Origin of the sequence: Acetobacter sp. A11-2, assembly GCF_040208445.1 — a bacterium.
Lineage (GTDB): Bacteria > Pseudomonadota > Alphaproteobacteria > Acetobacterales > Acetobacteraceae > Acetobacter > Acetobacter oryzoeni.
Genome location: NZ_CP157843.1, coordinates 1,845,263 through 1,901,967, shown reverse-complemented (window position 1 = coordinate 1,901,967; position 56,705 = coordinate 1,845,263). Strand labels below are relative to the sequence as shown.

The window sequence follows — 56,705 nt, the reverse complement described above, 5'->3', positions numbered from 1 at the left end:
AAATTCTGCCGTATGATCGGGATCTGGTTCAAGCGCATCTTCTACCATTACACGGCGTAAGCGTAGGATAACGGCATCTGCGGAATTATTGTCCGACACGTAATCTGATAGCTTTGCCAGCCACGCACTTATGCCATTCTGTTCTGTCAGCATGAGTGGATGACGCTTATTAAGAGGAAGCCCTTCTTGTAATAACAAAGATGCCATAGAGGCATTTGCGATATGATACAGAAAACCATCAGCTTCCTTGGCATGAGTGGCTGCCAAGGAAGGTATGCGTGTCAGGCGGATTTCACTTGGTAAAAAGCGTGTGCGCAGCGGTGGAAGAAGAGGAAGAGAGAATAAGTCTGTTTGTATTTCTTTTGTGTTGATTGGTCGTTTCTGTTGAGTGCGCTGTTGTCTAGGACTGCGTGGTAGTTGCTTTTCTTGCGATGCAGGCAGCAATAATTCTGGCAGCATGTCCTGTAAGGAAGAAGGGCGATGGTTACCCATTATGCACCTTGGTGCGGAATCTCTTTTGCGGGATGTATTGCCGACTGTTGAGAAGCACAGTTTGCGCATAGTCCTTCTACTTCTACCGAGGTGCTCTGGATAACAAAATTCTTGTTTTTGCAAATGTGTTTCAGGGTTTCCAAAACGGTTGTATCCGCAATTTCCGTGACAGTTTTGCAGTTACGGCAAATGAGAAACTGCGCAGTATGCAGGCAAGCTTCTGAGTGCTCGTGCGTGTGGGAACAATGGCGCAGATTGGTGCAGGGAATAAAAGCGGAAAGGCGTTCAATGCGGTGGATCAGGCCGTGTTCAAGCAGAAAATCCAGAGCGCGATATACGGTAGGGGGTGCAGGGCGCCGTTCTGCTGTTTTTAGTTCTTCCAGTAAGTCATATGCACCTACCGGATGTGCATGCATAAGGATAAGCCCTAGCACGTCGCGTCTTTGCGCTGTCATACGGGCGCCTTGCTGGGCGCATAGGGCAGTCGCTTTATCAAGCTGATGCTCAATATGCGCGGGAAAGGTATGAGGTGTTGCTGTGGAAGAAGACGTAGGGTGGGGCATGTTCATCATCCGTTCTCTGTATTTCTTAGCGTAACTGATCTGAGAGGTGAAGGCCAAATTTGCGCGTGTGGGGTGGTGACGCGCAGCTGATAAAATGTAATAATATTACATTGCATTCAGGCATGGCAGGATAATGGGTATGGAATTGAGGAAAACAAAAGGCACTTCACGCCGGATGTTGTTTGGTATGGTGGCTGTGCTTGGTTTTGCAACCATGGGCACAGGCTGTGCGGCCGCACGCCCTTTGTCCGTTGTGGCGGCAGAAAACACATGGGGGGATCTGGCTGCGCAAATTGCTGAGCCAGACATGCACGTTACATCCATACTTGTATCACCAGCTGTCGATCCGCATTTATATGCTCCTACACCCGATGATGCGCGTCGTGTTGCAGATGCCACCTTGGTTGTGGCCAATGGCGCGGGATACGATGCATGGATGGATCATTTGGTGCAGGCTTCTGCTTTACCACAGGCGCGGTATGTGCGTGCAGATACATGGTCCGGGTGGCACGAGGGCGGAAATGCCCATTTATGGTATGACCTCAACGCTGTGGCAGATTTTGTGCAAAGATTTGAAAAAGCGTGCGAACAGGCAGATCCAGCACATGCAACAGCATATGCTGCGCGTGGGCAAAAGTTGCAGGCTGATATTGCCAGAGTGCAGGCGCAGGCCGCTGCATTGCGCCCACACGTGCAAGGTATGGCTGTGGCAGCAACAGAACCGCTGTTTACCCCGTTGGCTAATTATCTCGGTTTGGACATGAAGGAAAATGCTTTCCAGATTGCCATCATGAATGATGTTGAACCACCACCCGTTGCGGTTGCCACGTTTGAACAGGATCTTAAGCAAAAAAAGTTGCGGCTACTTGCCTATAATGTGCAGGTAGAAGAACCAGCCAGCAAACAGCTGATTGCTCTGGCACATAACGCAGGTATACCCATTCTGCCGTTGGCGGAAATTATGCCGCAGGATACGCATTGGCAGATATGGATCGGCTCAACTCTTACGCAAGTAGCGCACCTGCTGGGTGTAGCGCAGTAATGCCATCTTCTGCTGTGCAAGTGGCTGGCGTAACTCTGTTGCGCCAGAAAAAAGCAGTTCTGGACAATATCAGTTTTACAGTTCCTGCAGGCAGTTTTGTGGCTGTTCTGGGTGGAAACGGAGCTGGAAAAACAACCCTGTTTAGAACGCTTTTGGGGCTGGAAAAGCCCTCGGCAGGCCAGATATGGATAGAAGGCCAGCCAGTGCAAAAGGGCCGTATGCCCATAGGGTATATGCCACAGGTGCGCGCCATGGTGGCCGCACAACTTAGCGGCTGGAGCACAGTTGCCGCAGCGCAGCAGGGATGGAAATGGGGCCTGCCATTTTACGGCAAACAGGCCAGAGCAGATATTGATGCAGCTTTGGCCGCAGTAGATGCGCAGGCGCTGGCGCAGCGGCCTGTTGGCTCTCTTTCTGGGGGAGAAAGGCAGCGGCTGATGCTGGCGCAGGCGTTGTTGGATAACCCGCATATTTTGCTGCTTGATGAGCCTTTAGCCAGCCTGGATCCTGCCCGGATGCGTGAAACAGCAGAGCGCATTCATACACAGGCGCGCGATAGAAATATGACGGTGCTGATGTCTACCCATGATATCAATCCGCTTATGGGGTTGATGGACCATGTTCTTTACATGGCACATGGCAAGGCGGTGCTGGGGCGCGTGGAAGATGTGATGACAACCCAAACGCTTAGCGCGCTTTACGGGGCACCGGTTGAGGTGATTAAGGCGGGAAATAGATTATTTGTTGTGGCAGAAGGCGGTGGGGCATCACTCCAGTCCTGTATGTGCGTGGGGCATGGTGCTTGATGCTTGAGTATGAATTTATGCGCACTGCCTTTCTGGCAGCGTTTTTGGCGGCTTTGGTGTGTGGGCCTGTGGGCTGGTTTCTTGTTTTGCGTGGCCAAAGCTTCGCAAGCCATGCGCTTTCACATGTGGGATTTGCTGGGGCTGCTGCAGCTCTTCTGTTGGGGCAGCCCGCTTTGCTTGGGCTTGGGCTTGGCGCCGTTGGGGGCGGTGTTGCCATAGGGCTGGCGGGAGACAGGCTTGTAGGCCGGGATGTAACAATCGGGCTGGTGCTTTCTGTTGCCATGGGTTTTGGGGCATTGTGCCTGCATTTTCTAACCCACTCTGCCAGTTCGGCTACCGCACTGCTTTTTGGCGATATTCTGGGTATTGGGCCTTCTATGCTGGGTTGGCTGGGTGCTCTTTCGGTAACCTGTTTGATGGCTTTGGCGTTTGTTGCAAGGCCGCTTCTTTTTGCGTCACTTCAGCCAGAACAAGCAGAGGCACGGGGCGTTAATATGCGCCTGCTTGATATTCTTTTTCTTATGATTGTTGCTGTAGCTACAGCGCAATGCGCCCAGATTACGGGTGTCTTGCTGGTGTTTACGCTTATGATCGCGCCTGCTGCAGCAAGTTTGCGGATGGGCTTTTCGCCCTTGTTGGGAATGAGCGTTGCAACGTTACTTGCGTTGTTGGAGGCTTGGCTGGGTTTGGTGTTAGCTTGGTACACCAATTGCCCTACAGCATTCTGGATTGCTGCATTGGGTGGCAGTGTGTTTATAGCTGCGAGCCTGTTTTGCCGTGTGCGTGGCAGTTAAAAAACTGCGGCTCAGTCTTTTACTGAGGTAAGGACCAATCTAACCAAGACCATAAAGCTACGGCTATTAAAAGCGCAACATGTATGATGATGAGGCCTTTAACCGTCAGAAAAGGGACGTAGTCACTATCCCCTTTTACCGGGTAATCATCATGAAAATTCTGCGACATCATTCAACACCTTGGTTGTATGCCTAAAGCCCTTAGGGCTTTAGGGCCGGCACATGAGGTAGAGCGTGGTACATTCTGTTAAAATACACAAGCCCATGAGCCGTTGCATGGGTGCGTAACGCCTGCACAATACCAAACATCACGCTGTGTGTGCCAACTTCTACAATCTGGCTGATCTTGCAGTCAAACGAGGCTACAGCCTCTTCCAACACAGGTGCACCAGTTGCCAAGGTCGTCCAATGCCCAGTGGCAAACCGTTCCTGCATGGAATTGGGGCTGGCAAAATGGTTGGACAGATGCTGCTGGGTAGATGCCAGCACGTTTACACATAATGCGCTACCTTCATGAAAAGCCTGTCGGGCACGGCTTCCACGGTTCAGGCAGACCAGCAGCGTAGGTGGGGTATCTGTTACGGAACACACGGCTGATGCGGTAAAACCAACGGGGTTTTCCAACGTTCCTGTTGTAACAATGTTCACAGCTGCGCCAAGTCGGGCCATGGCATCGCGGTAGGCGCTGGTCTCCGGAGCCAACATCTGCTCTCCTTAAATCAATCAAAAACGGTCTGTGCGTGTTTGTGCATGAAATAAAGAGGAAAGCAATGATAGAGCAAACTCTTTCCGACGTATCTGGCGTAAGAATGCAGCAGGAAGGGCATTTGGGGCGTATTATTCTAGACCGCCCCAAACGTTTGAATGCTGTGGATATCAGCATGGCCAGCGGCATAAGAGATGCTTTGCAGGCATGGCGGAATGATCCGTCCATCCACACTATTCTGCTGGAAAGCAGCAGTACGCGCGCTTTTTGCGCTGGAGGAGATTTACGCGCCATTCATGATTGTTTGAAGGCACACGGAGCATTGGCTGCATATGAGCTGATGAAGCGTGTCTATGACGTCATGCTGTTGCTGGCAGATTACCAAAAACCCATCGTTTCCTTTCTGGATGGCGTGGCCATGGGAGGGGGTATCGGCTTGGGTGGACATGTGCGGTATCGGGTGGTTACGGAAAGATCCGTGCTGGCTATGCCTGAAACGGCTATAGGTCTGGCCCCAGATGCTGGCGGTAGCTGGTTGCTGGCGCGTGCACCTGGTTTTTCTGGGTTACGGCGAGCTGTAACCGGTGGCCGCATGAATGGCGCAGAGGCCGTAGCCATGGGGTTTGCAGATGTTCTCGTCTCATCGGCCTCTCTTACAGATTTAAGAGAATCTCTGAGTATTGAGAGTGCGGAGCATGTATTTGCACGCCTGCATTCTCGGCCAGAAAGTCTGGACGTGCAAAATCTGGATGCGTGTTACGATGCACCAGATATTTTGCAGGTTATTGAAAAACTGAAAGCGGAAGGGTCAGAAGAGGCGCAGGAAGATCTGGAATCTCTATCTCGTGCCTGTCCGTTTTCTGTGCAGGTCGCATGGTGTGGATGGCATCGGGCACGTGCAGCTTCCTCGTTACATGCCGCTTTTGCACTTGAGGAAAATATGGTGCGCCATATGGTGGCCCGGCCTGATTTTGTAGAGGGTATTCGGGCACGCTTGATTGATAAAGATAACAAGCCTGTGTGGGTACCTTCAACTTTGGCGGACGTGCATGAGCGCGAAGCGCAGAATTGCTTTGATAACTAACTCAAACATATTGCCCCGGAGCATTTTGTGCTGCGGGGCAACATATTTTGGGGATATTTACGCAGATGCGGTTCGGAAAGATATGGAAGCCGGGGCCGGTTTGCCAATCGGCAGTACTGCATAGCCGAATGCTTCTTCCAGTATTTCGGAAGCAGCCAGATAGATGGCGGAAAAACCGCAGAACAGTCCTTCATATCCAGCAAACTGTGTAACAACTGGCATAGCCAGCATATCACCCGTGGCCAGTAAGGCGAATAGAACAGTCAGGCTCAGGAAAATAACCTGATGTGCCCGTGTGGCGCGTAGTGAGGCTATAAACATGATAAAAGTGAACAATCCCCACGCCAGCAGGTAACTACCTACAAGATTAGGGCTGCTGGCATCCACAATGCCAGTATGTGGCAAGCCAATAAGCGCCACGAATGAAAGCCAGAATGCACCGTAAGCCGTAAAAGCTGTCATGCCAAAAGTATTGCCGTTACCATACTCCAGCATCCCTGCCAGAATTTGGGCCACACCTCCAAATGTAAGCCCCATGGCCAAAATGGCAGACCCCATAGGCACCAGATCTGCATTATGTAAATTGAGAAGAACGGTTGTGAGCCCAAACCCCATTAAACCTAATGGAGCTGGGTTGGCTCTTCGGTATGTCACCGGAGGCGATGTTTCGGAGTATGCCATGCCAGATACTTCTTGTTATGAGTGATGACTTAAGCATTAAGCAACTGGCAAGGCAGAAGTTCTTTATAAATAGAAACAGGCTGATAAAATTAAATTCATCATTATGGCTTTTCTTTTACGGCGTGTCGTCAGTTAAGCCCTGAGAGTGGCACGTGAGGGTTGTACTTTGTGTCTGCGTGTGCTGACTGTTTTCCCATTTTTTGGGGAGACAGACAGATGCGGCGCTATAGTTTACGCGATGACCAGTGGGAGCGGATAAAGGATCTTCTTCCTGGTCGAGAAGGCTATGTCGGCGGCACTGCGGTGAACAACCGTCTGTTCGTGGAGGCGGTGCTGTATCGCTATCGCGCGGGTATTCCATGGCGCGACCTTCCTGCCCGTTTCGGTGACTGGAAAAACGTGCACCGGCGTCTGCGCCGCTGGTGTGAAAGCGGCGTCATCGAACGGATATTTCGTTATCTGGCCGCTGATTACGACAACGAATACATGATGATCGACAGCACAATTGTCCGAGCGCATCAGCATAGTGCCGGAGCTCTCAAAAAAGGGGCACGGATCAGGCCATCGGACGATCACGAGGCGGGCTAACTACAAAGATCCATGCCATCTGCGACGCTCTGGGCAATCCAGTGGAACTCGGCATCACACCGGGACAGGATGCCGATATCACCCAGGCAGAACCACTTCTGGAAAACATCGAACCGGATGCTTTCCTTGCTGACAAGGCGTATGACGCGGACAGGTTGATCGATCGGCTGATACAGCGCGGGATTACCCCGGTCATCCCGCCAAAACGCAACAGAACGACACGACGGAAAACCGATTTTTCTCTCTATCGCGAACGGAACCTTGTTGAGAGGTTCTTCAATAAACTCAAGCAGTTTCGCGCTATCGCAACCCGCTACGATAAACTGAAATCGACCTTCCTCGCAGCCGTGCAGTTCGCCTCAATCATCATCCTGCTTAACTGACGACACGCCGTAGGAAACTTTTTATTTCATTCCATAACACCACCACTAAGCCAGCGTAGAAACGGATGCATCTGCGCCAGCTTCATCTATAGAGCGATGGATGGGGCCGTATTTATCATAAAATCCTGGTATGGCGCGGATAATACCGGCAGCCTGCATAAGGCAGGATATGGTTCTATCCCGCATAAGAGAGGCACCTTCATGCTCTGTGGTTGTGGCATGAATAATGGCGGCAGCCTGTTCCAAAGCATCTGCCGTAGCTAATGGTGTATGACGCAACATGGCAAAGGCTTTTAAGGCATTTTCAAGAGCAGAGCGCGCCTGTGTGTTGAGTTTTACGTGTTCTGCATTCCAACGCAGGCGTAAAATGAGCCTTCCTAGGGAAAGTGTTGCAAAGGCTGCATCTGTATATCCCTGCCTGTCTATACCGGAAGGAATAAAGGAAAGACGCATCATCAACCGCGTAATTTTCTGGAGTTGAAGACCCTCCCATGCAATCCATTGCACCGGCTTGCGGCTATGGGAAAGAGCGAGTTGTTGCAGGCTACGGGTAAGGGAAGAAACTAACCGTGCAGCATCCAGCCGATGATCTGGCGGTAAAATAACCCGGAAAACCAGCACCAGAAGCACGCAGGCGGCCACCATGGTCATCCAGTTATTGGTGAGTGCCAGATCATTATAAACAATAGGGTTGTTGATAGAGAGCAGCATGGTGAAAAACACCGCATATCCAAATGCACCAATGCTGTAGCGTGGGTGAAATTGTAGCCATACACCGGGCAGCAGAAACAGGCAGAGCGTCAGCCATAAAAGCGGGTAGCCATCTATGCGGGGTAAAAACAGGGAATGGCATAAAAATCCCATAGGCACGGCTAACATCGTCCCAGTTGCCATCATGGGGCTTGCTTTGCCAGCAGAGGGTGCCGTTGAAAGCAGGCTGGAGGCTGCCACCACATACAGGATCAGCATAGGGCCTGCGCTCCAGTGGAAAACATACCATAACATGCCAGCCAGAAGCGCAATAAACATGCCACGCACACCATTACGCAAGGCAACCGGCCATTCCAGATATTGGCGCGTGTAAGAGGATTCACGATCGCGGCGCAAGCTCGTCAAATCGTACAGGGCCAGATCTATCTGCACCAGAATATCACGCGTATTATCTAGTGTTGCCAGCAAGCCGGGTGCCGGATTATTGCGTGAAAGTTGTTCCAGATTTTTCAGGCAATCATGCAGGCAGGTAGAAACTGGTGCGGGGTTTTCCAGCCAACCGGGTTGCTCTGTAAGATGCAGAATGTGCTCTAATGTTTCGGCAACATGCTGATGCACGGGGCGTGATTGTGCATCCACCAAAGAGAGGTTTAACCAATAGGGATGATAGCTGACAATCAGCCCGGTTAAACGGTTGAGAGCCAGCCGCAGGTTAGAAATACGGGCCTGCATATCTGGGTCATCTGCAGCAGCAAATTCTATGGCTGGTGTTAAACCGGCCATACCTGCCAGAAGGCGGCTGCGGCTATCATAAAGGGGTTGTGGCAGGCTGCGGAATGCTGTGCCTGTGGTTGCGGTATCTGTGGTTTCAGATGGGTTGTTTTCTTCTACCGCATGTTCTTCCGGTGTGGCGGAAAGGCCTTCCTGTGCATGAAAGTTTTTTGCATGGAGAATGGTATCCCGAAAAGCGTTTCCCAGCTTTTCCATCACCGCGCTGGGTTTGCGCGGGCTTGTCACCATAAAGACGCAGGCTGTTACCACCACGCCTGTTACCACGGCAGATAAGCGCCCCATTGCAGAAAGAAAGATATTGTCTGGGTCTGCAAAAGCGGGTGCAGCAATAATAACAATTGTATAACCGGTTAGCACGGCAGCATAGGCACGAAAGAAGCGCAGAAACGTGGCCACCATGCAGGCTATACCTACAAAAACAGAAAGCGCTGCAAAATACAGAACGGGAGACTGCACAAACACAGCCATAATGCCAACGCTAATAACAGCCCCAATAACTGTGCCGATAACACGCCATACGCTTTTTGAAACCATAGCCCCTACAGTTGGGTTTGCCACAATAAGAACAGTTGTGGCTGCACTGAGGGGGGAATGAAGCTGGAACATAAATGCCAGAAAAACGGCAATGCCAATGCACAAAAACACGCGGGCAGAATAACCTGCGGTAGCTTTAAAAGCATTCCATTGGGCTTCATCAGAAAAAAAGGCCGGTAAGCAGCGGGATAACAGAGTGTTAAGGGAAAAAAGCGTATGACTGTTGTGCTCAGATCTAGCGTTCATGATGCGTTTCCAGCATGCAGGACAGATCATGAATTAAGCTACGTACCTGATCTTCTGTAAGGTTCTGGCTAACGTTCTGCTCAAGTTGCGCTGCAATGGTATGGAACAGCGTACATCTTTCCTGCCCAGCAGAAGTAAGCACAAGTTTTTTGGCACGCCGGTCCCGCGTATCCTGCAGGCGAGTGATCAGCTTTTGTTTTTCCAGCAAATCAAGAATACGCACCAGTGCCGAGCAATCCACATTCATGGCGGCTGCAAGATCACTTTGCGTGGCGCCATCGGGCATCATCATCAAATAAGCCATCGGGCGCATGCTGGCCAATGTCATGCCATGCGGGCGTAAGGCCCGGTCCAGTTGCGTGCGCCAGACGGTGGCTAACCGCATAATGCGGAAGGTAAGCGCCATGTCTGAAAAACGCGTTTCATCCAGAGTGGGCAGAACGCGTGGGGAGGTCATGGAATCCTCATTGGTTAGCGAAAGAATATTTGACATATAAAGTATATTCATACGAATATAACATAGCTGTTTTGCGCGTCAATAATGGAAATAAGGCTGCAAAGCACAGGAACATTAGCGTGAAGCCTCAATCCTGTTTCAGATCAGCAGACTTTTAAAGTTGCAGGGCTAAAACTGCGGGTTGAAAGCAAAGGCCGCTTATGCGCATTGTGCGCGGGCTAATGGTGTCCTTTACGGGATGAAAAGGGAAGAACGGTGCAAGGCCGTCGCTGCCCCCGCAACTGTAAGTTATCCATGGTGTTCCGTATGGGCTTTCTGGCCCAATGTGCCACTGGCCTACGTACAGGCTGGGAAGGTAGGGAACGCTGTTTTATGTTCTGGCCTGTAAGGGAGAGCATATGTGGGTACAAGCCAGGAAACCTGCCATTGGTGCCTTATGCGTAAGCATATAGGCGGGCCTTAATTATTAAGTTCTGGCGTTGCTGCTGGCGGGGTGCCCGGCAGGCATAGATGCACCATAGGGTGCATTTCTTCTGTCATCTCTGGGCAGGGGCGCCGGGTATCTGCACCCCTTTTCAAGCAGCCGTTCTTTTAGAATGGTAGTTATTTCAGGGATACAGCATGGCCGAAGCGTCCGATTCTTCTCAAAAATCACCTCAGAATCGCCCGGTTTTGCATGTGTGTGTCACATGTCGGCGTGGTGGGCCTGCCATGGATCAGCCGCCGGGTGCCCAGTTGTATGCACGTTTGCAGACCTTGGTGCAGGAAGCAGAAGCTGCTGGGCAGGAAGTTCCGGTTCTGTTGCGTCAGGTGCAGTGTCTGGCTGCCTGTGATCGCGGATGCACTGCAGCCATTGCCATGCCAGAGCGTTGGACATGGTTATTAGGGCATCTGGGTGCTGAAAAAGCAGAAGATCTTCTGGCGTATGCCCAACTCTATGCAAAATCCGCGCGGGGCACGGTCATGCCTTCGCGCCGTCCGGCATCTCTTTCCAATATGGTGCTGGGGCGTGTTCCCGCACAACTTTATGATGAACAGGAGCCTTCATGACACTCGCATCTCGCGTGCCTGTAACCATTATCACTGGTTTTTTAGGGGCAGGCAAAACAACCCTTTTGCGCAATCTTCTGCAGCGTGCAGCAGGGCACCGCATTGCCGTGGTGGTGAACGAATTTGGTTCTCTTGGCATTGATGGAGAAATTCTGCGCGGGTGCGGCGTGGAAGGCTGCAAGGAAGATGATATTGTCGAACTGACCAATGGCTGCCTGTGTTGCACGGTAGCAGATGATTTTCTGCCAACAATGGAAGCCCTGCTAGATCGGGCTGATCCGCCAGAACATGTGGTGATTGAAACATCAGGTCTGGCGCTGCCTAAACCATTGCTCAAGGCCTTTGGGTGGCCAACAGTGCGCAACCGTATGACTGTTGATGGAGTGATAACCGTAGTGGATGCACCAGCAGTAGCCGCTGGTCGTTTTGCAGATGACCCGGAAGCTATTGCCCAACAGCGTGCGGCAGATCCATCCCTGGATCATGACAACCCTTTGGCGGAGGTTTTTGAAGATCAGATCAACGCTGCAGATCTTGTGGTGTTGAACAAGACAGATCTGCTTGATGCAGATGCACTCGCACGTGTTGAAGATGAAATCCGCCACACAGCACCGCGTCCTGTGCAGATTGTACGTGCTACGGAGGGCAAGGTAGACCCTGCCATATTGCTTGGTATCGGAGCTGCGGCAGAAGCTGATCTGGCTGCTCGTCCTTCCCATCATGATGCAGAAGATGGCGAACACGAACATGATGACTTCGAAAGTTTTGTGGTGCGTGTGCCTGAGCAACAGAGTGTGGAGCAGTTTTTAACGCTCTTGCAGGATACAGCACGCCGTTATGATGTGCTGCGCATGAAAGGTTTTGCTGCAGTGGCAGGTAAGGCCATGCGTTTGGCAGTGCAGGGTGTGGGAACGCGTTTTCGGCACGAATTTGATCGTCCTCTTGCTGCCAATGATGGACGGGAAGGCCGCATTGTCGTGATTGGGCAAAAGGGGCTGGAGGCTCCGGCCATAGCCAAGGCGCTTGGCGGTACATTGGTAACGGCCTGATTAAGGACGGAGTGAGCTTATGCATCTCTTGGTGCGGGAAAACCGGACGCTTGATGAACAGGAAGTGGCGGAAGATCTTAATCTTCCTTCAGCTGATCTGGTTGTACTTTCTTTTACAGAAAGCGATCTTCTGGCCCTGCGCCATGCAGAAGCTCTCTTACGTGCACAAACTGAAGGAAGCGCGTTGCGCCCTACCTTGCAGGTTACAAGCCTTGCACGGTTACGCCACCCTATGTCGATTGATCTGTATATTGAAACCACATTGCAAAAAGCGCGCTGCGTTGTCGTGCGGTTGCTGGGTGGTTTGGATTACTGGCGCTATGGGGCAGAAGAGTTGGCGGCATGGAGCCGTGAAACGGGTGTGCCGCTAGCTTTGTTACCCGGTGATATTTTGCAAAGCCATAGCTCTGATGCGCAGCAACAAGTAGGACATATAGGAGGAGATAGGCGGCTGGCAGAACTTTCCACCGTTTCTGCTGAACATTACGCGCGCTTAAATGGTTTTTTCCAGCAAGGTGGCCCAGATAACATCTGTGCGGCATTAGGGCTCATGTCTGCTCTTGCGGGTATGCAGGAAGATAAGGGAACACAACCCAAAGCATTGCCAGCATGGGGTGTGTATCGCTCTTATTCTCCTGCTGCCGCTCAGGCGCAACTCCAGATAAAAGCGATCATACTTCTGTATCGCGCGCATTTGCTGGTAGGGGATGTGGTAGGCCCGGAAAGTCTGGCAGAAGAACTGGCACAACGTGGCTGCACTGTAGAGATTGTGTATGTTACATCTTTAAAGGACCCATCCGTTTCCAAAGATGTAAGCCATTACCTACAATCTGCAAAACCTGATGTTGTTCTGGATGCAACGTGCTTTTCTGCACGAAACCAGAATGGTTTTTCACCATTGGATGTGGCTGATGCGCCTATTCTGCAACTTTTGCAGCCGGGATGTACACAGGCTTTGTGGGAAGAAAGCCCACGTGGTTTGGCACGGGCAGATATGGCCATGCAAGTGGTCTTGCCAGAGTTGGATGGCACAATTGCAACTTTTCCAATTTCTTTCAGAAAGGATGCTGAGCCCGGGCAGCCTGCGTTCAGAGATCCTTATAAACCAGGTATAAAGTTGGTGGTAGGCCGTGCAATTGCATGGGCTAGATTGCGGAAAATTCCGCAATCAGACAAGAAAATATCTATTATTCTCTCTGATTATCCAGGCGCGGGGCTAGAAAAATCTGGAGCGCATATAGCGCATGCTGTGGGATTGGATGGTTTTGCATCAACCTCTTCCATTCTCACATTCTTGCATCATGCAGGCTATAATATAGGAGCAGAAGATGCTCCTGATGCAAAAGCTCTTGCTGCTGCTTTGATTGATAGCTACTCAAAGCCTGTTCTTGATACAAAGCTCTATCGTCAGCTTTTGGCAGATTTAGATCCGGCTTTTGTGCAATCTGTTTGTGCAGCATGGGGTGACCCTGAACAGGATGCCAATGTAAAAGATGGTGTTTTTTGCCTGTGTTACATTCAGCTGGGGAATATTTCTCTGGCTGTGCAACCAGACAGAGGGGCAGCCGCTGATCGTAAAGCCCTTTATCATGATCCAGATACACCGCCATGCCATGCATATGTTGCGTTTTACTTGTGGTTGCAGCATGTGAAAAAGCTTGATGCCATGGTGCATTTAGGTACGCATGGCACACTGGAATGGTTGCCCGGTAAGGCTGTGGCGTTATCTCCATCTTGTGGGCCAACCGTATTAACAGGTGATTTACCCGTTATTTACCCATTTATTGTTAATAATCCGGGCGAGGCTGCGACCGCACGCCGGCGTTTGGGTGCGGTTATTATTGGCCATATGACGCCCCCTGTTATGCAGGCTGAACTTTCGGCAGAGGCGCAGGAACTCGAACGCCTGATTGATGAATATGCTGAGGCAGATGGGCTGGATCCTCGTCGCGGTGCTTTGTTGCGTGCTGATATTCTGGATAAAGCCATACGTACGGGTATGTTGGCCGAAAGTGGCGTGCGCCCCGGAGAATTGGATGAAGCAGAAGCACTTGCACGGCTTGATGCTTATTTGTGCGATGTAAAAGATCTGCAAATTCGTGATGGCCTGCATGTTTTTGGCAAACCAGCTACACATTCCAAAAAACTGGTGCAAATTATTGCGCAGGCCTGTGGGCGGCAGGGAGATGCTGCTTTTACGTCTAATGTCGCGCATAAAATCATGCAAAGTGGACAAGCAGAGGCTCAGGCGCTTCTTGCTGCCTTAAGTGGGCGTTTTGTCGCACCTGGCCCAGCAGGAGCCCCAACCCGCGGGCGCGTAGATGTGCTGCCAACAGGGCGTAATCTGTTTACGGTGGACCCACGTGCATTGCCCACACCCTCGGCCATGGTGCTGGCCAAAAAAATGGAAAAACTGTTGCTGACAAGGCATTTACAGGAACAGGGTGAACATCTGACGCATATTGTTATGGATATGTGGGGATCTGCCAGTTTACGTACGGGCGGCGAGGATATGGCGCTTGCCTTGCGCCTTATGGGGGTGGAAGTGCAGCGCACTGCCAGTACAGGGCATGTGTGCGGGTTTGAAATTATTCCCTTGCCATTGCTGGACAGGCCAAGAGTGGACGTAACTTTGCGTGTTTCTGGCTTGTTTCGGGATGCTTTTGCAGATCAGATAGCCCTGTTTGATCAAGCTGTGACTGCTGTTGCCCAACGAAATGAACCGGCTGAATGGAACCATCTGGCAGCTTCTGTCAAAGGGCTGGAAGGAGAGGCCCGAAAGCGTGCCACGGCCCGTATTTTTGGGGCTGCGGCTGGTAATTACGGCACAGGTGTTGAGGAACGCCTGAATACTGGCGCTTGGGGCAATAAGCAGGAACTCGGAACCGCTTGGCTGGAAGGATCATCCTGGACATATGGTGGTGGCAGGGATGGCCAGCAGGATATGCAGGCGCTTTCCAATTTGGTTGGTCAGGCAGAAGCTGTGCTGCATGTGCAGGATAATGCAGAAACCGATATTTTAGAAAGCCCGGATATAGCTGCGCATGAAGGTGGTCTTTCTGCCGCCGCGGCTACATTAGGGGCAATGCCAACTATATTGCATGGAGATACATCTCGGCCGGATATGCCCCGCTTGCGTACAGCAGCGCAGGAAGTGGCGCGTATTGTGCGCGGCCGGTTGGCTAATCCGCAATGGATTTATGGCATGCAGCAGCACGGATACGCAGGGGCCGCAGAAATGGCGCGCGGGCTAGATGCGTTGCACGGATTTGCGGCCACGTTGCCCCAACGTTTTGATAGGCAATTTGATCTAGTTTTTGACCAAACCTTAGGTAATGCCGTGTGTGATGCATTCTTGAAACAGGAAAACCCAGCAGCACGGGAAGCGATGCGCGCACGCTTTGCCGATGCATGGCGGCGAGGCTTGTGGCATCCACGGGGAAATAGTGTGGCTTGTGTTTTGGATGAGGAAAACAAGGCATGAAAGCCCCTCGTATTATCATGGTTGCGGCCCCTCGCTCTGGTGGTGGCAAAACAACGGTTACGCTTGCGTTACTGGCAGCCTTTCAGCGTCGTGGGTTACGGGTTGGGGCCGTTAAAACTGGGCCGGATTATATAGATCCCGCTTTTCATGCCGCTATCACACATCGCCCACCTCTGAACTTGGATAGTTGGTGCATGCCTACAGATTTATTGGCTGGCATTATGGATGCCGCTGCCAAAGATGTAGATGTAGTTGTGGTGGAATCTGCCATGGGGCTATTTGATGGATTGATGGCGCCAGAGGGTGCACGTGGCGCGCCTTCTGATATCGCAGCTCTATTTGGTATTCCTGTTTTGTTGGTGCTGGATGTTTCCGGGCAGGGGCAATCTGTCGGGCCAATTGCACAAGGTTTTGCACGGTGGTCCGATGCTGTGCAGGTGCATGGTGTTGTACTAAACCGCGTTGCATCCGAACGGCACGAGCGTTTGGCGCGCTCTGCTGTGGCTATGGCGGATCTGCCTGTTTGTGGTGCCCTCCTGCGCCAAAAGGGTGAGGTATTGCCAGAACGGCACTTAGGGCTGGTGCAGGCGCGTGAGCACGGCAATCTGGCAGGGTGGTTATCTGACCTTGCAGATAAGGCAGAGCGTGAACTGGATTTGGATGCCATTTTAGAAGCGGCAGCGCCTTTGGCTGAGCGGAAAGTGGATCAGGTATCCATGGCAAAGGCGTGTATTCCTCCTCCGGGGCAACGCATTGCCGTGGCGGATGATGCCGCTTTTTCGTTTCTATATGGGCATCTTTCTTTATTCTGGCGGCAAGCGGGTGCGGAATTGGTGCCGTTTTCTCCCTTGGCCAATCAGGCCCCAGATGCTTCTTGTGATGCTTGCTGGTTGCCCGGAGGATATCCGGAACTTTACGCAGGCCAAGTAGCGCAGGCAGAGCACTTTAAAAAAGGGTTGCAGGATTTTGCGCTTAAGCACCCAGTGCATGGAGAATGCGGGGGCTATATGGTTTTGGGCCATGCATTAGAAGATGCGCAGGGGCAAATACATTCCATGACAGGTTTGTTAGGGCATGTAACATCTTTTGCGCATCGGAAGCTGCATTTGGGCTATCGTGAAGCCACATTACTGGCAGATAACGTATTGGGTTGTGCAGGTACACGCTTGCGTGGGCACGAATTCCATTATGCTACAGTCACAGAAACAGGTGATGATGCACCACTGGCTGATTTGGCAGCAGGTGATGGTACATCCCTTGGTGTGTGTGGTGGTCAGCGTGGTTTGGTTTCCGGGTCATTCTTTCATGTTCTGGCGCGGTGCTCCAATCAGAATATTTTGAACTCTTCCTATTTGTGAAAAGAGCATATGCAAAAACGAACGCGGAAATTTGTGTGATAACAAGGTATGCACAAAGTGCTCTGCCGTCCTGATAAAGCTGGGGCAGGCGGTGAGAAGGAGATATTGAAATGCGATCTTTTCCCGTGTTGCTGGTAAGGCATGCTCCTGTTCAGGTTGCGCAGGGCGTTTGTTATGGCAGGCAGGATGTTGCTCTCAAACCTGGGTGGGAGAATATCGTTTCTGGGCTTTCTGTTCTTGCAAAAGGTGCTGCGTGCCAGGTTCTATACAGTTCTCCTGCGCAAAGATGTTGGCAGATGGCGCAGCGTTTGGCGCAAAGCGCAGGTATGGAATTGCGCGTGGATCATCGGTTGGCGGAATTGAATTTTGGTAGGTGGGAAGGTGTGCGTTGGCAGGATATAGACCGCACATTGCTGGATGAATGGGCACAGAATCCGGCAGGTTTTGCACCGCCAGAAGGTGAAAGTGGGCAAGATCTGCATCAGAGAATTCAAAGCTTTTGGCGCGAAGTGTGTCAGCGTGAAGAAAATGTATGTGTTTTATCGCATGGGGGTCCGCTAAGGCTGCTTAGCGCCTTTGCAGGCGGCTATAAACCGCAGCTTCTTGCACCTTCTATGCCGCAGGGATTTGCGCGCTTGTTCATGGTAGGTGACAAGAGCGACTTTCATTCAACTGAAGCAGATTTTCAGAAACATCATAAAAAGAAAGAACCGTGCCAGGTATGACAAGTTCGCAAAAGCCAGCATCAGCACAGGATGCAGAGCATCACCGTACCAAAATGCAAAAACGCAAAGCTGTGCAAGATAAAGAAGTTGCCAGCAAGACAGTGGAAAAAGGCCTGTTGATTGTAAATACAGGTGCCGGAAAAGGAAAATCTACTGCAGCATTTGGTCTGGCTTTGCGGATGCTCGGATATGGACGGCGTGTTGTTGTGATCCAGTTTATCAAAGGGGCTTGGCATACGGGGGAGCGCAAGGCGCTGGAGCGATTTGAAGATCTGGTAGAATGGCACGCTCTGGGTGAAGGCTTTACATGGGAAACGCAGGATAAAGCGCGAGATATTGCTGCGTGCCAGCGTGCATGGCGTGTTGCACAGCAAGCACTGGTAAACCCGGATGTTGGGCTGGTTATTCTAGATGAGCTAAACATTGCACTCAGATATGATTACCTGCCTATAGAACAGGTGTTGGCAGATATTTCCGCACGCCCCGCAAGCCAGCATGTTGCCGTAACAGGCCGCAATGCCAAGGAAGCCATGCTGGAAGCGGCTGATTTGGTAACAGAAATGACATTGGTGAAACACCATTTTAAAGCATGCGTAAAAGCGCAGGAAGGCATAGAGTTTTGAGTGCTCGCGTTCTGATGGTGCAAGGCACCGGGTCCAGCGTAGGCAAATCAACACTTGTTGCAGGCCTTGCGCGGGCTTTTACGCGGCGCGGTTTGAGAGTGTTACCTTTTAAGCCGCAAAACATGTCTAATAATGCTGCAGTAACATGGGATGGTGGTGAAATTGGGCGTGCTCAGGCTTTGCAGGCGCGTGCCTGTGGCGTGCCTGCAAGCGTGGATATGAATCCTGTTTTGCTCAAACCACAAGGGGAAACAGGCGCGCAGCTTGTTGTGCAAGGGCATATTGAAGAAACAGTGCACGCGCGGGATTATCAGAGCCGAAAAGCATTTTTAATGCCGGCTGTTTTACAAAGCTTTTCCAAACTTGCGGCCAAGGCAGAACTGGTTTTGGTAGAAGGTGCTGGGTCTGCTTCTGAAGTCAATTTACGAGCACATGATATTGCCAATATGGGGTTTGCAGAAGCTGTAAACGCACCGGTTGTACTTGTGGGGGATATAGATAGAGGCGGAGTGATTGCCAGCCTTGTTGGCACACAGGTTGTTGTAAGTCAGGAAGATGCCCAACGTATTAAAGGGTTTATTGTAAACCGTATGCGCGGTGATCCAACATTATTTGCTTCTGGGATGCAGTTTATTGCTGAACGCACAGGATGGCAGCCATTAGGGCTTGTACCGGATTTGCCAGAAGTGAGAAGCCTGCCAGCAGAAGATGCGGCTGATCTGGATGAAAAACTTGCGTATGTAGAAAAGAATTCAAAAACAAAATTAAATCAAAATACTCCGTTGCGTGTTGTCGTGCCTCTTTTGCCGATGATCGCGAACTTTGATGATTTAGACCCACTTTATGCAGAACCCGGTGTGCACCTTATTCCGGTTAAACATGGCCAGACTTTGCCAGAATGTGATCTGATTATATTGCCCGGATCAAAAGCAACCCTATCTGATCTTGCCTGTTTGAAAGAGCAGGGGTGGGACAAGCAGATTGCAGAACACGTAGCTAATGGCGGCTATGTGATGGGGATTTGTGGTGGTTACCAGATGTTGGGTAAGACTGTTGCTGATCCTTATGGAACAGAAGGAGCAGTAGGGCAGACAGAAGGCTTGGGGCTGTTAAAAATTGATACAGTTTTAAGCCGAGATAAAAGTCTGGAACACAAGGAAGGAAAACTGGCAATAGAAGGTCGTAAAGTTGCTGGATATGAAATGCATGTGGGGCAAACAACAGGTTCAGATTGCCAAAACCCATTGATTTATTTGGATAACCAACCCGAAGGTGCCGTTTCTACCAATGGGCGTGTATGGGGTACCTATTTGCACGGTATTTTCAACCATCGCGCCGCACGTATGGCTTTGCTGGCACGTGTATGTGGGGCTGCATTTCAGCCAGATGGCGTATGGAATACAGCTGGCGCAGATTTGCCGATGTGCCATGATCAAAGTGTCGAACAGGCATTGGATGCGTTAGCTGATCATCTGGAACAACATATTGATCTTGATGCCGTGTTGCGGCTGGCCTCTGTGCCAACTGGTATTTGATAAAATGACATGCCTTAGCGTTGAATCCACCGCCTTCTGGCTGGGTTGCGTTGTTCCCACCCGCGGCGTTCCAGTTCAGGCGTGTTGGCATATTGTTCAGGAAAGCCAACACATAGATAGGCAAGAAACTGCCAATTGGGTTCAACACTTAAAGCGGCATGTGCTTCTTGCGGGTTAAGAATGGAAATCCATCCTACCCCAACGCCGCGTGCAGTGGCAGCCAACCAAAAAGTATGAATGGCCATAACAGCAGACCACGTGGTGGTTTGCGGCATAGTGGCCCGGCCGAGCCCACGCCCCTGTTCGGGGTTGGTTTCGCAAAATACAGCAATATGGTGGGGAGCATCATCCAACCCGGCAAGTTTTAGCCGAGCATAGCGTTGCGCATCTTTTCCTTCGCGCCCTTCCAGCTCCTGCGTATTGCTGCGCATAAAGTTCTGGCGAATAGCATCGCGGCGGCGAGAATCATTTACCAGCACAAAGCGCCATGGTTCACTCAACCCGACTGAGGGTGCCAAGCACGCCGTTTCCAGCAGTTCATCCAGGACGGGGGTTGGGAGGGGTGTTGTGCGAAAATGCCTTACATCTCGCCGCCATATAAGCAGTTGCTCTAATTGGTTCTGAAAAGAAGGTGAGAAAAAAGGTGCTGTCATGGCTTTATCATGCAGCCAATAGCGGCCAGCAGCAACCCACCTATCAGAATACCACACGCTCTGCGGTAAAGGGTAAGGCCGTGTTCCAAATCATGCAGGGTAGCAGTTGTGGTGCCTTCTCCAATCCACCCATCATCTACTATGGTGCCTGCATAATTGCGGGGACCACCAAATTTTACACCAAGAGCCGTGGCTAGAGCTGTTTCTGGCCATCCTGCATTGGGGGAGCGATGGCGGCGCGCATCTCGCCAAATGGCGGACCAGATTGTGCGCCAGTGTGTTGGGGGGCTGGAAAGCAGAATACACAATGCGGCCAAGCGGGAAGCTGGCAGGTTAATCAGATCATCCATTTTGGCAGCAGCCATGCCGAATGCTGCATAACGAGGGTTAAGGTGGCCGATCATGCTGTCTGCCGTGTTAACGGCTTTATAAAAGACAGTTCCGGGCAAGCCGAGTAATGCCGTCCACAATAATGGGGCGACAATGCCGTCGGAAAAGTTTTCTGCCAGACTTTCCAAGGCTGCACGCACAACGCCGGTTTCATCCAGCACAGATGTATCGCGCCCCACAATTTGGCTTACCGCATTGCGTCCGCCTTCCACTCCATTGTGTTGAAGTGCCGTGGCCACTGCTTTGACATGCACCCATAAAGACTTCTGAGCCACTAGTGTACATGCGGCTACAGCCTGCACACCAAGCATAAAAGCTGCAGGTAAAAGCATATAACCAATATGGAGGATCAGTACCGTCAGCCCGACAGGAATACCAACAAGCAGCAAAAGCGTGAACAAACCGGATATCCGGCGTGCGGTATCTGACCATTCAGGCCGGTTGAACGTCTGCTCCACCCTGTTTATCAAGAAGCCAATCCACACAACAGGGTGGCTTATTGTAGCAAACAGCGGTGCAGGATATCCGCATAAGGCTTCTAGCCCCGCAGCTATAGCGGCAACGGGTAGGGTTGTAGAAAAAGGATAAAGCAGCATGGCAGATGCAGGCGTGCGGGAAAAGCGGCAAGAAGGCAAGGGGTATCCGCTGCAACAGGCATCTGTAGTTTCTGTGTCGCCCGCAAAAACATCATCAGCACCAAGCTATATTCCTGTACATGGCGGGCAAGTGCAAAAAATTATGCAGATGTTTGCAGATGCACCGCAACCGTTTGTAGACCTTTCTACAGGGATCAGTCCCTTTGCTTACCCAGCAAAATTGCCCGATCTATCTGCTTTGCACACATTGCCAGAAGAGGCAGAAGAAGCGGCGTTACAGCATGCTGCTGCTACAGCATATGGCGTTTCTGACGCTCGCATGGTGGTTGCTGGTGGAGGAAGCCAGAGCCTGATTGCTTTGTTGCCAAGGGTGCTGAAAGCAGAACGGGCCTGCATATTGGGGCCAACGTATTCCGGGCATGTGCAGGCATGGCAGCAGAACGGCATTTCAGTTTCAGAAGTATCTGATTTTGCTGATTTACAATTGGCAGCACAGCAAAAAAATACGGTCTGCGTTGTATGTAACCCCAATAATCCTGATGGGCGTTTGATACAGGCTTCGCATCTGCTTGATTTGGCTCATACCTGCCAGACTGCGGGAAGTTGGTTGGTGGTGGATGAGGCTTTTGCAGATATTACTGGCCAAAGTGTTGCGTTTGCATTGCCGCACCCTGCGTTGCTTGTTTTACGTTCTTTTGGCAAAACATATGGGTTGCCGGGGGTTAGGCTGGGGTTTTTGTTGGCTCAACCTAGCATAGCTTCATATGCGCGGGATCTGTTGGGATCATGGCCTGTGAGCACCATTGGGTTGTCAGTTGGGTGCCAAGCCCTGCAAGATAGAGAATGGTTAAGGCAGGCTTCAATCAAACTGCGCGCTGCAAGTTCTCGTTTGAAAAAATTACTGACCACAGCAGGATTAAACCACAAAGGCCAAGCTGTTTTGTTTGAGCTAGTAGAATGCGAACAGGCCACAGATTTATGGCAGCATCTTTGCCAGAAAGGAATTGTAACCCGGATTTTCCCGTACAATGCCCAGTGGCTGCGCATGGGCTTGCCTGCATCCGAACAGCAATGGCACAGGTTGGAAGCAGCTTTGCAGGATTGGTGTGCACTTTAATAAAAAAGCGCTGATAATACCGTCATAATTACACATTCTGTAATAACAGCGCAGGCTCCTAGAATATCACCTGTATAGCCACCAAGTTGGCGTTTTGCATATTGGGCTATCAGTAAGGCGGTAGCCAAAGCCAGCAAAAAAGGAAGCGCTATAAATGTTAGTACACATGCCGTTGTAAGCGGGACGGGTATTAAAAATACTGTCAGCAAAGTGCTAAGGCAGATTGCGCCCGTTATAGCGATTGTTAGATTGTTGCGTGGCAAGGGGTAAAGCGAGCGTGCCAGACCATCTGGCCGGGCCGGTGGAACTGTTTTTGTAACAACCAAAAACGCGCCACGTGCCAAACATCCAGCAAGCCCACATATCAGGCAAGCCAGCGCGATGGAATGTATGGATGAAAGCACGCCCGCGCGTATCAAGATTGCCAAACACAAAGCCAGCACCCCGTAACTGCCAATGCGGCTATCACGCATGATTTTCAGCTTGCGCTCAGGGGTTATGCCACCAGAACTATCGGCGGTATCGGCCAATCCATCTTCATGTAAGCCGCCTGTTATAAGAACTTGCGCTCCTAACGCTATGCCTGCTGCTGCAAGGGGCGGAATGTGGCTCAGTTGTAATGTTGCGGACAATCCCCCGGTAAATACTCCAATGCCCATGCCAACAAGAGGCCAACACCAGATAGATTGCGCCAAGGGCCAAGAAGCAGAACTATTTTGGTAAGCAGCAGGTAACAGCCAATTCACAGGTATGCGGGTAAGAAGCCCAATCCCACAGGCCAAATGCAACCGTAATCTATCTAATATGGAAAGGGAGCCAGAAGAGGTCATGTTTTCTGGCTTACAGCGGCTTCTGCAAAAGTAGCCATACCTGTGTGGCAGGCGAGTGCTGCACGTAAAATGGAAACAGCGAGAGCAGCGCCTGAGCCTTCACCCAACCTCAGTCCCAATCCCAAAAGGGGCTCTAATTTAAGATAGGAAGCAAGGCGATGCGTTTGTCCTGTTGTGGTAGCGCAGTGCGAAAGACAGGTATGGGCCAGTCCATCAGGATGTAACCGCGCAAGAGGTGCAGCGGCTGCCGTACAAACAAAGCCATCTAGCAGCACGGGTACGTTTTTATGTCTGGCAGCCAATGTGGCACCCAATGTGGCTACCAGTTCGTATCCACCAACACAACGTGCGGTTTCCAATGGATCAGAAGATGCGTGCTGATGCAGGGTAAGTGCTGCGTCAATAACAGTTGCTTTGCGCTTTAATCCTGCATCATCTGCACCGGTTCCGCGCCCGGCCCAGATAGTGCCGCTTTCCTTAAACAAGGCTGCGGCCAAAGCTGCTGCGGTTGTGGTGTTTCCAATGCCCATTTCGCCCAGGCACAGTAGATCGCAGTCAGATGAAACGGCATTGTAGCCAAGCGTGACAGCTTGCAAGAAATTCTGCTCTGTCATGGCAGCTGCATGCGTAAAATCTGCTGTAGGTTGCAGATCATGCACAGGAATAATGTGCAAGGATGCCCCAACCGTTCTGGCTATCTGGTTGATAGCAGCCCCTCCGTTACGGAAATTACTGACCATTTGAGCTGTAACATCAGAAGGCCAAGGAGAGATTCCTTGCCGCGTTACTCCGTGGTTGCCCGCAAAAACCAAGACCTGCACATTTTCCAGTTGTGGTGTGGCACGTTGCTGCCAACCGCCTAGCCAGCTTGTCAGTTCTTCAAGGCGGCCAAGACTACCTTCGGGCTTGGTAAGCTGCTGCTCACGCTGTGCAATGGCGTTTTGGGCAGCCTTATCTGCTTGCGGTAAATTGCTACATAGGTTTCTGAGTTCCTGCATGGAACCAAGGCAGAGCGGCGCGTTAGAAAAAGAAGGAGATGATGGCATATCGTTGATTTTGTGATGTTATAAGGATGTAAGCAAACAAAAATGGTGAGGCGCATATAGCATGAGTGTTCTATCTCTCAATCCAACAGAAACAGGGACGCAGGGCACTGTTCTGATTTTGGGGGGCGCCCGTTCAGGAAAGAGTGGTTTAGCTGAAGCAATGCTAACTGCCTTGCCATCTCCATGGATCTATCTGGCAACAGGTCGAGCGTTTGATGCAGAAATGCAGGAACGGATTGAACACCACAAGGCCAGCCGAACAGAACAGGGATGGCAAACGGTTGAAGAGCCATTTGACATTGCATGGGTGTTAAAAACCTATGCGCATTTGCCTGTATTGGTGGATTGCCTGACCTTGTGGGTGACCAATATGTTGCTGGATGACCAAAATATTGAGGAAGCAACACACCGCCTGCTGGAAGTGTTGCCAGAGCGCTTGGCTCCCACCATTCTTGTAGGCAATGAAGTGGGGTTGGGAATTGTGCCAGAAAATGCCTTGGCCCGCCGCTTTAGGGATGAGGCAGGGCGCCTGCACCAGCGAATAGCGGCGCAGGCAGGGCAGGTTGTGTTTGTGGCAGCCGGGCTGCCATTAGTGCTTAAGGGGAAAGCCTTATAGGCATTAGCTCTCTATCAGCTTTCGGATTCAGAATGATCATGCAGCACGCGGGGGAAGGCAACGGGGCTGCATAGCCCTAGTGCTGTGGCCATTATAACAATGCCAACGGCCATAGGCGGCAAAACAGAAAGCCCAGCGGTATTTAAAATCATGCCGCCAGCGGCAGACCCGAACAGAATACCCACATTGCTGCTGGCGTTTACGGCTGCACCGGCAATATCAGCCGTTGTGGCGCGACTGCGAATAGCACCAGACATAATAACCGGAATAAGAGCAGCGTAACCTGCGCACCACAGGCCCACAGCAGCAACAGCGCTCCACCCACTAAGGAGAGAACCGCAGAGCGAGCCCATACCGCACGCGGTAATCAGGCCAGCTACCAGCAACCCGAGAGCTGGTCTGGAATCCACCATCTGTCCGGCAGCCCATAATCCAAGAATACTCACGCCACCTGTAATCAACAGGGCGATACTCAGCGCGCTTTCTGGTAACCCATGAGACATCAGCAATGGTGAAACATAGGTGTACAAAAGGTTATGCCCCAGAAAGAACAATGTGTTTACGGCAATCACCACCGCAAAAACCCGTGCAACACCTGGTGTACGGAATGAAGGAAGATGCACGGAACTGGAAGATGCTTCGACCTTGGGCAGAAAAAACGCGATGCATACGGTGAGAATAGCGGCCAACCCTGTAACCACCATCATGGAAACCCGCCAGCCTGCCAGTTGTCCAATAGCGGCAGTGCCGGGTACCCCCAGAACAGACCCCAAAGATGTGCCGCCAAATACAAAGGAAATGGCGCGTCCTGTCATACGAGGGGGAACCAGATGCGCTGCATAAGCAGAAACAATGGACATCATAAGCGCATGGGCAGCCCCGCCCACCGCACGGCCTAAGCACAAAATGGCAAAGGTGGGCGCCAAAGCGGCAATGAGATTAGACGCGATATAGCCAATCAGAGCCCACAGCATGAGTGTCTTGCGGTTGATTTTAGCTGTAAGAATGGTGAGCGGCACCGCCGCCAGCGCCACAACCAGCGCATATGCACTGACTGCCAGACCGGCTTTACCTTCTGTGATATGGAAGGAATTCGCCATATCTATCAGCAACCCTACGGGGGCAACTTCGCTGGTAATGGCCGTAAAAGTGGCAGCAAACAAGGCGCACAGCCCGATGATTGTCTGACCGGACAGGGTTTTGAAAAGCATGGGCTTTCTACTGATACAACTGAGGGTTTGAGGGATAATAGCCCTGCCGGATGGAACTGAGCCGGGCAGGAAGCCATTATGCGCTGGGGTGTATAGACCTCTTTTTTCTTGCATGGCAGTACATAAAATGGTGTCAGCAAAAAAAATCCGGACAAAGGCTCCATGGTGGATGTCTGCCCGTTCTGCTTGAGAGATGTAGATGTCAGAAAAAGAAATACGCACGCAGCTGTTGGTGGCCGGGAAATGGCAAGATGCGGCAGATGGTCGTACCATTCCAGTAACCAATCCGGCTACGGGTCAGGTTATTGGGCAGGTAGCCCATGCTTCCAAGGCTGATCTAGAAAAAGTGGTTGCGGGTGCGCAGGTAGGTTACCAGGCATGGCGTAACCTTACGGCGTGGGATCGCTTTGTGATTATGCGCAAGGCGGCAGATCTGCTGCGTGAACGGGCAGAGCAGATTGGCCGTATTATGAGTGAGGAGCAGGGCAAACCTCTTGCTCAGGCAATTATCGAAATTCAGGGCGCTGCCGGTGTTATTGAATATTTCGGTGAAGAAGGCCGCCGCCTGAACGATGAACTGGTGCCACCGCGTGCGCCTTATGTGGAACAGCGCGTGTTGCACCGTCCTGTAGGTGTTGTGGCTGCCTTTACACCGTGGAACTTCCCCATCAACCAGATTGCCCGCAAGCTAGGTGCCGCTTTGGGTGCAGGGTGTGGGGTTATTGTAAAGGCCCCGGAAGATACGCCTGCTTCTCCGGCAGAGCTGATCCGGTGCTTCTGTGATGCCGGCATTCCGGCAGGTGCAGTTTCTCTGGTATATGGTGTGCCAGCAGAAATTTCTGAGTATCTGATAGCACACCCCGTTGTGCGTAAAATTTCCTTCACGGGTTCTACACCTGTAGGCAAGCATCTGGCAGCGCTGGCTGGTGCGCAGATGAAGCCAGTAACCATGGAACTCGGCGGCCACGGTCCGGTTATTGTGTGCCCGGATGCAGATCTGGATGCCGCTGCCGAACGTCTGGCAGCAGCCAAGTTCCGCAATGCCGGGCAGGTGTGCATTGCTCCCACACGTTTCCTTTTACACAAGGAAATTGCAGCGCCATTTATTGAAAAATTCAAAGCCCAGATGAGCGCGCTTAAGATCGGCAATGGTCTGGATGAAGGCGTGACCATGGGGCCATTGGTGAATGAGCGCCGCGTAAAGGCATTGACCGAACTGGTGGCTGATGCCCGCCAGAAAGGTGCGGAGCTGTGGCAGCCTGATATTTCCATGCCAAATGAAGGATGCTTCTTCCCACCCACATTGGTGTTGAAACCAACGCTGGAAATGCGGGTGATGCAGGAAGAACCTTTTGGTCCGATTGCCATTATGGATGAGTATTCTGATCTGGCTGATGCAGTAACGGAAGCCAACCGTTTGCCATATGGCTTGGCAGCTTATGTTTACACACGTTGTGAACGCACGGAACGCTTGCTGGGTGAAAAGCTGGAAGCCGGCATGGTTGCCGTTAATCATCATGGCATTGGCGTGCCGGAAGTGCCGTTTGGTGGCATGAAAGATTCCGGATATGGCACGGAAGGTGGGCCAGAAGCCCTAAAAGCACATACCATTACACGTCTGGTATCTGCTCTTCATGAAAAGCCTTCTTTCTAAGGCTTCAGTCTTCGTTCTGAAGATCATGTAAAAAGGGCGGAGGGGTTTTAAATCCCTCCGCCCTTTTTGTTGTGTGGTGCAACCACCTTGTATGTGGGGTGGCTGTTATTTGTCTTTATGGAACTGCGCAACCTGATCTGCTGTTACGTGTGGGTCTCCACTGCCAAAGGTTGCCATCACATAATTCACGATCTTGGCAATCTCATCATCACTCAAACGTTGCACGTCTGAATGCCCGCTAAAGTCAGGCATAGAGACATCACCTGCTTCGGTTTTACGCTGCACCCCGTGCAGAATGGTCATGATAAGGTTATCTGGCCGTGCGCTGCCTACAGTGGAGTTATGGAACAGTGAAGGTGCGTATTGGTCCTTTGTGCCCATACCAGTCTGGCCGTGGCAGGCTGCGCAGTTGGCATCATACGCGTGTTGTCCGTCCATCTCGGCCAGATCATCAATACGGGTAGGGGCACTTTGGCGAATGTCTAGCGCTTCGGTGACTTTGCCAAAGCTATCTCGTGCCTGATGTTCCATATCATCATCCATAGCTGGCACTTGATGAATATAAGTGGCTATGGCGTGCAGGTCCTGATCTGTCAGATGGCTGGTGCTATGTTCCACAGCTTCTGCCATGGGGCCGGCTGCCTGCGCGTGGCCATTGGCGTGGCCTGTTTTCAGGTAGGCAACAATATCGTCTTCGCTCCAGTTGCCGATCCCGCCGGTTTTGCTGGAGGTAATGTTGGGAGCATACCATCCATCTAGCGAAGTGCCGGCCAGATATCTGTCCTGCTTTTCACTTAGCATGAAGTTACGGGGTGTATGGCAGGTGCCGCAATGTTCCAGCGCATTGGTAAGATACTTACCCCGGCGTAGCGGATCATATGTGCTGGAATCCCCGCTTTCTGGTTCTTCCTTGGTGGTTACAAAGTTCCATGCCGCCATTGCGCTACGCATATTGGCAGGAAACACCAATGTTGTTTCTGCTGGGGCGCTGGCTACTGGTTTTACGCTGTGCATGAACCACACATAAAGTGCATGCACATCTTGGTCTGTCATACCTGCGTAAGAAACATAAGGCATCACAGGGTACAGGTAAGCACCATCTTTGCGCACACCGTGGCGTACGGCCTGTTCAAAGTCCTGCTCTGTGTATTTGCCAATGCCGTGGTCTGGGTCTGGCGTAATGTTGGTGGAAATCACATCACCCATAGGTGTTGCAATTTTTAGGCCACCAGCAAAAGGCTGCGAACCGGGTTTGGTGTGGCAGGCAATACAATCTGACGCAGTGGCAATATAGGCACCACGATCCAGCACCGCCTGATCTGGAGCAGCATCTTCTGCATGCACAGGTGTCTGGCTAAGGGCACAAACACCAATGACCGTGCTTGCTGAAAGAAGGACGCGCAAGGTTTTGGAAAAATCAGGCATGAGCAAGTTCTTTTTTCAGCGTATCGGCAACACGTAGCGCTAAGGCGGCTACAGTCAGGGTGATGTTGCCGGTGCCAACGGTTGAGAAAACCGAGGAACTGGCAATAAACAGGTTGTCATGGTCATGCGTCCGGCAATGGCCATCCACTACGGAATCCTTGGGGTCTGTGCCCATAATGGTGCTGCCTGCGGGATGATCCTGCGGGAAGTAGCCCGGTGTCCACTGTTCATCCGTGCCGTGCATCAGCTTGATAAGGTCACGGAAAACATAGCGCGTATGTTCACAACTGCGCACGGTATATTCGGGCAGCTTGTAATACACTTCCGGGTGCGGGATCCCCAGAATATCCTTATGATCCTTGCTGAGTGTGAGGCGGTTATTGGGGTCTGGCAGGGCTTCGTTATGGCTGAACAGGCGCACTGTGTGCGAAGCCAGATAGCGGATTTGTTCTTCCAGTTCCCGGCCAACGTAACCTTTAGAAATTGCCAGCTGGGTGGCCAGATCCACTTGGTTATCATCCACCATATGCACAAGATAAGCGCCACGATCCGTGCGCCAGTTTCCATCACGGAAATTGTCGATCACGTTCGTTTCCAGCGGTCCACGGCCCGGCCACAAGGCTTGGTCACCACTGATAAAGGTTACCTGCACGCCTGTATGGTCCATCATGTTGCGGCCTACATGGCCGGAACTGTTGGCAACACCATCTGGGCTTTGCTCATCGGCAGAAAGCAGCAGCAGTTTGGCTGTTTCAATGCAGTGCGCGGCAATAACAAAATATTTGCCCGTTACGCGGTGAGACCCTTTGTCGGGGTCAAAGTAATGTACGGCAGTTACGCGCTTGTTCGCGCTGTCTCGCTCAATCTTATACACTACAGCGTTGGGGATAAACTTAGCCCCGGCGGCTTCTGCATGGTAAACGGAATAGCTGCCGTTATACATGGCCCCAATAGGGCAGATAGGCATGCAGTTATTATGCCCTTCACACGTTGGGCGGCTATCATACGGGCGGGTGTTACGGGCCTGTGGTTCATGCACCACGCGCCACGGTGTTTTTTTCCTGAATCAGCTTACGGAACTGCTGCGCAGCGTAGGAAATGGGTAGCGCATCCATAGGATAAGGCTGTTTGCGGGGGGACCCAAGATCTTCCACTGCAGGATCTGGCCCACAAACCCCCATCATGACTTCTGCCTGATAGTAAAAGGGTTCCAGATCATCATATGTCAAAGCCCAATCGCGGCCCTGACCGTAACGTGTTTTCAGTTCAAAGTCTGATGGCAGGTAGCGCCAGGCACAACCTGCCCAGTGCCATGTGGTGCCGCCCATCATGCGCAGGTAAACCTGCTGATAGGCTTCGGCATTCGGGCCGGTGGTGTGCAGGTAATCGTTCGGGGTTTGCTGATCAGGCGGATGCCGTGCCCAAGGTACGGCCGGGAAGGGCCCCTGGTAGGACGGTTTGTTTTCCAGATTGCGGAAGTTTTCCACAAAATGCTGGCGGTCAACGCGCGGGCCAGCTTCCAGCACAATGACGGAAATACCGGCACGAGCCAGTTCATTGGCAATAGAGCTGCCTGCAACGCCTGATCCTACGATCACAACGTCGGCTGAAAGATTTTCTTCGGAGGGCATAAGGCGGGGTATCCCGTAAGATCAGGTCGGTTCGATAACAAGGGCGGAAGCAGAAAGTGCAGGGTGCCCTTTGGGGCGTGCAACTTCTGGTGGCTTGCTTGTCCAGTAGAATGGGCCGCCCGTTGCGTAGGTTTTGGGGTAAACGGCATCCTTGGTGATGTCGAACATCAGGGCAGAGCGGTAAACCACCACCTTGCCATCTGCAATGCCCCGGTACCAGCCGGTTAGAATTTCGTGGATGACATCTTTAAGCTTTGGATCAGATTTTTCCGCAGCATGTGCAAAGGCTGATGCTGTTGTAAATTTTTCCCGCTCCAGCAGGGTATGCAGGGCGTTAAGTTTGTCTTTCCGATCTGCATTGGCTTGCACGATGTTGGCGTACAGGGCCGCGCCAATCTGGGGGTTTAACGTCTCTCTATCTGTCAGGCGCTGGGATACCTGCATAAAGCGGGATAGATCTTCATTGTTTGGGGTGGCAGGAGCAGTATCTGCCGCAAGGGCTGCACCCGTTGCACCTGCAACAGAAAGACCAATACCACCTAAAAGCACATCTCGCCGGGACATACGTAAAAGCTTGTTCAAGCGCATGGCGTTAGGGGATGCACACCATTCCGCTACAGGCTGCCCCTTGTGCGTTTGTCTCATTCTTCGGGTTCTCCCTACAAAGCCGGGCTCCGCCCTGTCGGAATGAAACATTGCGGAGAAATATTGAATGCCAAATTGTGAATGGTTTTATAGAGAAGGCCTGAGCTTGCAACCTGTTATAACGGCATAATACCTATTTCATGCCCTGTTGATGCAGGTATGCTCAGGGGTTAATGCGGCAGTTATTACCTATATGGCCATGAAATGGCTGCCACGTATCTGTTCTGCCAAAAAGTTCCAAACCTAAAAAACCATGCAATTTCAGGGAGCCGTCTTCCGCCACCCATATAATGGCATCGTAAGTATTTTTGCTTTGAGGGTCAAAAATGTGGCCTTTCCAATGGTCATGTCGGTCTTCCATGGGGTGGAAGCCTTTGAGCATCTGAAGGTTACATTCAGTTTTTCTGCGGCTAGAAGCTTCTTCATCCTGCGTTAGGTTCAACCCTACAAGATTCCCGCACATCTTATCACCACAGCTATGGATATCGAACACGCCTTTGCCGTCTTCTGTAATCCATTGTCCTGTTATGGTTGGTGTGGAGGCGTTTTCTGCATGAGCATGAGAAGGTATGGTGCCCCATGCAAGAAGCAGTGCTGTTATAAATGAGCTAAAGGCATGTTTGTACATTTTGCTGCCTTGTCCTGCCGCTACCGGTTCATCCCGCCCGGTGTGATGTGCCTGATGGAGGCAGGTCTCCTGGCTTGGGGATATGGTGTGCGTTAGACCTTTTGCCTTCCCAGCCGTATTACCGGCCAGTGGCTAGCCGTGACCGGCAGCAGGTCAAACTTCCCCTTACAGTTGCGGGAGCAGCTGCCGACTATGAGATTTCGTTCCAAATATGGAGCAAAAACCGTGCACGGCATTCCCTTTTAAGCCGCTTGCGCAGCACCATCCATCTGTTCAAGCATTTATTCTAGCAATAAGAGGACTTGGTGCCAGTATGGGAAAAGCAGAGCAGGTGAGAGGTTTTTGCGCCTCGCTTTGCCTTACAATGCAGCAATAACCTTAAGTCCCGCCAGAATGGCATTGGGAATAACCGAGGTTTCTCCGGGGCGCATCATATATTCAAACTCCGGCGTAATAACCAAACCCGGTGTGACAGGAATGCCGTAATACGCTTCCAGAATCGCGGAATGCGTTTGTGGTCCATTGATATAAGGGCCAAGCGGAACGCCAGCAGCTTCCCGCATGCGTTGCCCGTAGGCCAGACGGGGGCTGAGCTGGTAATAGGAATACATCACGCCCAGACGATCCAATGGCCGGTGGGGAATAATGCCCAGAAGGGAAGCGCCAGCATAAAATTCGTTTGAGAATGTAGAGTTACTTGGCGTGTTATGAATAAACCCTGCCAACACGTAGCCGCCAGCCATTTGGTGTTCGCCATGGCTGCGATACACCATCTGATCTGCCTCTATATAAAATGTATCACGCGGCTTGAGCTTGTGTGGATGCACAGACCCCGCAAAAGCGGCCGGAATGGTGCCAACCATATCCGGGTAAGGCGAGGTATCGTGGCCAAAGCCGATTTTGTAATGACCGGGAAGCTTACGCGTGCCAAAAAACGGTTCCCACGTTAATTCAACCGGAGTTTGAATGCCCGTATAAGGCTCATCGCCCCATGCCCAGCCTGTGTTATCGCGGGCTTTAGGGCCTATGCGATAAATGCCTGTGCGCAGGATAAGATCATGCGTTGGCCGAAAGCGTACTGTGCCTCCCCATGATGTTTTGGGGTAAACACTCCAACCAGCTGGTTCTCGTATAGCCATGGGCGCAGAGCACATGGTCATGAATGTGCACAGTAAAATAGAAGTAGAATATGTGTGCGTAAGTGAAATGCGCCCAACATTGATATTGATGCGGTTATTGAGAAAAGATTTTTCCAGATACAGATCTGCCAGGCGAGCCGCTGCCGGCCCGTGGATGCTCCATACTTCTGTAAGAAGTACGTTTCTTTCTCCAACATGATCCCAACCGACCTGCCTGCCTTCACGGTTCATAACAATACCATGCAGGTACCACCCCTGTAGCGGATTCCAACCTGTTAACTTGCCCAGATCAAACAGCATGCTGGCACGTATTTCGTGCGTGTAATCCATACCTTTTGAAAGGCCGCCAGCAAGATTGGCCATACCTTCACCTTTGTAGGTTAACTCAAAGGTAAAGCCGTGTTCACTTAACCTGTCGCGCCAAGGTTTAAGGCCGGGGGCCAAATTGCCAAAAGCCTGTTCGGCAACAAAATACCCAGCGCTGATATCCTGCCTACGTAACGCTGTATTATTGTGGTTTAGCAGGTAGGACAGGCTTTCTGTATCAAACAAAGCGTCCAGACGTTCTTCTGTTATTGGGCGCTTGTGTTTTTTGGGTATCTCAGCGTTGATAATAGGTTTTGAAGAAAGTTGGGGGCTCTCAAGAGATTTAGCCGGTTCATTCTGCTGGGCGCGTGCAGTGGTGGCGTTAAAAGCAATATTCAATGAGCAAAGAACTGTTCCGACATAGATTGCACGGACAATGGATAAAAAATCTTGCCGAGAGCATGATATTTTTTGTTCTGAATTAGAAATGATATAAGTTGAGGGCATTGCCCGATCCTCATGGCGCAAGAATGGCCATTGCATGCAGTTCGCATGAAGCAACGGCGTATTTCTGAAGCAAGGGGAAAGAAATACAGAGACTAAAGAGAAAGGTGACTGGCAGCTTTCTCTTTAAAAAATAGATTTTGTAATTTCTGCAAACATTTTCTCGTTTCCGCGTTTGTTTTTGTTTTTATTGTTACGGAATATAGTAATTAAATTACACGCAGAAAGATTCAAGAGATTTTTTCTGTTATAACGAATGTTCAAGGAAAAGTTTACAAAGTTATGCTGTTACAACAGGAATGATTCTAAAATATGCATACAGGAAATCCGTAGAAAGCTAGCAGAGAGCTTTCTACGGAAAATAACAATTAAGCTGATGGTGCTTTTGTAATTTGTGGCCGTGTGTGTAAGGCGTCCTGAAGTTGTGCATCGTCCAGCGCATTTTCCCAGCGAGAGACAACAATTGCAGCAACAGCGTTACCAACCAGATTGGTGAGGGAACGACATTCAGACATAAAACGGTCAATCCCCAGAATAAGGGCCATACCACCAACAGGTACACTGGGCACAACAGAAAGAGTGGCAGCCAGAGTGATAAAGCCTGCCCCTGTTACACCGGCAGCACCTTTAGAACTCACCATGGCAACCAGAAGCAGGGCAAGCTGCTCCTGAAAGCTAAGATGCACATCAGTAGCCTGCGCAATAAACAGTGCGGCAAGTGTCATGTAAATATTGGTGCCATCCAGGTTAAAGGAATAGCCCATGGGCACAACCAGCCCTACAATTCCTTGGGAACAGCCAGCCCGTTCCAATTTGGCAATCAGGCCGGGTAGGGCAGATTCGGAAGAACTCGTGCCCAGCACAATGAGCAGTTCTTCTTTTAAAAAGACCAACAGCCGCAGAATGCTAAAGCCAGCCAACCTTGCCACAATACCCAAAACAACGCCGACAAACAGAATGGCAGTGAGGTAAAATGTCAGTACCAAGGCAAGAAGGTGCAGAATGGAATGCAGGCCAAACTTACCAACGGTAAAGGCCATGGCACCAAAAGCGCCAATAGGGGCCAGATACATTACCAGACGCACAACCCCAAAAACCAATTCTGTCAGGCTATAAAACAGGTTGAGGACAGTTTCACCCGCCTTACCCATTTTGGCCAGACTGATGCCAAACAGGATGGCAACGAGCAGAACCTGTAAAATTTCACCAGATGTAAATGCACCGGCGGTGGTGGAGGGAATAATTTGGAGCAAAAAATCTGAAAAGGAGTGATGTTGTGCAGCAGCACTTACAAACTGTGTAACAGAACTTGTATCAAGGCTTTCCGCACGAATATGCAGCCCGGCACCGGGTTGCAGAACATTGGCTACAAGCATGCCAATAGCCAGTGCCAAAGTGGAAAAGCACAAAAAATATAGCATGGCTTTGCCTGCTACGCGGCCTGTTTGCTTAAGGTCCGCCATGCCTGCAATGCCTGTGCACACTGTTAGAAAAATAACAGGTGCAATGACCATTTTGATAAGTTTAACAAACCCATCTCCCAGCGGTTTAAGCGCAGTGGCAACAGAGGGAAACATTGCACCCACGGCAATGCCTGCACCCACAGCTACCAGAACCTGAAGGTAAAGGAAGCGTTGGTGTGAACTGGAAAGGGGAGCAGATGATGGAAGCACGCCTAAAAACTTTCTGTTCTTGTTTTTGTGCCTGTGGTGCATCCTGATGAAATATATAGTGTTATATCAAGAATATACGCGCAGACTCACGTAAGGTAACGCGTGTTTATATCGTTTGGGAAGAGAGGGTATATCTCTTTTTCTTGAGTTTTCTAGGTTCAGGCACTGCGTAAGGTGAATATTCAGGTTGAAGATTCTGGGTTATATCAATGTAATTACATGAATGTAATGATACGGAGTTTGACCATATTTTTATTTTGAATGTTAGAAAATCCGGGTGGGCAGGCTCTATATGTGTGGGTGTTGGATAAGAGTCATGTGGTTCTCCCAACTCACATGAAAGTGGCTGAGTAATCTCAGCACAACTTTCATGTAAGAAGAGGAACTATGATTTTTTAATTTTTCAGGCGGTAAAAAACTGGCTTAAGCCGATGTTGCGTAAGGCGCGCCGATAGGCAATGGAACTGCGGTCTGCCACCACATGCACTTCCAATGAAGGGTCAAGTGGCAGGTTTTCGGGTTTCTGGGCTTCTACCAAGGCGCGGTCTTCTTCAAAGACTTTCAGATTGAAATCATAAACATCCTGCAAAGGCAGATCGGTATCAAAGTTACGGCACATAGGGGCAAACATACGTGTTTTTTTGGCAGAAACAGGAGAAGCCGCATTCATGATGACCAGCCTACCGTTATCGGGAAAGTGAATTTCCAGCGTGGCGGTGAAAGGAACATGCACCCTAAAATGGCGAAGCCATTCAAAATCTGGCCGTCCGCGTTCTGATTGCCCAATAGGATAGTTGCCTACATAGCTACGGTATTCTGCTTCAAACCCATATGGTGTCATTTTGGGCATGTAAGCTGGCACAACAGGGTTGTTCGGGTCTGCAAAAGTTTCTGTATGCACAAATGCAAAATGGGCAACATCTATAAAGCCTTCAACCTGCCGTCCGGCAAAACCGGCAATGTCTATCCAAGGGCAGTTGATTTGTTGAAAGCCCGCTTCATCCCAATGTGGCATGGATGGAATTGAGATATCTCCATCTGCCTGTGGGCGCAGGCACGTCCAGATTAAGCCATACCGTTCTACAGCAGGGTAAGTGTGTAAGTTCAGGCGGGAAGGAATGGCGCTATCCGGGTGGGCAGGAACACGCACACACTGGCCTTGATGACCAAACTGGAAGCCATGATAGGCGCAGGCAACTGTTTGGCCGTTACCCTTGCCCATGCTGAGGGGCACACCACGATGGGGGCACAGATCATCTGCTACAACAATTGCTTCACCTGCCCGATAAACAACCAACGGCGTATCAAGCAGCGTTACACCCAATGGTTTGTCTTCCAATTCACGCACAAGGGCAATGGGGTGCCAGTAAGAGGCAAGAATAAGCCAGTCATCAGCATCAAAACTGAGCTCGCGGGGGAGTTTGGTATCGGTGGTGCGGGCGCAGGCTGGTGGTGTCACAGCTTAATCTCCTAAATGGGAAAGGTTTCCCGTTCCTTTAAGAGACAGTGTTTCATCAAGCGTATATTATCGGATATATCTATTTCATGCAGTATGCATTCTCAAACTGAGAACAGGCAAATGAACCCATTTTCGCGCTTTCTGATCTATTTTTTGGCTGTGGCACGGCATGGCTCCATCCGCAAAGCATCGGAAGACCTGCATATTGCGGCTTCTGCCATTGATAGACATATTTTGTTAGGAGAGCAGGCCCTTCAAACACCGCTATTTGAGCGCCTTTCTTCCGGCATGCGTTTAACTGCGGTGGGAGAGTTATTTTATGCGCATGCCAGCCGGTGGGCGAAGGATTTTGAAAGCCTTAATCGTCAGATTGATGATCTAAAGGGAATGCGCCGTGGGCGCATAGATATTTTGGCCCCAGAGGCTTTGGCGCGCGTATTTTTACCCAGCATTGCTGCGCGCCTTAAAGAACAATACCCCGGAATTGTTCTGAATATTCATATTCATGACAATGCAGAATTGGGAGAGCGCCTTTTTGCAGGGGAGGGAGATTTGGCATTTTTGTTAGATCCAGCAGATTTGCGAGACCTGCAGGTGCGTTCAATGCTTTCTTTCCCGTTAGGGGTAGTAAGCCTACCCAAGCATCCAGTCACTCAGCAATCTTCTGCTCGGTTCTCAATATGCGCTGAATATCCTGTTATTGTGCCAGAAGAACCATTGGCGCTCGCATCTGTTTTTGCAAAATTGGAAGCAGACACAATGGTCAATCCGAATGTGATTTCTGGGGCCAATAATGTACAAATGATAAAGTCTTTGGTGAAGGCAGGCTTGGGTATCACCATTCTCAGTTATCTGGATGTGATGGATGAGGTTCAGAGTGGAGACATGGCTTTTACGCCCTTAGCAGGAGCACATGTTCCTCCGCTACGGTTGGCGCTGGCGCATGATCGTGCGCGGCCTTTATCTGCTGTGGCACGGCGCGTTGCAGATAGCGTAGAGGCAGAATGGGCGCTCTTGCGTCAAAAAATGATATGAAGGGAAAGAATTTTTTGTGATATATAAAGATATCACTAATATAAAATGACTTTTTAATCCCGCTCTTGTTCCATATAAAATTCGATTGGCACGGTGAGTGTAATAGAAGCACCTGCCACACTATCGGGTGGGCTAGGTAAGGGTTCGGCACGTCGTACAAGTGCTAAGGCTTCACCATCTAACAATGAGTAGCCAGAGCTTTTTTCGATATGGGCAGAAAGCACATGTCCTTTTCGGTCCATAGTAAAATGTAGTCTTGGAGCTCCCTCCTGATGAGCCGACATCGCTTCTGCCGGGTAACGTTTATATTTTTCTAGACGAGCCAGCAAAGCTCCTTGCCATGTAGCGGGACTCTGGGAAGCATGAGAGGAAGACGATCCTTCAACAGGTGCAGCCTGCGTTTGAGCCGGTGGTGCTTTGGAGGTGGGAGGAGCCGTTGTTTTTTCAGCCGGTGGTGTTTTGTCAGGAACTGGTTTTTTAAGATTTACTGTAGGCTTCTGCTTTTTCACAATTTTATGTGGTTTTTCAAGTTTGGGAACAGGAATAGGTGGGTGCGGAGCTGGCGCAGGAGGGGCTTCCAACTTAGCGGGATCAACGGGAGACGGATCTGATTCTGAAATTGTTTGCTGAGGACCGGGAGGCGCATCTGTAGGCGGAGAAGGGGTTGCAACAGGTTCTGGTGCCATATCAATAGCAATAGCCGCTGGCGGAGGCTCAGGTATGGCGGGGGCTGTATGCGGCATGTACAGGAAAGATAAAGCGGCGGCGCCGGTTGTCGCCACGACAATTAAAAAAGATATGCCCCAACGGAAGGTATCTTCTTGCCGGGCTTTTCGTATTTGTTGAATCTTCCAATCAGAAAAAGCTGTTGAGGGCACGTTTTCTGCTACATTTTTATATGTTGTTGCGCTCATGGCTCGGCCTTTGCCGCTGGGGCAGATCCCTCTTCTTGTCCTCGCAAATTAACAAGAGCAACCTTGAGATAACCAGCAGAGCGAAGCTTATCCATCACACTCATGAGTGTTCCGTAATCTACCGTTTTGTCAGCACGCAGGAAAATACGTTCATCTTTGTTTCCCTTGGTCGCTGTTTCTAACGCTTGGGGTAGGTTCTCAGCCGATACATTATCTTCACCAAGTGCTACGGCGTGTCGTCAGTTAAGCCCTGAGAGTGGCACGTGAGGGTTGTACTTTGTGTCTGCGTGTGCTGACTGTTTTCCCATTTTTTGGGGAGACAGACAGATGCGGCGCTATAGTTTACGCGATGACCAGTGGGAGCGGATAAAGGATCTTCTTCCTGGTCGAGAAGGCTATGTCGGCGGCACTGCGGTGAACAACCGTCTGTTCGTGGAGGCGGTGCTGTATCGCTATCGCGCGGGTATTCCATGGCGCGACCTTCCTGCCCGTTTCGGTGACTGGAAAAACGTGCACCGGCGTCTGCGCCGCTGGTGTGAAAGCGGCGTCATCGAACGGATATTTCGTTATCTGGCCGCTGATTACGACAACGAATACATGATGATCGACAGCACAATTGTCCGAGCGCATCAGCATAGTGCCGGAGCTCTCAAAAAAGGGGCACGGATCAGGCCATCGGACGATCACGAGGCGGGCTAACTACAAAGATCCATGCCATCTGCGACGCTCTGGGCAATCCAGTGGAACTCGGCATCACACCGGGACAGGATGCCGATATCACCCAGGCAGAACCACTTCTGGAAAACATCGAACCGGATGCTTTCCTTGCTGACAAGGCGTATGACGCGGACAGGTTGATCGATCGGCTGATACAGCGCGGGATTACCCCGGTCATCCCGCCAAAACGCAACAGAACGACACGACGGAAAACCGATTTTTCTCTCTATCGCGAACGGAACCTTGTTGAGAGGTTCTTCAATAAACTCAAGCAGTTTCGCGCTATCGCAACCCGCTACGATAAACTGAAATCGACCTTCCTCGCAGCCGTGCAGTTCGCCTCAATCATCATCCTGCTTAACTGACGACACGCCGTAGTGCATGATCAGCTTTTACTGTTAGAAAAATAGGATTTTCAGGGCGTGGCGCCGGTTTTTCTGTTGATGAAGGCAGATCTACAGGCACGTTGACTGTAGTGAGCGGGGCCGTAACCATAAAGATTACTAAAAGCACCAACATAACATCAATGAACGGCGTTACATTGATCTCACTTGCTTCGTGTGGATTTTCATCTGCATGCTGGATACGGCGCATATGGCTTATTCCCCAGCCATGCGATTGACATTAAAAGGGGTAACCTGAGCACTGGTTGTAAAGATATGCGCTCGGCTCAGATCACGAGAAACCAGACGCATGACAAGGGATGTCAGATCCGCCACTTGCGCTCTGCAGGATGCAGATTGGCGTGCAAGATGATTATAGATAACCACCGCAGGAATAGCAGCTACAAGCCCGAGCGCGGTGGCTAACAAGGCTTCTGCAATGCCAGGAGCCACCACAGCGAGGCTGGTGGCTTTGCTGGCAGCAATACCTGTAAAGGATGTCATAATTCCCCACACAGTGCCGAACAGCCCAATAAAAGGTGATGTTGCACCAATGGTGGCCAATAGGCCTGTGCCGCGCATGAGCCGACGCCCCTCTGCTGCTTCCAGGCGCTCAAGGTGTAAAACAATACGTTCCTTAAGGCCTTCGTTGTCATTAGGAATGTCGTGCGAAACGGCTTTTTCAGTTTCTGCAGCCATAACCAGTGTGTGCGCAATACTGTTTTGGCGTGTGCCTTTTTCACCCAAAGCTAATGTGCCGGCTTCTTCCAGAGTTTTTTCTGCTGTTCTCAGTTTTCTACGAACACTCAAAAACTCAACAGATTTGGCGATAAAGATGGTCCATGTCAGAAGCGAGGCAAGCGCAAGAAGTGCCATGACACATTGCACAACAGAACCCGCATTCAGGAACATCTCCCATGGAGAAAAAGAAAAGGGGATCTGAAGAGATGATTCTGATGAGGGCATAAGATACCAAGTACTTTCGCAATACATATAATGAAGTGATACGCAGGAGAACCTGTAAGGAACAACCGATGGCGTAATTGGAAAACAGGTGCCTTATGCTTTCTCACGCGGGGCATATCTCAAGCAGCAGATAACAAAGCGCTTATCGATACGCAAGTGCGAATCACTATCATCTAAGGGTGAATATCTTAATATTTTGCAAACACCCGGTATGGATCATTTGCTCAAAGATCCTTTCTAAATGCAGATGTCTTGCTACGGCGTGTCGTCAGTTAAGCAGGATGATGATTGAGGCGAACTGCACGGCTGCGAGGAAGGTCGATTTCAGTTTATCGTAGCGGGTTGCGATAGCGCGAAACTGCTTGAGTTTATTGAAGAACCTCTCAACAAGGTTCCGTTCGCGATAGAGAGAAAAATCGGTTTTCCGTCGTGTCGTTCTGTTGCGTTTTGGCGGGATGACCGGGGTAATCCCGCGCTGTATCAGCCGATCGATCAACCTGTCCGCGTCATACGCCTTGTCAGCAAGGAAAGCATCCGGTTCGATGTTTTCCAGAAGTGGTTCTGCCTGGGTGATATCGGCATCCTGTCCCGGTGTGATGCCGAGTTCCACTGGATTGCCCAGAGCGTCGCAGATGGCATGGATCTTTGTAGTTAGCCCGCCTCGTGATCGTCCGATGGCCTGATCCGTGCCCCTTTTTTGAGAGCTCCGGCACTATGCTGATGCGCTCGGACAATTGTGCTGTCGATCATCATGTATTCGTTGTCGTAATCAGCGGCCAGATAACGAAATATCCGTTCGATGACGCCGCTTTCACACCAGCGGCGCAGACGCCGGTGCACGTTTTTCCAGTCACCGAAACGGGCAGGAAGGTCGCGCCATGGAATACCCGCGCGATAGCGATACAGCACCGCCTCCACGAACAGACGGTTGTTCACCGCAGTGCCGCCGACATAGCCTTCTCGACCAGGAAGAAGATCCTTTATCCGCTCCCACTGGTCATCGCGTAAACTATAGCGCCGCATCTGTCTGTCTCCCCAAAAAATGGGAAAACAGTCAGCACACGCAGACACAAAGTACAACCCTCACGTGCCACTCTCAGGGCTTAACTGACGACACGCCGTAACATATTGAAAAATTAAAATTTATTTTATGAATTTTGGTTTGTAGGCAATTTTTGGTCATCAACAACCTGTTGCGGCAAAAGCACACCCCATGCAATTTGATAATATATGATATTGATAATCATTTGCTTCGTAAGATGAGAATGATTATCAGGTAGCCGTTTCGTCCCTATTATCTAGCTGTCAGGTTGTGAGACGTCATTGGCGTAATCAAGGATTTCGTCGACCTGTTTCATGATGTCACGACCAGCCGGTTTGATATAGTCTTGATTACGTGACGCGGGATGTTTTTCAAGCCATGAGATGATGCATTGGGCGGGAGCGATGCCGCCCAGAACACGCTGCGGGCGATGATTGTAGGCGAAACAGAAGCCTCTGAGCAGAATTTCCAGATCTTCATGGTTTGAGACACAGACCTGCAGTACTTCTGTAGCGACACGGCCATTGAAGCGTTCCACCATTCCATTGGTCTGAGGGGAGTAAGCCTTGGTCCGGCGTCGGTCGATTCCCATGTCATGACAGGCTTTTTCGAAGGCGTCCGCTGTAAAGCAGGAGCCACGATCGGTCAGGATATGGGTGATCCGGAAAGGAAAGGCCGATTTGACGGCATTGAGGAAATCAACGGAATTATCCGCATTTTCCGCGTCATAAACAGCCAGGTGCACTGAACGGGAACAGCGATCGATGGCGACATACAGAAAACGTTTCCGCCGGTCCCCATCTGCTGTCTGTAATTTTGGCAGATGTTTCACATCGATATGGACATAACCGGGATCGTAATCGCGGAACTTTCCCTGTCCCCGAACTGGTCCGGCCTTTGGAACAGGAGGCAGCCTGTTCAATCCGGCGTCTTTCAGTATCCGCCAGATATTGTCCCGGTTCAGATGCGGCAGGAAATGCCGTAAGACAAAGGTCAGATCATCCAGACCAAAACCGGTAGAACGCCGAAGCTGACAGACAATGGCGCGCTCCTCCTCCGAGGCTTTCCAGGCCAGCCTCCAGGGACGGCTGCTGCGGTCCTGACAGGCGTCCGAACCACGCCTGCGCCACTTGCGGACTGTTTCATCGCTGATCCCGTAGCGTCTGGCGAGCACGGATGTCGGTTCTGACGAACGAGCTATCTCAGCCCGGACAGCCGGTGTCGTGCGTGCCTGTGGGTGGATCTGAAGCATCATTCGGTCTCCCTGCAAACGGAAGAAAACAACGAAGCATAACGCGGTATCGCCCACGCTACATCATCCCAATGACGTCTCACAACCTGACAGTTAGGCAGGACTATGGGGGTGGAAAAGATGCACCGCACCCAGACGTATGAGGGAAAGAAAAAGATGTTTGCCGTTCTTGGGGCCTCTGGCCATGTGGGCACAGCCGTTACGCAATATCTGTTGCGGCAGGGGCAGGCCGTAACCGTTGTGCTGCGTAACCCCCAAAAAGCTGCGGCATGGGCGCAACGCGGGGCCAGTGTGGCGTTGGTGGATGTGCATGATACAGATGCACTGGCGCTGGTGTTTCAAAAAGCAGATCGGGCCTTTTTGCTCAACCCACCGGCCAACCCCGCACTGGATACGGATCACGCAGAACGCACTACCGTGCAGTCCATCTTGCAGGCGTTACGCGGTGCAAAGCTGGAAAAAATTGTTGTGCAATCTACCTACGGGGCGCAACCGGGCGCACATTGTGCAGATCTGGGCGTGTTGTATGATCTGGAGCAGGGCGCCCGCCAAACCGGCATACCGCTGTGCTGCGTGCGTGCCGCGTATTACATGAGCAACTGGCTTTCTGCCGTGCCCGCAGCCCAAACATCCGGCAAGGTGATGAGCCTTCTGCCCGCCACGCTGCCCGTGCCCATGGTGGCCCCGCAGGATGTGGGGCATCTGGCAGGCCAGCTTCTTATGGCCCCGGTGCAGGAAGCTGGGGTGTATTATATAGAAGGCCCCACACCGTACACCGCGCAGGATGTGGCGCAGGTTTTTGCGCATATTCTGCAACACCCCGTGCAGGTGGAGGACATACCGCCCACCGCATGGCTTGCGTATTACAAGGCCAATGGTTTTTCAGACAAAGCAGCCCGATCTTACGCAAATATGACCGCAATATTCATAAACCAGCGGTATGATCGCCCAACAAACCCCGTAAAGGGTGTTACGGATCTGGCATCCTACCTTCGGGCAGAACTGGCAGGTTGCACCCCATAAACAGACCCAAGGATGCGCGTGGCACATGCAGATACAAACGGTTTTCCTGCTTGGCGCGGCCAGTGTGCTGTGCTCTGTGCCGGCACGCGCTGCGGATAAATGCCCGGGCCTGACAACGCCAGAAATTGTGGCCTGCCAGAAGCAGGGGCTGGATAAAGCGCAAAAGGAGCTAGAGCGCTACAGTGCAGCGGCGGAAGGGCGCATACGTAAATCGGCTGATCCAGAGCACGCTTTGGCGGATTTTCATGCAGCGCAGCAGTATTGGAAGCAGTATCAGAAGGCAGAATGCAACGCCGCATATGCAGCATGGTCTGATGGCACAATCCGTTCCAGCATGGCACTGGCCTGCATGCTACGCCTGACCCATAGCCGCACCATGGATATCTGGCAGATGTGGCTGACATATCCTGATAGCACGCCCCCCACATTGCCCAAGCCCGTTTTTATAAACGAGGGCTAATAAGCCTGCATTTTTGCGTATGCAGGTGCTTGCGGGGTGTGCGTTAATCTCGCGTGCCCCAGCGCCACTTCCACCCGCCTTTGGTGCGGGTTTTGCACACCCAAAAAAAGGCCACCGTGGCGGCAAGGTTAAGCACCATTACCACGCCCACGGCCAAAAGCGGCCTGCGCAGGGGCAAAACCGACAGGCCAAAGGTGGAACCCAAAGTAACAGCCAGAAAAAGCCCCAAGGCCACCCAACCCTGCCACGCAATAGGCAGGCCCGCGCCATAGCCAAAACGCTTGGCGGCAAACCATGCAGGCGGAGAGGGGTTATGAGGAGGAAGCATGCTGATTATTTTACAAAAAAACAGCGCAGCACAAAAGCATAATACGCAAAAGTGACAACTTCTGCCACGTAAAGCAGAGCGTATTGGGGCGCTTTTTTTAACACCCCAATGCGTAAACAAGTTTTGGCAGATCAGGCTGTTTTGGCGGCTACATCCCGCGCCGTATCGTCCGCAAGGTAAGGCCCGGCTGCACGAATTTTAACAGACAACATGCAAATGGCCCCTTGTGTATGTTGTGCGGGCAGGGGGAGTGCGGCGTTGCCGTTTGTCCAAGCGCAGTCTGTCCAGTCTGTTGCGTGCCAGCCTTCGGGCTTTTCGGCTTGTAAATGTGCCGTTATGGCCTGATGTTTTGCGGCAGACAGCAGGTTTATTTCCGCAACAGCCACGCCAAGGGTGCGGCGATCATCCACAAACGGGCCAATCACATCCGCCGGGCGGCTGGCGCGGGAGGCCAGATGCAACGCCTGCGTGTTAGCCGGTAGCATGAAATTGTAAGTACCGTTCTTGCAGTTTGCGGGCCAAATGGTGGCACCTGTGTTGGTAATAAGGTGCAGTTCCGGGTTTTGCACGGTGGCAGGCGCGGCCCAGTTGGCCCCCATGCGTGCGGAAATCTGGCGGAACACGGCCTCCACCCGCTCGCGCTCCACACATAGCGGGGCGGCGGCATCTGCCTGCCAGCTTTTGGGTGCGCCACCAAGCTGGATGACATTACCTTTCTGCGTAAAGCTGCGGCGGTTACCTGTGTCCAGATAGCTTTCTGTCAGCATGCCATCGGCCATAATCACGGCGTGATCTGGGGTTTCAATGTGGTAGTAAGTGTAAGAAGTAATGGATTTATCGTAAAAAATGGAAACACCATTTACCAGCATACGGGCCGGGATAAACGCTCCATCAAAAAACAGGCAGTGTTCCGCAGTCAGCAGCATGTCTTTGTAAGGCACACCATCAGCAATGGCATCTTTTACAATACGCACCGGGTAACCGGCCATATCGTCCGGCAGGGCGAGGTTTACGGTGCAGTGCGCCATACCGGCCCAGCTAAGCGTGCTGGTGCGGGTTTTGCCGTCCACATAAGTCAGCACCTCATCCCCGGCGTGCAGATCCTGCACGGCCATGGCACCTTTTGGGGTGGCAATCATGCTGTCTGCCAGAAAGCACACCGTAATTTCGTGATGATGGTTGAAATGGCTGATATTTTTAAGAGGCACGGTGATGGAATGATGGCCGGGACCGTGGCCAGGGCCAGGACCATGGTGCCACGGATCATTATGGTGGGGCCCGTGGTCATGATGATCATGCCCGCCGCCCAGATTATACGTGTTGCCACTAAGTGTGACCGTGCCCAAAAAGTGGCCGTGCGTATCTATAAGCGTGATAACTGTCTGTTTTGTAAAGTTATTATAATTTACAGTGCTTTTTGATATGGACAGATGATCTGAGGCATCAAATGTCAGCACGTTGGAGATGTTTTGCCCAAAATTGCCGGTAATTGTAAGCGCAATCGGCTTTTGGGCAGACAGGTTCTGGATATCCAGATTTCCGCCTGTGCCCGTAAAGTTTACGGTGCTACGGCGTGCGGAATCAGACGCATCAAACACAACCGTCTGGTTGGTATCAATGGACGTGACCATGGGTTTTTCTTTCGGTGAAAAGTTATGTTTAGGATTCGCAAATAACAAAATACAAAAACAGAAATAAAAAAGTAAATAGTGATAAAATATATTATCATTACTTGCAAAGTGATGGAACTTTTTGCGTAATCAGGAATCCCATGTAAATATGGATTTTTCTTACATTTTTGTTTGTAAATACCCTACCGTATCAGCGTTGTATTTGAAAAAATACTTAGGAATTTCCTGTGCCCATATGGAACACCACAGCAAAAAGATGATGTTTTATCAGTAAGTTGTCTGCCTGTTCTGGTCATAAAAAAGGGCCAGCACTCTTCTGGTGCCAGCCCTTGGGGGTGTTCTTTTAAAACACCCCAATATGTAAACCAGTTTTGGCAGATCAGGCTGTTTTGGCAGCCACATCCTGCGCCGTATCATCCGCAAGGTAAGGCCCGGCTGCGCGAATTTTAACAGACAGCATGCAAATAGCCCCTTGCGTATGCTGTGCAGGCAGGGGGAGTGCGGCGTTGCCGTTTGTCCATGCGCAGTCTGTCCAGTCTGTTGCGTGCCAGCCTTCGGGCTTTTCGGCCTGCAAATGTGCCGTAATGGCCTGATGTTTTGCAGCAGACAGCAGGTTTATTTCCGCCACAGCCACACCCATCTGGCGCCGATCATCCACAAACGGGCCAATCACATCTGCCGGGCGGCTGGCGCGGGAGGCCAGATGCACTGCCTGCGTGTTGGCCGGTAGCATGAAATTGTAAGTATCGTTCTTGCAGTTTGCAGGCCAGATGGTGGCCCCCGTGTTGGTAACAAGGCGCAGTTCCGGGTTCTGCACAGTGGCAGGTGCAGCCCAGTTGGCCCCCATGCGTGCAGAAATCTGGCGGAACACGGCTTCCACCCGCTCGCGCTCCACACATAGCGGGGCGGCGGCATCTGCCTGCCAGCTTTTGGCGGCCCCACCCAGCTGGATGACATTGCCTTTCTGGGTAAAGCTGCGGCGGTTGCCGGTATCCAGATAGCTTTCTGTCAGCATCCCGTCCGCCATAATCACGGCATGGTCTGGGGTTTCGATGTGATAGTAAGTGTAAGAGGTGATGGATTTATCGTAAAAAACGGAAACACCATTTACCAGCATACGGGCGGGAATAAACGCTCCATCAAAGAACAGGCAGTGCTCAGCAGTCAGCAGCATATCCTTGTAAGGTACGTCATCAGCAATGGCGTTGGCCAGAATACGCACCGGGTAGCCCGCCATATCGTCCGGCAGGGCGGGGTTTACGGTGCAGTGCGCCATACCGGCCCAGCTGAGTGTGCTGGTGCGGGCTTCGCCGCCCACATAAGTCAGCACCTCATCCCCGGCGTGCAGATCCTGCACGGCCATGGCACCTTTTGGGGTGGCAATCATGCTGTCTGCCAGAAAGCACACCGTCACTTCACCGTTAGCGTTTGTGCTGGAAATGTAGTTGAGTGATTCCGAAACAGTTACGGTGTTGTTGTGGTGGTGGTGGTGGCCATGATGATGGTGCCCGTGGTGGTGTGTGTTGCCAGCCAGATTATAAATATCGCCGCTGGCGGTAATGGTGCCCAGAGATCTCCCCTTGTTGTTGATAAGGGTGATAACCGTTTTACCAGTCTCGCTGGAATAGGTGATCTCACTGCTGGAGGTGGAAATGTTATCGGCATTTGTAAATGTTAAGACATTGGAAATACCTGAACCAAAGCTGCCGGTAATTGAAAGTGCAATTTTATGAGTGGGGGACAGGTTTGTAAGTTCCAGATTACCCCCTGTTCCAGTAAAGTCTATTGTTGTTTTTGTATTTGATGAAGCGTTAAGTACAACTGTCTTATTGCTACCAACAGATATTGTCATATGTTTCAGGCTCTTGGGGTTTGATAATTATTTTTTGACACTTTAGGCGTCGCTATAACACGCGGCTAGCCAGTAATACAAGAAAGTTAATAAATCCTTAAATATATTGCGTATGTGCAATATTCGTCAGGTAATGCAGATATATGTTCCAAGCATGCATGCGATAATTTATACATTTGAAGTATAGATATAAAAAAGGGGCAGCACATTGCTATGCTGCCCCTTGAAAGCAGGCGCTTTTAAAAACGCCTTAATACATAATCTGTTATGTCAGATCAGGCCGTTTTGGCAGCTACATCCTGCGTGGTATCGTCCGCAAGGTAGGGCCCGGCTGCGCGAATTTTAACAGACAACATGCAAATAGCCCCCTGCGTATCCTGCGCAGGCAAGGGGAGTGCAGCGTTGCCGTTTGTCCAAGCGCAGTCTGTCCAGTCTGTTGCGTGCCAGCCTTCGGGCTTTTCGGCCTGCAAATGCGCCGTTATGGCCTGATGTTTTGCGGCAGACAGCAGGGTAACTTCCGCCACAGCCACGCCAAGGGTGCGCCGATCATCCACAAACGGGCCAATCACATCCGCCGGGCGGCTGGCGCGGGAGACAATGCGCACCACCTGCGTGTTGGCAGGTAGAATGAAGTTGTAAGTATCGTTCTTGCAGTTTGCAGGCCAGATGGTGGCGCCGCGTTCTGTAACAAGGTGCAATTCTGGCGCGTGCGTGGTGCGCGGTGCCGTGTATGAGCCCTGTGGTGCGCGAACCGCAATCTGGGTGAAGATGGCTTTTGCGGCATCCCAATCCACACATAGCGGGGCGGCGGCATCTGCCTGCCAGCTTTTGGCAGCCCCACCAAGCTGGATAACATTACCCTTCTGGGTAAAGCTGCGGCGGTTGCCTGTATCCAGATAGCTTTCTGTCAGCATCCCGTCCGCCATAATCACGGCGTGGTCTGGGGTTTCGATGTGGTAGTAAGTGTAAGAGGTGATGGATTTATCGTAAAAAATGCTGCTGCCATTTACCAGCATACGGGCAGGAACAAACATGCCGTTAAAGAACAAGCAGTGTTCGGCAGTCAGCAGCATATCCTTATATGGCACACCATCGGCAATGGCATCTTTTACAATACGTACGGGGTAGCCAGCCATATCGTCCGGCAGGGCGGGGTTTACGGTGCAGTGCGCCATACCGGCCCAGCTGAGTGTGCTAACCGAGGCCTCGCCGTCCACATAAGTCAGCACCTCATCCCCGGCGTGCAGATCCTGCACGGCCACAGCCCCTTTGGGGGTGGCAATCATACTGTCTGCCAGAAAGCAGACTGTGAGCTGGCCATTGCTGTTTGTGTTAGCAACTGCACCCAGAGTGGTATATTTGCTGCCCACATTATAAATATCATTTGGCGCAGTAATGGTGGCAATGGGGTTGCCGATGTTGTCTGTAAGCGAAATTGTGGTGAGGTTTGTGGTCGAGCTATAGGTTATACCGCTGATGCTTGTAGACAGCTTAGAAGCATTGATAAATGTTACGACATTGGTGGAACTGCCACCAAAATCTCCGGTAATTGCAATGTGGGGCCACGGAGTGTTGGACGAGTGGGGGGACAGATTTTCAAGGTCAAGATTACCGCCTTCCCCAGTAAAGTTTACGGTAATTGGGTCTGTGCCTACTGTCTTGGCATCCAGCACAACGGTTTGATTGCTGGCAATGGTAATTGTGGACGTTGCCATAACAGGTGCTTTCTAAATACGAATTAAGTTTGGAAATAGCTAATATGTTGGAGATGAATAAGAAAACTAAAAATACAAAAGTTAAAAATGTTTAAACTAACGAAAAGTGATGGAACCTTTCATCAACTGTTATAACACGGCTGTGTACCGCCATTTCTGGCGTTGTAGTGGGGGTATGTGTAAAACAGGCTGTGTTTCTCACTATGTTTATAAATATATAGTAAGGCTTGTAGTATGACCTGGCACAACTGGGGTGTGTTCTGCGGCATTGTGTTCTTTCTGTGCGCGATTCCCGGCCCTAACATGCTGCATGTGCTGGCCAGTGTGGCGCGGGTGGGCATGGCGCGCGGGGTGGCCACCATGCTGGGCTGCTTAAGTGCGGTTGTGCTGGTGCTTGTGGCTTCTGCCGCCGGGTTGGGGGCAGCACTTGCGGCATCACCGCATCTGTTTGGCGTGCTGCGCATATGCGGCGCTTTGTATCTGATCTGGCTGGGCATACAGGCATGGATGGAAGGCGGGCAAACACCCCCGGCCACTGAAGCCGCACCCAGCGTATCCACCACCGTGCAGGCAGAAAGTGCGGTGCAGGGCAGCGCATGGGGGCGCTGGCGCAAGGGGTTTTGGGTGGGGCTGAGCAACCCCAAGCTGTTGCTGTTTGCGGCGGCGTTTTTTCCGCAGTTTATTGCGCCCCATGCCCCGCAGCTGCCGCAGTTTGTGGTGCTGATAACCACCTTCGCACTGCTGGAAATGCTGTGGTACGGCGTTTACGCCATAGGCGGTTACACACTGGCCCAGCAGTTGCAGCGCCCTGCCATTCGCCGGGTGTTCAACCGCATAACGGGCTGTGTGTTTGTGGGCTTTGGGGCCGTGCTTTTGCGTGGGCGCGCATAGGGCCACGGTAGGGGCAGCTATTCGCTGCGTATATTGTGCCACGTCGCCCAGTTGATTACGATACGCAATAACACAGCACCACAGCCCCCGTTGTGCGGGCAAGATGAGGATACCGCCGCCACATGTCTCAGCCCAAAAAGGGATGGCCCAAAAGCTGGCCTCTGGCCGTGGTGTGCTGCTGCGTTATTCTTACGCTCTCTATTGCCGCATTTAGCATGGGCGTGGCGTTGGTGCTGGAAAACAGCGTGGCGGGGCCGCTATGGCTGTTTATTTCCGCCATTACCTATTACATCGCCGATCAATCCATAGAATGGAAGAACAGGCCCGGCGGCGGAAACTAAAACCCCCGCACGTTGGGCAACATGCGGGGGCAAAGTGGGTGTTAGCCGTTGGCGGCAAGTGGCAGCGTAAAGGCCGCCGGAGTGGCCAGATAAGGGCCAGCCTGTAACACTTCCACCGTTAGCAGCGCGGGGCCGCGCGCCGTGGTGGCGCCCAGTGGCAGAAGGGCGTTGCCATCTGTCCACCGTGTTGTGGGCTGGGGCATATCCTGCCAGCCATGTGCGCCATCTTCTTCTGCCAGATGGGCGGTTACGTCCACGGCTTTGCCAGCAGAAAGCACCGTTACGCGGCCCAGCAGCACGCCCAGCATGCGGCGTTTATCTACAAACGGGCCTTCCACATCACACGGGCGAGAAGCGCGAGAAACAAGGCGCACGCTCTCTACCCCGGCGGGCAGCATGAAGGAGATATTGCGCCCCATGGCCCGCAGCGGCCGAATAACCGTGCCCGCTGGCGTAACAAGGTGCAGCCCGTGGCTGTGGGTGATGTCCGGCTTGGCGGGGGCGGCATTGTGGTCCGCAACTTGGGCCGCACGTGCGGCCAGCACACGCCAGATGGGTTCCACCACATGGCGCGCAGTGCCCAGCGGCACGGCGGCATGTTCTGCCCAGTTTTTGGCCTTGGCCCCAATGGTTACAACATTGCCATCGGATACAAAGTTGCGGCGGTTGCCTGTATCCAGATAGCTTTCCGTTAGCATCCCATTGGCCATGATGATGCTGTGTTCGGCTGTTTCCACATGGTAATAGGCGTATTGGGTTATGGAGCGATCAAAAAAGATGCTGCTGCCATTTACCAGCATACGGGCGGGCACCAGCATGCCATTGGCAAAAATGCCGTGTTCCGCCGTTACTAGCAGATCCTGATACGGCACACCCGGCGCAATGGCATCGGCCAGAATGCGCACGGGGTAACCGGCCATATCATCGGGCAGGGCGGGGTTAACCGTGGCCTGCGCCATGCCAGCCCACACCACCGGGCGCACATGGGTTACGCCGTTTACAAACGTTAACACCTCATCACCCCGGCGGATGTTTTCCACCGCCACCACACCGTTGGGCGTGGCAATCATGCTGCCTGCCAAAAAGCAGATCACACCCTGATTGTTATCAATCTCGGTTGTCTGGGTGTCACTTCCCGTAGGCGCGGTGGTGAAGGAACTGTCATACGTGACAGCCTTCAGGGAACTGGAAATGGTTGTCTGCTGACTTGTTTTATCCGGGTTGGGAAACTCGACCGAAATATTGTTGGATGCAAGCGTGACAGAATTAACCGTGCTGCCATCTATGCCCAGCCTGTCTCCCTGTTTCAGGTTTTGCAGTGTCAGACTCTGTGTGCCCCAGCTATCACTCGGCAGCACCACCGTGTTGTTGCCCGAGCCAAAAACAACGGTGCCTGTTGGCCAACTGCCGGTGGCAAGCGTGCCGGTTGCGCCATCATTCAGCGTGAGCGTGCCGGTGAGCTGGCTTTTATCCGTAAAGCTGGAGCCGGTAACCGTAATGGGGTCAGAAATCTTGGTGGAATTGCTGGCTGTGCTGATAACAGACCCACCTGTAATGTTCACCGCGCCAGCGCCAGAGGCGTTGTTCATTACAATGTTGGACTTATCAAGATTAAGCGTGCCCCCCTGCTGCAAGGTCAGGTTAACGCTTGGGTTGGTCCAATCCTGTGTCACGCCCTCAAACGTGGTTGTGCCGCCGTTATTTATGTATAGGCCATTGTTCAGGGCCAGTGGGCGTTCAACTATGGCTGTGCCGCCGTTTTCCACTGTCAGAGTGTTGATTGAAAGCGCAGAGCTGCTGTTCTCAATCACCAGCTTGCCCAGCACATCCACACTCAAAGAGTTGGGCTGCCCCAAAATGCTTACATCTGCAGGCACAATAACAGTTGCACCAGCCGGAATGGTAAGGGTGCCGTTGGTTTGGGCATCAGGCGCATGGGTGGCGGGTTCGCCATCGTATTGCCAGTTGCTGGCATCCGTCCACACCCCACCACTGGTAGGGCCAACCCATGTGTAACCTGAGCCGGTGCTCCAGTCGGGTGTTGTCATAGATTTGTATAGTCCTGTGCGAATACAGTAAAGCCATTCAACAAGCACATCAGTACTTGATGTTTTTGTTCACTTTAAGGCATTGTTAGGGCGCGTTTAACGCATTTGATGAAACGTATTTACGCAACAGGAAACAGGACCGCAAGGGTCTTGTTAACGAAAAGGTGAGATATTAATGAACTCTTAATGCGATTGTTGCAAAAAAGCCGCAGCGCTTATACGCAATGTGCATACCACACAACGCGGCCCAATATCTGCACGCGGCTGGCGGGCAGTGTGTAGGCAGAAAACCTTTTGTTCTCGCAGCTTATCTGCACCATCGGGCGGGTTTGGGCATCAAACGTGCGTTCTGCCCAGCGGCACACCACGCTTTCGCCATCAAACAGCACAAAAAGCCCCGGTTCCGCCAAGGCCGTGCGCTGTGTATCCATCAGCACCAAATCACCATCACGCAGCAGGGGTTCCATGGCTTGGCCCTCTACGCTCAGGGCGCGCAAATGTTCAGGGCGCGTGTTCAGGCGCTGGGTTATCAGGCTTTCTTCAAAATATTTGGGGCTGCCCAGCATCTGCGCTTCATTATACCGGCCAGAAGTGGTGCTGCGCTGCGCCAGATACGGCACCATAACATAGCCCGGCGGCGCGGCCACTGCGGGCATGGCGGTGCGGGGCTGTGGGGTGCTTCTTGCCCGTTTTATCTGCGCCATATCCAGCGCCAGTTGAGGGGTGTTATCTGGTTTTTCCCGGCTGGAAAAACCATGCACGCGCACTGTGTCACGCGGGTTTTCCTGCGGGGTAAAAGGCGGGGGCAGGTAAGGGGTGCGGCGTTCACGCAGCATCAGCCCCGGCTGGGCATGATCCACACCGGGGAACAGCAGATCCCGCGCGGTGCAGCCCAGCACCGCGGCAATGCATTCCAGTTTTTCTCCACCCGGATTGCGAGACTTCCCCTTGAGAATATCACGCACATAGGTATCGCCCACACCAGCCTTGCGGGCCAGTGCCTTTTGGGAAAGCCCAAGATGGGCCATCCGGCGTTCCAGTTCATCTGCTACGGGTGATCTTGTCATGGGTCTGCACTATTCCACGCCGGGGGGCTTCGTGCAAAAGGGGATATATCCCTCTTTTTTGGGTTGACGCTGCGGGAGTGGTCACCATAGCGTCCGGGTCAGGCCATGTTTTGGTGGTGCAAATGGCCAGCCACCCAAAAACCACGGATACCCCATTATGCCTGTTGCCGGTTCCACTGTATTTGATGTTTCTACAAACACTCTTAAAAATCATAATGTTTTGCAGTTTCCGTGTCTGTTGCGTGCCCCCAAAAGGGGTGGGGTTATGCCCCCCAATGGCCCTGCACTGCAACCGGCTGGGCACAAGGGTGGCACGCCCGCCCTTAAGGGCAAAAAGGGGCAGGGCGCAAACCTGTCCAACCCATTAACGCGGTGTGATGCATCACAACATACCGCCGAATCCACCTTGCCCTTGCCAGAAGGGGTTAACGCTCTGGCCTGCCAGCAGGCGCAGCGGCCCGGCACATCGGCGCAGGTGGTGGCCAACATGGTGGGGCTGCGGCGCAAGGGGTATTCCTTCCGGCGTATCGGGCGGGAAGTGGGCCGGTGTATGGAGGGCGTGCGGCAGGTGCTCATGCGGTATGAAGATGCCCTGAAGGCCCAATCCCCCGCGCACACGCCCCAGCCCAAAGGCTATGCCGAACTGGTGCGGGAGCCTGCGCTCTATATTTATCAATGACTTAGCGTGTAAAACTTTGAAATTTTTGGTTCGAAAAATCAGCAACTTTCAGGATTTTGTAAAACTTTTTAGGCCTATTTTAAGCACCGCATCCCTCGCTAAGCGGGATTGATCCACAGCCCTAGTGTAGCGCTCTATCTCACTTAGCGTCTTGTGGCCGGTAATAGAAGCAATTTGATGCGGAGTGCATCCTGCTTCCGCCATTCTCCGTGCTGCCGCCTTGCGCAATCCATGGGGCGATAGGCGCTCCTTTATCCCGCACATAGCAACCCATTTCACGATGCGATGGTAAAAGCCATCAACCGTAAATGGCTTTCCTTCCTCTGTGACAAGAAACGTTGGTTGAGTTTTTGGGAGCCTCTCAATTTCTGCTGCTAATGCTGGATGGAGAGGGATAAGTAGCTGTGTGCCGGTTTTCATCTGCTGCACTGACAGCAGCCCACCTGCCTGAATATCACTCCATCCCATACGCACTACATCGCTACGCCTTTGGCCTGTGTAAAGAAGGAGATACAATGCGAGCCGTGCTTTGGATCCTGCAGGCCAATAGCTTTCATATTTGGCTATCTCGGCATCATCCCATGACTTTGCCCCAATGCCTTTCTCTTTCATGCGCGGGATGCCGGTAGCCGGGTTCCGTTCAATATCGCCTCGATCAACACCGTGCTGGAAAATAAGACCAAACACCTTCAGCCAGTTGTTGAAGGCCGCAGGTGTTTTTGATTTCCTGCCCGCAAACGCCCTGATGTGCTGCGTTTCAAAGCGATCTACTTGATGATCTGCAAAATCTTCCATCTGCATGCAGCGCGTGATGTTTCGGTACGCTTTTTGCGTTGATGGTTTCAAACCTATGAAGTGAGTTGAATGAAGCCAGTTCTCGCATAGAACAGAGAATGATCCCAAGCCTCGCTGGATGTGCTCTTCTTTAACAGCATCTTGCGCCAAGGCTTTCTGATACGCAGGCCAGAAATCATCACTATGGAGATCGGGCAGAGAAACACGGGGCAGGCGGGGATGTCGGAAATAATACCTGACCCTGCCATCTCTGCCCCTGTGCTTCTGAACGTATTTTATTCGAACGGCAATCACATCAATGCGTCTAATGGATTAACTTCTTTGGGCGCTTCCTGATGGT

Annotated in this window: 51 protein-coding genes, 3 pseudogenes and 2 riboswitches (2 of these 56 running past the window's edge); of the genes and pseudogenes, 22 read left to right on the top strand and 32 right to left on the bottom strand. The window is 51.7% G+C overall.

Features of this window, described 5'->3' with window-relative positions:
• Both ABNV41_RS09255 and ABNV41_RS09250 read right to left on the bottom strand, forming a co-directional pair.
• Positions 1 to 459, bottom strand: partial view of a hypothetical protein gene (locus tag ABNV41_RS09255; protein WP_230844577.1) — the 5' portion only. Its footprint begins 51 nt before the window's first position; 459 of the gene's 510 nt are visible here — the first part of the coding sequence; its start codon is at positions 457 to 459; its stop codon lies off the left edge, out of view.
• A gap of 32 nt (positions 460 to 491) precedes the next feature.
• Positions 492 to 1,064, bottom strand: a complete 573-nt coding sequence (locus ABNV41_RS09250) for a transcriptional repressor (RefSeq protein ID WP_050818533.1) — start codon at positions 1,062 to 1,064, stop codon at positions 492 to 494.
• Between the two features lie 124 nt (positions 1,065 to 1,188).
• Between ABNV41_RS09250 and ABNV41_RS09245 the strand changes: the two genes are divergently transcribed.
• The 3 genes from ABNV41_RS09245 to ABNV41_RS09235 are packed head-to-tail and all read left to right on the top strand — an operon-like array spanning position 1,189 to position 3,697.
• Positions 1,189 to 2,097 (top strand): metal ABC transporter solute-binding protein, Zn/Mn family, encoded by a 909-nt coding sequence (locus tag ABNV41_RS09245; RefSeq protein ID WP_050818532.1) that lies wholly within the window; start codon positions 1,189 to 1,191, stop codon positions 2,095 to 2,097.
• Positions 2,097 to 2,903, top strand: coding sequence for a metal ABC transporter ATP-binding protein (locus ABNV41_RS09240; RefSeq protein WP_349934615.1), 807 nt, complete (start codon positions 2,097 to 2,099; stop codon positions 2,901 to 2,903). Before ABNV41_RS09245 ends, ABNV41_RS09240 begins: the two co-directional genes overlap by 1 nt.
• On the top strand, positions 2,903 to 3,697 hold the full coding sequence (locus ABNV41_RS09235; RefSeq protein WP_003623613.1) for a metal ABC transporter permease: 795 nt from the start codon (positions 2,903 to 2,905) through the stop codon (positions 3,695 to 3,697). Before ABNV41_RS09240 ends, ABNV41_RS09235 begins: the two co-directional genes overlap by 1 nt.
• Before the next feature lie 201 nt (positions 3,698 to 3,898).
• Here the strand turns inward: ABNV41_RS09235 and ABNV41_RS09230 are convergent, their stop codons facing one another.
• On the bottom strand, positions 3,899 to 4,402 hold the full coding sequence (locus tag ABNV41_RS09230) for a flavin reductase (RefSeq protein WP_050818530.1): 504 nt from the start codon (positions 4,400 to 4,402) through the stop codon (positions 3,899 to 3,901).
• Positions 4,403 to 4,467: 65 nt separating this feature from the next.
• On the opposite strand from ABNV41_RS09230, the gene ABNV41_RS09225 reads away from it, so the two are divergent.
• Complete coding sequence (locus tag ABNV41_RS09225; protein WP_050818529.1) at positions 4,468 to 5,487, top strand: enoyl-CoA hydratase/isomerase family protein; 1,020 nt, start codon at positions 4,468 to 4,470, stop codon at positions 5,485 to 5,487.
• A gap of 57 nt (positions 5,488 to 5,544) precedes the next feature.
• Here ABNV41_RS09225 and ABNV41_RS09220 read toward each other — a convergent pair whose 3' ends face one another.
• Positions 5,545 to 6,168 (bottom strand): acetate uptake transporter, encoded by a 624-nt coding sequence (locus ABNV41_RS09220; protein ID WP_050818528.1) that lies wholly within the window; start codon positions 6,166 to 6,168, stop codon positions 5,545 to 5,547.
• Between the two features lie 216 nt (positions 6,169 to 6,384).
• Between ABNV41_RS09220 and ABNV41_RS09215 the strand changes: the two genes are divergently transcribed.
• A protein-coding gene (locus ABNV41_RS09215) for an IS5 family transposase (protein ID WP_087651418.1) occupies positions 6,385 to 7,139 on the top strand; the annotation gives its coding sequence in 2 pieces (ribosomal slippage) (positions 6,385 to 6,724 and positions 6,724 to 7,139; 756 coding nt in all).
• Between the two features lie 45 nt (positions 7,140 to 7,184).
• Here ABNV41_RS09215 and ABNV41_RS09210 read toward each other — a convergent pair.
• Together ABNV41_RS09210 and ABNV41_RS09205 are read right to left on the bottom strand one after the other, a co-directional pair.
• On the bottom strand, positions 7,185 to 9,422 hold the full coding sequence (locus ABNV41_RS09210) for an FUSC family protein (RefSeq protein ID WP_050818527.1): 2,238 nt from the start codon (positions 9,420 to 9,422) through the stop codon (positions 7,185 to 7,187).
• Positions 9,412 to 9,930 carry a MarR family winged helix-turn-helix transcriptional regulator gene (locus ABNV41_RS09205; RefSeq protein ID WP_050818526.1) on the bottom strand — a complete coding sequence of 173 codons (519 nt, stop codon included), beginning with the start codon at positions 9,928 to 9,930 and terminating at the stop codon, positions 9,412 to 9,414. The genes ABNV41_RS09210 and ABNV41_RS09205 overlap by 11 nt, the downstream gene beginning before the upstream one ends.
• Before the next feature lie 154 nt (positions 9,931 to 10,084).
• Positions 10,085 to 10,322: riboswitch (cobalamin riboswitch) on the top strand.
• Positions 10,323 to 10,500: 178 nt separating this feature from the next.
• Between ABNV41_RS09205 and ABNV41_RS09200 the strand changes: the two genes are divergently transcribed.
• From ABNV41_RS09200 to ABNV41_RS09170, 7 genes are all read left to right on the top strand, one after another.
• Positions 10,501 to 10,929: a DUF1636 domain-containing protein gene (locus ABNV41_RS09200; RefSeq protein WP_050818525.1), complete on the top strand. Its 429-nt coding sequence runs from the start codon at positions 10,501 to 10,503 to the stop codon at positions 10,927 to 10,929.
• Entirely contained in the window at positions 10,926 to 11,978 is a 1,053-nt protein-coding gene (gene cobW, locus ABNV41_RS09195) for a cobalamin biosynthesis protein CobW (RefSeq protein WP_050818524.1), read from the top strand. Before ABNV41_RS09200 ends, cobW begins: the two co-directional genes overlap by 4 nt.
• Before the next feature lie 19 nt (positions 11,979 to 11,997).
• Complete coding sequence (cobN, locus tag ABNV41_RS09190) at positions 11,998 to 15,462, top strand: cobaltochelatase subunit CobN (protein ID WP_050818523.1); 3,465 nt, start codon at positions 11,998 to 12,000, stop codon at positions 15,460 to 15,462.
• Entirely contained in the window at positions 15,459 to 16,820 is a 1,362-nt protein-coding gene (locus ABNV41_RS09185) for a cobyrinate a,c-diamide synthase (protein ID WP_050818522.1), read from the top strand. Before cobN ends, ABNV41_RS09185 begins: the two co-directional genes overlap by 4 nt.
• A 110-nt stretch (positions 16,821 to 16,930) precedes the next feature.
• Entirely contained in the window at positions 16,931 to 17,545 is a 615-nt protein-coding gene (locus ABNV41_RS09180) for a histidine phosphatase family protein (RefSeq protein ID WP_087651756.1), read from the top strand.
• Positions 17,542 to 18,168 carry a cob(I)yrinic acid a,c-diamide adenosyltransferase gene (cobO, locus tag ABNV41_RS09175; RefSeq protein WP_349934614.1) on the top strand — a complete coding sequence of 209 codons (627 nt, stop codon included), beginning with the start codon at positions 17,542 to 17,544 and terminating at the stop codon, positions 18,166 to 18,168. The genes ABNV41_RS09180 and cobO overlap by 4 nt, the downstream gene beginning before the upstream one ends.
• 14 nt (positions 18,169 to 18,182) lie before the next feature.
• Positions 18,183 to 19,703 (top strand): cobyric acid synthase, encoded by a 1,521-nt coding sequence (locus ABNV41_RS09170; protein ID WP_349935102.1) that lies wholly within the window; start codon positions 18,183 to 18,185, stop codon positions 19,701 to 19,703.
• 14 nt (positions 19,704 to 19,717) lie between these two features.
• On the opposite strand, the gene bluB is transcribed toward ABNV41_RS09170, so the two are convergent.
• Together bluB and cbiB are read right to left on the bottom strand one after the other, a co-directional pair.
• Positions 19,718 to 20,356, bottom strand: a complete 639-nt coding sequence (bluB, locus tag ABNV41_RS09165; RefSeq protein WP_050818518.1) for a 5,6-dimethylbenzimidazole synthase — start codon at positions 20,354 to 20,356, stop codon at positions 19,718 to 19,720.
• Positions 20,353 to 21,342 carry an adenosylcobinamide-phosphate synthase CbiB gene (cbiB, locus tag ABNV41_RS09160; protein WP_050818517.1) on the bottom strand — a complete coding sequence of 330 codons (990 nt, stop codon included), beginning with the start codon at positions 21,340 to 21,342 and terminating at the stop codon, positions 20,353 to 20,355. The genes bluB and cbiB overlap by 4 nt, the downstream gene beginning before the upstream one ends.
• On the opposite strand from cbiB, the gene cobD reads away from it, so the two are divergent.
• Positions 21,341 to 22,459: a threonine-phosphate decarboxylase CobD gene (gene cobD, locus ABNV41_RS09155; RefSeq protein ID WP_050818516.1), complete on the top strand. Its 1,119-nt coding sequence runs from the start codon at positions 21,341 to 21,343 to the stop codon at positions 22,457 to 22,459. The genes cbiB and cobD overlap by 2 nt on opposite strands.
• On the opposite strand, the gene cobS is transcribed toward cobD, so the two are convergent.
• Positions 22,456 to 23,289, bottom strand: coding sequence for an adenosylcobinamide-GDP ribazoletransferase (gene cobS, locus ABNV41_RS09150; protein WP_050818515.1), 834 nt, complete (start codon positions 23,287 to 23,289; stop codon positions 22,456 to 22,458). The genes cobD and cobS overlap by 4 nt on opposite strands.
• A complete protein-coding gene (cobT, locus tag ABNV41_RS09145) occupies positions 23,286 to 24,335 on the bottom strand; it encodes a nicotinate-nucleotide--dimethylbenzimidazole phosphoribosyltransferase (RefSeq protein WP_050818514.1) in 1,050 nt (349 codons plus the stop codon). Before cobT ends, cobS begins: the two co-directional genes overlap by 4 nt.
• A 61-nt stretch (positions 24,336 to 24,396) precedes the next feature.
• Between cobT and cobU the strand changes: the two genes are divergently transcribed.
• Positions 24,397 to 24,951 (top strand): bifunctional adenosylcobinamide kinase/adenosylcobinamide-phosphate guanylyltransferase, encoded by a 555-nt coding sequence (gene cobU / locus ABNV41_RS09140; protein ID WP_050818513.1) that lies wholly within the window; start codon positions 24,397 to 24,399, stop codon positions 24,949 to 24,951.
• Between the two features lie 14 nt (positions 24,952 to 24,965).
• Here the strand turns inward: cobU and ABNV41_RS09135 are convergent, their stop codons facing one another.
• A complete protein-coding gene (locus ABNV41_RS09135; protein WP_196332586.1) occupies positions 24,966 to 26,276 on the bottom strand; it encodes an MFS transporter in 1,311 nt (436 codons plus the stop codon).
• 85 nt (positions 26,277 to 26,361) lie between these two features.
• Between ABNV41_RS09135 and ABNV41_RS09130 the strand changes: the two genes are divergently transcribed.
• On the top strand, positions 26,362 to 27,816 hold the full coding sequence (locus tag ABNV41_RS09130; RefSeq protein WP_050818511.1) for an NAD-dependent succinate-semialdehyde dehydrogenase: 1,455 nt from the start codon (positions 26,362 to 26,364) through the stop codon (positions 27,814 to 27,816).
• A 105-nt stretch (positions 27,817 to 27,921) separates the two neighbouring features.
• On the opposite strand, the gene ABNV41_RS09125 is transcribed toward ABNV41_RS09130, so the two are convergent.
• The 7 genes and pseudogenes from ABNV41_RS09125 to ABNV41_RS09095 form a co-directional block, all read right to left on the bottom strand.
• Complete coding sequence (locus ABNV41_RS09125) at positions 27,922 to 29,241, bottom strand: cytochrome c (protein ID WP_050818510.1); 1,320 nt, start codon at positions 29,239 to 29,241, stop codon at positions 27,922 to 27,924.
• Positions 29,234 to 30,872 (bottom strand): annotated as a pseudogene (locus ABNV41_RS09120) (GMC family oxidoreductase). The gene ABNV41_RS09125 and the pseudogene ABNV41_RS09120 overlap by 8 nt, the downstream one beginning before the upstream one ends.
• Before the next feature lie 21 nt (positions 30,873 to 30,893).
• Complete coding sequence (locus tag ABNV41_RS09115; protein ID WP_050818509.1) at positions 30,894 to 31,568, bottom strand: sorbitol dehydrogenase family protein; 675 nt, start codon at positions 31,566 to 31,568, stop codon at positions 30,894 to 30,896.
• 112 nt (positions 31,569 to 31,680) lie between these two features.
• Positions 31,681 to 32,145 carry a DUF2147 domain-containing protein gene (locus ABNV41_RS09110; protein WP_050818508.1) on the bottom strand — a complete coding sequence of 155 codons (465 nt, stop codon included), beginning with the start codon at positions 32,143 to 32,145 and terminating at the stop codon, positions 31,681 to 31,683.
• 41 nt (positions 32,146 to 32,186) lie between these two features.
• Positions 32,187 to 32,426: riboswitch (cobalamin riboswitch) on the bottom strand.
• Positions 32,427 to 32,504: 78 nt separating this feature from the next.
• Complete coding sequence (locus tag ABNV41_RS09105; RefSeq protein ID WP_050820268.1) at positions 32,505 to 34,097, bottom strand: carbohydrate porin; 1,593 nt, start codon at positions 34,095 to 34,097, stop codon at positions 32,505 to 32,507.
• Positions 34,098 to 34,462: 365 nt separating this feature from the next.
• On the bottom strand, positions 34,463 to 35,767 hold the full coding sequence (gene dctA / locus ABNV41_RS09100; protein ID WP_050818507.1) for a C4-dicarboxylate transporter DctA: 1,305 nt from the start codon (positions 35,765 to 35,767) through the stop codon (positions 34,463 to 34,465).
• A gap of 403 nt (positions 35,768 to 36,170) precedes the next feature.
• Positions 36,171 to 37,226, bottom strand: coding sequence for an aromatic ring-hydroxylating dioxygenase subunit alpha (locus ABNV41_RS09095; RefSeq protein WP_050818506.1), 1,056 nt, complete (start codon positions 37,224 to 37,226; stop codon positions 36,171 to 36,173).
• A 93-nt stretch (positions 37,227 to 37,319) separates the two neighbouring features.
• On the opposite strand from ABNV41_RS09095, the gene ABNV41_RS09090 reads away from it, so the two are divergent.
• Positions 37,320 to 38,261 (top strand): LysR family transcriptional regulator, encoded by a 942-nt coding sequence (locus ABNV41_RS09090; protein ID WP_080986707.1) that lies wholly within the window; start codon positions 37,320 to 37,322, stop codon positions 38,259 to 38,261.
• 53 nt (positions 38,262 to 38,314) lie between these two features.
• On the opposite strand, the gene ABNV41_RS09085 is transcribed toward ABNV41_RS09090, so the two are convergent.
• Both ABNV41_RS09085 and ABNV41_RS09080 read right to left on the bottom strand, forming a co-directional pair.
• Positions 38,315 to 39,175, bottom strand: coding sequence for an energy transducer TonB (locus ABNV41_RS09085; RefSeq protein ID WP_050818504.1), 861 nt, complete (start codon positions 39,173 to 39,175; stop codon positions 38,315 to 38,317).
• Positions 39,172 to 39,411: pseudogene (locus ABNV41_RS09080) on the bottom strand (biopolymer transporter ExbD); the annotation flags it as partial. The gene ABNV41_RS09085 and the pseudogene ABNV41_RS09080, both read right to left, overlap by 4 nt.
• Positions 39,412 to 39,502: 91 nt before the next feature.
• Between ABNV41_RS09080 and ABNV41_RS09075 the strand changes: the two are divergent.
• Positions 39,503 to 40,257, top strand: a protein-coding gene (locus tag ABNV41_RS09075; protein WP_087651418.1) for an IS5 family transposase whose coding sequence is annotated in 2 segments (ribosomal slippage) — positions 39,503 to 39,842 and positions 39,842 to 40,257 — 756 coding nt in all. Because the reading frame shifts where the segments join, the coding sequence is not laid out codon by codon here.
• A gap of 10 nt (positions 40,258 to 40,267) precedes the next feature.
• Here ABNV41_RS09075 and ABNV41_RS09070 read toward each other — a convergent pair.
• From ABNV41_RS09070 to ABNV41_RS09055, 4 genes and pseudogenes are all read right to left on the bottom strand, one after another.
• Positions 40,268 to 40,486, bottom strand: a pseudogene (locus tag ABNV41_RS09070) (biopolymer transporter ExbD); the annotation flags it as partial.
• A 5-nt stretch (positions 40,487 to 40,491) separates the two neighbouring features.
• On the bottom strand, positions 40,492 to 41,268 hold the full coding sequence (exbB, locus tag ABNV41_RS09065) for a tonB-system energizer ExbB (protein ID WP_196332585.1): 777 nt from the start codon (positions 41,266 to 41,268) through the stop codon (positions 40,492 to 40,494).
• 241 nt (positions 41,269 to 41,509) lie between these two features.
• A protein-coding gene (locus tag ABNV41_RS09060) for an IS5 family transposase (protein WP_087651418.1) occupies positions 41,510 to 42,264 on the bottom strand; the annotation gives its coding sequence in 2 pieces (ribosomal slippage) (positions 41,510 to 41,925 and positions 41,925 to 42,264; 756 coding nt in all).
• 275 nt (positions 42,265 to 42,539) lie between these two features.
• Positions 42,540 to 43,535: an IS481 family transposase gene (locus tag ABNV41_RS09055; protein ID WP_035366691.1), complete on the bottom strand. Its 996-nt coding sequence runs from the start codon at positions 43,533 to 43,535 to the stop codon at positions 42,540 to 42,542.
• Between the two features lie 156 nt (positions 43,536 to 43,691).
• Here ABNV41_RS09055 and ABNV41_RS09050 point away from each other — a divergent pair, with 156 nt between their 5' ends.
• Both ABNV41_RS09050 and ABNV41_RS09045 read left to right on the top strand, forming a co-directional pair.
• Positions 43,692 to 44,558 (top strand): NmrA family NAD(P)-binding protein, encoded by an 867-nt coding sequence (locus ABNV41_RS09050; protein ID WP_050820335.1) that lies wholly within the window; start codon positions 43,692 to 43,694, stop codon positions 44,556 to 44,558.
• A 25-nt stretch (positions 44,559 to 44,583) separates the two neighbouring features.
• A complete protein-coding gene (locus ABNV41_RS09045) occupies positions 44,584 to 45,018 on the top strand; it encodes a lysozyme inhibitor LprI family protein (RefSeq protein WP_050819303.1) in 435 nt (144 codons plus the stop codon).
• Between the two features lie 43 nt (positions 45,019 to 45,061).
• Here the strand turns inward: ABNV41_RS09045 and ABNV41_RS09040 are convergent, their stop codons facing one another.
• The 4 genes from ABNV41_RS09040 to ABNV41_RS09025 form a co-directional block, all read right to left on the bottom strand.
• Positions 45,062 to 45,346 (bottom strand): hypothetical protein, encoded by a 285-nt coding sequence (locus tag ABNV41_RS09040; RefSeq protein ID WP_050819304.1) that lies wholly within the window; start codon positions 45,344 to 45,346, stop codon positions 45,062 to 45,064.
• Between the two features lie 131 nt (positions 45,347 to 45,477).
• Positions 45,478 to 46,977, bottom strand: a complete 1,500-nt coding sequence (locus ABNV41_RS09035; protein ID WP_050819305.1) for a Hint domain-containing protein — start codon at positions 46,975 to 46,977, stop codon at positions 45,478 to 45,480.
• 379 nt (positions 46,978 to 47,356) lie between these two features.
• Entirely contained in the window at positions 47,357 to 48,829 is a 1,473-nt protein-coding gene (locus ABNV41_RS09030) for a Hint domain-containing protein (protein WP_349934612.1), read from the bottom strand.
• 275 nt (positions 48,830 to 49,104) lie between these two features.
• Complete coding sequence (locus ABNV41_RS09025) at positions 49,105 to 50,544, bottom strand: Hint domain-containing protein (RefSeq protein WP_349934611.1); 1,440 nt, start codon at positions 50,542 to 50,544, stop codon at positions 49,105 to 49,107.
• A gap of 234 nt (positions 50,545 to 50,778) precedes the next feature.
• Between ABNV41_RS09025 and ABNV41_RS09020 the strand changes: the two genes are divergently transcribed.
• Both ABNV41_RS09020 and ABNV41_RS09015 read left to right on the top strand, forming a co-directional pair.
• Entirely contained in the window at positions 50,779 to 51,435 is a 657-nt protein-coding gene (locus ABNV41_RS09020) for a LysE family translocator (protein WP_050819307.1), read from the top strand.
• A gap of 122 nt (positions 51,436 to 51,557) precedes the next feature.
• Positions 51,558 to 51,776, top strand: a complete 219-nt coding sequence (locus ABNV41_RS09015) for a hypothetical protein (protein ID WP_050819308.1) — start codon at positions 51,558 to 51,560, stop codon at positions 51,774 to 51,776.
• 41 nt (positions 51,777 to 51,817) lie between these two features.
• Here the strand turns inward: ABNV41_RS09015 and ABNV41_RS09010 are convergent, their stop codons facing one another.
• Both ABNV41_RS09010 and ABNV41_RS09005 read right to left on the bottom strand, forming a co-directional pair.
• Positions 51,818 to 53,872 (bottom strand): Hint domain-containing protein, encoded by a 2,055-nt coding sequence (locus tag ABNV41_RS09010; RefSeq protein WP_349934610.1) that lies wholly within the window; start codon positions 53,870 to 53,872, stop codon positions 51,818 to 51,820.
• A gap of 167 nt (positions 53,873 to 54,039) precedes the next feature.
• Positions 54,040 to 54,891 (bottom strand): LexA family transcriptional regulator, encoded by an 852-nt coding sequence (locus ABNV41_RS09005; protein WP_050819310.1) that lies wholly within the window; start codon positions 54,889 to 54,891, stop codon positions 54,040 to 54,042.
• Between the two features lie 265 nt (positions 54,892 to 55,156).
• On the opposite strand from ABNV41_RS09005, the gene ABNV41_RS09000 reads away from it, so the two are divergent.
• Entirely contained in the window at positions 55,157 to 55,570 is a 414-nt protein-coding gene (locus ABNV41_RS09000) for a hypothetical protein (protein ID WP_349934609.1), read from the top strand.
• Positions 55,571 to 55,618: 48 nt separating this feature from the next.
• On the opposite strand, the gene xerC is transcribed toward ABNV41_RS09000, so the two are convergent.
• Entirely contained in the window at positions 55,619 to 56,515 is an 897-nt protein-coding gene (gene xerC / locus ABNV41_RS08995) for a tyrosine-type recombinase/integrase (RefSeq protein ID WP_349934608.1), read from the bottom strand.
• A gap of 140 nt (positions 56,516 to 56,655) precedes the next feature.
• Positions 56,656 to 56,705, bottom strand: the 3' portion of a protein-coding gene (locus tag ABNV41_RS08990; RefSeq protein ID WP_064775815.1) for an AlpA family transcriptional regulator. It continues 181 nt past the right edge of the window; 50 of the gene's 231 nt are visible here — the last part of the coding sequence; its start codon lies off the right edge, out of view; the stop codon is at positions 56,656 to 56,658.

Excerpts from the sequence above, each read along its gene's own strand:
- ABNV41_RS09250 (WP_050818533.1), bottom strand. The coding sequence starts at position 1,064 with ATGATGAACATGCCCCACCCTACGTCTTCTTCCACAGCAACACCTCAT.
- ABNV41_RS09245 (WP_050818532.1), top strand. The coding sequence starts at position 1,189 with ATGGGTATGGAATTGAGGAAAACAAAAGGCACTTCACGCCGGATGTTG.
- ABNV41_RS09240 (WP_349934615.1), top strand. The coding sequence starts at position 2,097 with ATGCCATCTTCTGCTGTGCAAGTGGCTGGCGTAACTCTGTTGCGCCAG.
- ABNV41_RS09235 (WP_003623613.1), top strand. The coding sequence starts at position 2,903 with ATGCTTGAGTATGAATTTATGCGCACTGCCTTTCTGGCAGCGTTTTTG.
- ABNV41_RS09230 (WP_050818530.1), bottom strand. The coding sequence starts at position 4,402 with ATGTTGGCTCCGGAGACCAGCGCCTACCGCGATGCCATGGCCCGACTT.
- ABNV41_RS09225 (WP_050818529.1), top strand. The coding sequence starts at position 4,468 with ATGATAGAGCAAACTCTTTCCGACGTATCTGGCGTAAGAATGCAGCAG.
- ABNV41_RS09220 (WP_050818528.1), bottom strand. The coding sequence starts at position 6,168 with ATGGCATACTCCGAAACATCGCCTCCGGTGACATACCGAAGAGCCAAC.
- ABNV41_RS09210 (WP_050818527.1), bottom strand. The coding sequence starts at position 9,422 with ATGAACGCTAGATCTGAGCACAACAGTCATACGCTTTTTTCCCTTAAC.
- ABNV41_RS09205 (WP_050818526.1), bottom strand. The coding sequence starts at position 9,930 with ATGAATATACTTTATATGTCAAATATTCTTTCGCTAACCAATGAGGAT.
- ABNV41_RS09200 (WP_050818525.1), top strand. The coding sequence starts at position 10,501 with ATGGCCGAAGCGTCCGATTCTTCTCAAAAATCACCTCAGAATCGCCCG.
- cobW (WP_050818524.1), top strand. The coding sequence starts at position 10,926 with ATGACACTCGCATCTCGCGTGCCTGTAACCATTATCACTGGTTTTTTA.
- cobN (WP_050818523.1), top strand. The coding sequence starts at position 11,998 with ATGCATCTCTTGGTGCGGGAAAACCGGACGCTTGATGAACAGGAAGTG.
- ABNV41_RS09185 (WP_050818522.1), top strand. The coding sequence starts at position 15,459 with ATGAAAGCCCCTCGTATTATCATGGTTGCGGCCCCTCGCTCTGGTGGT.
- ABNV41_RS09180 (WP_087651756.1), top strand. The coding sequence starts at position 16,931 with ATGCGATCTTTTCCCGTGTTGCTGGTAAGGCATGCTCCTGTTCAGGTT.
- cobO (WP_349934614.1), top strand. The coding sequence starts at position 17,542 with ATGACAAGTTCGCAAAAGCCAGCATCAGCACAGGATGCAGAGCATCAC.
- ABNV41_RS09170 (WP_349935102.1), top strand. The coding sequence starts at position 18,183 with ATGGTGCAAGGCACCGGGTCCAGCGTAGGCAAATCAACACTTGTTGCA.
- bluB (WP_050818518.1), bottom strand. The coding sequence starts at position 20,356 with ATGACAGCACCTTTTTTCTCACCTTCTTTTCAGAACCAATTAGAGCAA.
- cobD (WP_050818516.1), top strand. The coding sequence starts at position 21,341 with ATGGCAGATGCAGGCGTGCGGGAAAAGCGGCAAGAAGGCAAGGGGTAT.
- cbiB (WP_050818517.1), bottom strand. The coding sequence starts at position 21,342 with ATGCTGCTTTATCCTTTTTCTACAACCCTACCCGTTGCCGCTATAGCT.
- cobS (WP_050818515.1), bottom strand. The coding sequence starts at position 23,289 with ATGACCTCTTCTGGCTCCCTTTCCATATTAGATAGATTACGGTTGCAT.
- cobT (WP_050818514.1), bottom strand. The coding sequence starts at position 24,335 with ATGCCATCATCTCCTTCTTTTTCTAACGCGCCGCTCTGCCTTGGTTCC.
- cobU (WP_050818513.1), top strand. The coding sequence starts at position 24,397 with ATGAGTGTTCTATCTCTCAATCCAACAGAAACAGGGACGCAGGGCACT.
- ABNV41_RS09135 (WP_196332586.1), bottom strand. The coding sequence starts at position 26,276 with ATGCAAGAAAAAAGAGGTCTATACACCCCAGCGCATAATGGCTTCCTG.
- ABNV41_RS09130 (WP_050818511.1), top strand. The coding sequence starts at position 26,362 with ATGTCAGAAAAAGAAATACGCACGCAGCTGTTGGTGGCCGGGAAATGG.
- ABNV41_RS09125 (WP_050818510.1), bottom strand. The coding sequence starts at position 29,241 with ATGCCTGATTTTTCCAAAACCTTGCGCGTCCTTCTTTCAGCAAGCACG.
- ABNV41_RS09115 (WP_050818509.1), bottom strand. The coding sequence starts at position 31,568 with ATGTTTCATTCCGACAGGGCGGAGCCCGGCTTTGTAGGGAGAACCCGA.
- ABNV41_RS09110 (WP_050818508.1), bottom strand. The coding sequence starts at position 32,145 with ATGTACAAACATGCCTTTAGCTCATTTATAACAGCACTGCTTCTTGCA.
- ABNV41_RS09105 (WP_050820268.1), bottom strand. The coding sequence starts at position 34,097 with ATGCCCTCAACTTATATCATTTCTAATTCAGAACAAAAAATATCATGC.
- ABNV41_RS09090 (WP_080986707.1), top strand. The coding sequence starts at position 37,320 with ATGCATTCTCAAACTGAGAACAGGCAAATGAACCCATTTTCGCGCTTT.
- ABNV41_RS09085 (WP_050818504.1), bottom strand. The coding sequence starts at position 39,175 with ATGAGCGCAACAACATATAAAAATGTAGCAGAAAACGTGCCCTCAACA.
- exbB (WP_196332585.1), bottom strand. The coding sequence starts at position 41,268 with ATGTATTGCGAAAGTACTTGGTATCTTATGCCCTCATCAGAATCATCT.
- ABNV41_RS09055 (WP_035366691.1), bottom strand. The coding sequence starts at position 43,535 with ATGCTTCAGATCCACCCACAGGCACGCACGACACCGGCTGTCCGGGCT.
- ABNV41_RS09050 (WP_050820335.1), top strand. The coding sequence starts at position 43,692 with ATGTTTGCCGTTCTTGGGGCCTCTGGCCATGTGGGCACAGCCGTTACG.
- ABNV41_RS09045 (WP_050819303.1), top strand. The coding sequence starts at position 44,584 with ATGCAGATACAAACGGTTTTCCTGCTTGGCGCGGCCAGTGTGCTGTGC.
- ABNV41_RS09040 (WP_050819304.1), bottom strand. The coding sequence starts at position 45,346 with ATGCTTCCTCCTCATAACCCCTCTCCGCCTGCATGGTTTGCCGCCAAG.
- ABNV41_RS09035 (WP_050819305.1), bottom strand. The coding sequence starts at position 46,977 with ATGGTCACGTCCATTGATACCAACCAGACGGTTGTGTTTGATGCGTCT.
- ABNV41_RS09030 (WP_349934612.1), bottom strand. The coding sequence starts at position 48,829 with ATGACAATATCTGTTGGTAGCAATAAGACAGTTGTACTTAACGCTTCA.
- ABNV41_RS09025 (WP_349934611.1), bottom strand. The coding sequence starts at position 50,544 with ATGGCAACGTCCACAATTACCATTGCCAGCAATCAAACCGTTGTGCTG.
- ABNV41_RS09020 (WP_050819307.1), top strand. The coding sequence starts at position 50,779 with ATGACCTGGCACAACTGGGGTGTGTTCTGCGGCATTGTGTTCTTTCTG.
- ABNV41_RS09015 (WP_050819308.1), top strand. The coding sequence starts at position 51,558 with ATGTCTCAGCCCAAAAAGGGATGGCCCAAAAGCTGGCCTCTGGCCGTG.
- ABNV41_RS09005 (WP_050819310.1), bottom strand. The coding sequence starts at position 54,891 with ATGACAAGATCACCCGTAGCAGATGAACTGGAACGCCGGATGGCCCAT.
- ABNV41_RS09000 (WP_349934609.1), top strand. The coding sequence starts at position 55,157 with ATGCCCCCCAATGGCCCTGCACTGCAACCGGCTGGGCACAAGGGTGGC.